Here is a 57,671-nt window from a genome sequence, read left to right as displayed (position 1 = left end):
GCGGATTTCCTGCGCGACGAGAAACTCGTGCTGCGAGCCGACCTGTTGCGTCCGTGGGACAACTGGATCACCCCGAAAGAGGAACGCACCCGCCGTTACGACACCTTCTTCTTCGTCGGGGCCCTGCCCGAGGGGCAGCGGGCCGACGGCGAGAACACCGAAAGCGACCGCGCGTTCTGGAGCACGCCGCAGGCCGGGCTCGACGATTTCGAGCAGGGGAACTCGTTTCTGCTGCCACCGACCTGGACCCAGCTCAATTCACTCAACGGGCGTTCAGTCGCCGCTGTGCTGGCGACCGAACGCACGATCGTGCCCATAGAACCCAACCTCGCCCTGGGCGGGGGGAACTGGAACATCGAGTTCTTCGACGGTGAGCGCTACAACGCGGCGCGCAACCACCGGTCTCCGGGGGCGGGCCGGTGAACGAGTTCGTCAACGTGATCGCCGGGGTGACGCCGGAGCAGGATCGGATCGGCACGCTCATGCTGTCCCGGCCTCCCACCAATGCCCTGACTCGGCAGATGTACCGCGAGATCACCGCGGCCGCGCACGCGCTGGGAGAGCGCACCGACGTCGCCGTGGTGATCCTGTTCGGCGGGCATGAGATCTTCTGCGCCGGCGACGACGTGCCCGAACTGCGCACGCTGAACGCGCCCGAGGCCGCTGCGGCCGACACCGCGTTACGCCAGTGCATCGACGCCGTGGCCGCCATCCCCAAGCCCACCGTGGCGGCGATCACCGGCTATGCGTTGGGCAGCGGTTTGTCGCTGGCGATGGCCGCCGACTGGCGCGTGGCCGGGGACAATGTCAAGTTCGGATCGACCGAGATCCTGGCCGGACTGGCGCCGCGGGCCGGCGGCGGAACCCGGCTGGCCGGCGTCATCGGAGCCAGCAAGGCCAAAGAGCTCGTGTTCAGCGGCCGGTTCGTCGGCGCCGAGGAGGCTCTCGAATTGGGGCTGATCGACCAGATGGTGGCGCCCGACCACGTTTACGACGAGGCCCTGGCCTGGGCCCAGCGATTCATCGAACATCCGGTCGACGTGCTGGCAGCGGCCAAGGCCGCTGTCGACGGACTGGCAGACCGGCCCTGACGGCCACCGGAGGCGGGCCGTTAGGCTGCCCTTCATGACTGACATCAAGGATTCCGGCACCGAGGCTGATGTGGCGGTCGATTCAGCCGGCATGCCGACTCCTAACCCGCATGCCACGGCCGAACAGGTCGAGGCCGCGATGCACGACAGCAAGCTCGCGCAGGTGCTCTACCACGACTGGGAAGCCGAAACCTACGACGAGAAGTGGTCGATCTCCTACGATCAGCGCTGTATCGACTACGCCCGCGGCCGGTTCGACGCGATCGTCCCCGAGTCCGAGCAGCGTGAACTGCCCTACGACCGGGCCCTCGAACTGGGCTGCGGTACCGGGTTCTTCCTGCTCAACCTGATCCAGTCCGGGGTGGCGCGGCGCGGCTCGGTGACCGACCTGTCGCCGGGCATGGTCAAGGTGGCCACCCGCAACGGGCAGGGCCTCGGCCTGGACATCGACGGACGGGTCGCCGACGCCGAAGGCATCCCGTACGAGGACAACACCTTTGATCTGGTCGTCGGGCACGCCGTGCTGCACCACATCCCCGATGTCGAGCTGTCGCTGCGCGAGGTGGTGCGGGTGCTCAAGCCCGGCGGGCGGTTCGTCTTCGCCGGTGAGCCCACCACGGTCGGCAACAAGTACGCCCGCGAGCTGTCCACGTTGACCTGGCACGCCACCACGAACCTCACCAAGCTGCCCTGGCTGAGCGGTTGGCGCCGGCCACAGGAAGAGCTCGACGAATCCTCCCGCGCCGCAGCACTGGAAGCCGTGGTCGACCTGCACACGTTCGACCCCGCCGACCTGGAGCGGATGGCCGCCAACGCCGGTGCGGTCGAAGTGCGCACCGGTAGTGAGGAATTCACCGCGGCCATGTTGGGCTGGCCGGTGCGGACCTTCGAAGCCGCGGTGCCACCCGGACGTCTGGGCTGGGGTTGGGCCAAGTTCGCGTTCAACAGTTGGACCACGCTGAGTTGGGTGGACGCCAATGTGTGGCGTCGTGTCGTGCCCAAGGGCTGGTTCTACAACGTGATGGTCACGGGGGTCAAACCCTCCTGAGCGGTGGGGTGGCTTTCGGCCTCGCCGATGTCGCATACCTGCGATCCGAGGCGGGCATCCAAGCCCTGGGTGAGGTGGCCGAGCGTCGTCTCACCGGGGCCAGCCTGGTCAACGACATCGCTGCTGTGCGAGCACAATTCGGCGACCACGCGGCGGCGCTGGTGGAAACCGTGCAATTGCGGCGACGGGCGCAGGCCAAATTCGGCGACCCGGGGCAGTGGTTGTTCACCGACGAGGCGTTGCAACAGGCCACGGCCGCACCGGTGGCCGCGCACCGCGCGCGCAGACTGACCGGGGCCCGGGTGCACGACGCCACCTGCTCGATCGGCAGTGAGCTTGTCGCGCTTCGTGATTGCGCGGCGCAGCTGGTCGGCAGCGACCTCGATCCGGTGCGGCTGGCGATGGCCGCCAACAATCTCGACGACGGTGGCGCCGCTGTCCCGCTGTGCCGTGCCGACGCGCTGGCGCCGATCACCCGCGACACCGTGGTGATCATCGACCCGGCCCGCCGATCCGGTGGACGGCGCCGCTTCGACCCACGGGCTTACACCCCGGCACTCGACGCCGTCCTGGACGTCTACGAGGGTCGAGACCTCGTGGTGAAGTGTGCTCCCGGAATCGATTTCGACGAGCTCGCCAAAATGGGGTTCGCCGGGGAGATCGAGGTGACCTCCGCCGGCGGCAGCGTCCGAGAAGCCTGCCTGTGGTCACCGGGTTTGACCGAACCGGGCATACGTCGTCGCGCCAGCCTGCTGGAAACCGGTGAAGAACTCACCGACGCCGAACCCGACGACTGCGATGTGGCTGCGGCCGGACGCTGGATCATCGACCCCGACGGCGCAGTGGTACGCGCCGGGCTGGTGCGCCACTATGCAGCCCGCCACGGCCTGTGGCAGCTCGACCCCGACATCGCCTATCTGTCCGGCGAGGAGCTGCCCGCCGGGGTGCGTGGGTTCGAAGTACTCGACCAGCTGCCTTTCCAGGAGCGCCGGCTGCGGTCGGCGCTGGCCGATCACTCGGCGGGTGCCCTGGAGATCCTCGTGCGCGGTGTGAATGTGGACCCTGACGCGTTGCGATCCCGGATGCGGTTGCGCGGCACCCGAGGGCTGGCCGTGGTGATCACCCGCCTCGGTTCCGGGGCGGCCGGTAGGGCAGCAGCATTCATTTGTCGGCCGTCGCGGTGACCGGCACGTATCCTGAAGCCCAGCACACCGGCATCTCGACCGGTGTGCGTTGATCGCCTACGAGGACGACTGACGATGCGAATTCCCCCTGTGACAGGGCTGCTGGCAGCCGGTGTGCTGCTCGGCTGGCTCGGCCTGCCGGTGGCAGCTGCGCAGTCGGCCTGCGCCGACCTCGGCGGCACCGTCGACGCCGATCAGATCTGTCAGGTGCACACCGCCAATGCCACCTACACGCTGGACTACACGTTCCCGGTCGGCTACCCCGATCAACAGCCCGTCGCCGCGTACCTGACCCAGACCCGCGACGGTTTCGTCAACGTCTCGGACATGCCCGGATTCCGCGACCAGCCCTACGTGCTGGACGCCAAGGGCACCGCTTACAGCTCCGGGACCCCGCCGCGCACCCAGAGCCTGGTGTTCGAGGTGTACCAGAACGTCGGTGGCGCGCATCCGCAGACCTGGTACAAGGCGTTCAACTACAACGTGACCACCCGGGCGCCGATCACATTCGACACCTTGTTCAAGCCGGGTGCCCGGCCGCTGGACGTGATCTTCCCGATCGTGCAGCGGGAACTGCAGAAGCAATCCGGTGTCGAGCAGGCGATCCCGCCCGCCGTCGGTCTGGACCCGGTGCACTATCAGAACTTTGCGATCACCGACGATTCGCTGATCTTCTTCTTCGGACAGGGCGAACTGTTGTCGGAGGCGGCCGGAGCCAGCCAGGCCACCGTCCCGAGATCCGCTGTCGAAGCCTTCCTGGCCTGAGCGTCACTGCGGCGCGAAGCCGTATACCTGACCGTCACTCGTCGCGGTGACCACGCGGTGGTCCTGCCCGACCGACACCCCGACCGGCCAACCGGTGGCCTCGGGCAGGGGATAGGTGTTGAGGGTGTGCCCGTCGCCGGAATCGAACACCAGCAGCGCCTGACCGTGGCCGCCCTCGCGGGCCACCGCGTACGCGACATTGCCGGCGCGGCTCGAGGTGGTCAGAGGCACCACGTCGGCACGGGTCCAGGCCACCTCGCCGTGGTCTCCGGCGTCACGCACTGCGGTGAGCTTGGCGTCCGGTCCGCCGCCGGCGAGGATCAGCCCGTCCGGGGACACCGACGGCGGCGTCTGAGCCAGATACGTCAGGGGCACCGACCATTTCGGTGAGCCGTCGGTCGTGTCGAGCGCCCAGAGCTTCTCATCGCGGCCGTTGACGTACACCGTCGAGCCGTCGGCGGACAAGACCGGGCTCGCCAGTGGCCCGCCACCCACCGCGTCGCTGGTCCAGGCCGGCGTCAGCAACGTCTGTTGCCCGCGGTGATAACGCAATCCGACCAGCCCCGGGGCCTCGGCCCCAGGCTGCCACACGCTCAGTACCACGATGCCGCTCTCGTGGGAGAACGCCGGTGCGGCCGCCACCGGGCAGCGGGATCGCGCCGGTTGGCAGTCGCTCAAGCCGCGCTGCGAATCGGTCGGGTCCACGCCGGACACCAGATCCAGCGGAGTTCCCTCGACGATGCCGCGATGCCCGTCGAACACCAGCACTTGGCCCAGGTGAGTGACCACCAGCAGCTGGCCGTCGTCGAGCAGCCGGGCGGTGGTGGGCATCCCGATCACCGGCTGACGCCACCGAATCCACTGTGTCGGCGGAAACGACAGGATGGCGCCGGGCTGGCCGATGTAGACGTTGTCGAACCCATCGAACAGCGGGCTCGACCAGCCGCCACCCTGCACCAACCGGGAGCACCAGCGTTGGCGGCCGTTGTTGTCGGCCTCCCATACCATCAACGAACATCCGCCGGCGGTCTGCGCGTTGGCAGCGAGATAGCCGGTCGAACCGAGCGCCACCTGGGCCCCCATTTCGCCCTTGACCGACCGGCTCCACTCCAGCCGCAGCGCCTCGGCACCGGGGGACCGGGTGTAGCTGCTGTTGGCGGCATCCCCGTATTGCGCCGACCAGCCTTCTGCAGCGTGTGCGTCCACCCAGGAATCGGTGTTCTCGCAACCGGCGAGCAGGCCCGTGAACAGCACCGCGACCGCGAGTGCCAGGTATCGCCGGAACACGATGTCCTTTCGTCGCCGAACCCGCACGGGCTCGTTTTTGTGACCCACGTGAGGGTAACCCGGCGGCCTTGCGGTACAGGAGCAGAGCGACCTGGGAACCCTCGCGAGTCCTCGCGTAGGCTGTCCGGCCATGACGACGATGTGGGGGGCACCGATCCACAAGCGCTGGCGTGGCTCACGCCTGCGGGACCCGCGCCAGGCCGACTTCTTGACCAAGGCCTCGCTGAAATGGGTGATCGACAACCGCGCCTACACCCCGTGGTACCTGGTCCGGTACTGGCGTCTGCTGAAGTTCAAGCTGGCCAACCCGCACATCATCACCCGGGGGATGGTCTTCCTCGGCAAGGGCGTGGAAATCCAGTGCACCCCCGAACTGGCCCAGATGGAGATCGGCCGCTGGGTGCACATCGGCGACAAGAACACCATCCGCTGCCACGAGGGCTCGCTGCGCATCGGGGACAAGGTGGTGCTGGGCCGCGACAACGTCATCAACACCTACCTGGACATCGAGCTCGGTGACTCCGTGCTGATGGCCGACTGGTGCTACGTGTGCGACTTCGACCACAAGATGGACAACGTCAACATGCCGATCAAGGACCAGGGCATCGTCAAGGGCCCGGTGCGGATCGGCCCGGACACCTGGGTCGCCGCCAAGGTCACCGTCCTGCGCAACACCTCGGTGGGGCGCGGGTGCGTGCTGGGCGCCCACGCCGTGGTCAAAGGCGAGATCCCGGATTACTCGATCGCCGTGGGAGCTCCGGCCAAGGTGGTCAAGAACCGCAAGCTGGACTGGGAGACGTCAGCGGCCGAGCGTGCCGAACTGGCCGCGGCCCTGGCCGACATCGAACGCAAGAAAGCCGCCAACAGCAACTGACGGCCTCAGGCCCCGTTGCACACCCCGGAGTCGCGGATCACGTTGCCGTAGACGTTGGCGGTGGCGATGTTGGCGTTGATGAAGCCCGACGGTTGTTTCTGCGCGATCTTGTCGCTGATCTGGGTCAGCTGATACCAGAGGTGATAGATCGAGTCACCGTTGTACAGCGGTGAATACTGGCTCTGGTCCGGGTAATTGGTGATGTACAAGATGTGAGCCCGGGGATCCAGGAACGCCGCCGACTGGTCGATGTTGGCCTTCACCGCGTCGGCTGCCGCCTGTACGCCCGGCGCGGTCCAGTAGTCATCATGTTCGCCCAGGTAGTGCTGGAACCCCACGATCTGGGTCATCAGGGTGCCGTATTGGGCGTTGAACCACTGGCAGGACTCACGCTGGGCATCGATCTGCTGGGGCGTGACACGGACCTGCCACAGGTTGTACGGGAACACCGTGTAGTCCGGCGCCCAATCGGAGGGATGCGGGGTGAAGGCGGGCAGGCTGGGGGCGGCGCCGTTGGGTTCGGCAGCTGCCGGGGCCGACACGCCGAGGGTGAGCGTGGCGCCGACGAGTGCAGCGCAGACGGTGTTGAGATGCCGGCGGATCTGGACCACGCCCCGATTCTGCTTGGTATCCGCCGCAGATGACTGCCAATCGGCCGATCTGGGGCAGTGTCAACCGGTCCAGTCGATACCGAAGCGCTCGCCCAAGGCGGCGCGGCCGGCGTCGGTGACGGTGAGTGCACGGTGGCGTGGTGCGCGACGCACCCAGTCCGCGGCCAGGAAGTGATCCAACAGCGCGCGGCCGAGCCCGCCGGCAAGGTGATGGCGCTGTTCGGTCCAATCGATGCAGTAGCGAACCAGCGGCCTTGAGCCCGTGGGCAATTCGATTCCGATCTGCCGTAGCAGGGCGCGCCCGTCGTCGGTGAGTTGATAGGTCACGTCATGACCGGGGCTGCTCAGCCGGTCGGAACCGCCGGAACGAAACCATCCGTCCCCGCCGATGAGCACATCCCGGTCGAGCAGGCTGCCCATGAGCGCGACGCCGAGCCGGCCGGCGATGTGGTCGTAGCAGGTGCGGGCAGAGCGAAGCCGCGCCGCACGGGTGCCCTCGCGCAGTGAGGTGACGGGCCGCGTCGGCGCCAGCCGGCCGAGTTGCTCGATGAGCGCACCGACTTCGGGCCCCGCCAGCCGGTAGTAGCGGTGACGCCCCTGGGTGCGGACGGTGAGCAGCCCGGCATCGGTGAGTTTGCCCAGGTGGCTGCTGGCCGTCGGGCGACTGATGCCCGCCTCCTCGGCCAGCACACTGGCCGGCAACGCGCGGCCGTCGTCGAGGGCCAGCAGGATCTTGCAGCGAGCCGGGTCGGCCAGCAACGCGGCCACCGCGGAGAGGTCCAACTCGGCTGCGGTGGTGAGCTCCTGTGTCTCACGCATGGCAGGACTCCTTCCCGACGATCTGGTCGCGTCGTCCCGCGGGTGCCGCCGGCTGCGTCAGCGACCGGGCCAACCCGGCGCCCAGCAACTGACACGCCGCACCAATCAGCAGTGCGGTCCGCACCCCGGACGCGCCGCCGACGATTGTCATGGCATTACCCAACACCGCGACCCCGACAGTGATACCCAGCAGCCGGGCCAGATTCACCACACCGGCGGCCAGGCCGGTCCGCCCCGGCGGGATCGCATCCATCGCCAGCGTCACCGCCGGGCCGGTGTTCAGTGCCAGCCCGGCACCGGCGAGCACAAATGACGCTTCCAGCCATCCGACGTCGCCGAGTGGTCCGGCGCCGGCGTACAGCAGTGAGCCCGCCGCCATGAGCACCAACCCCGCCACCATCGCCGGACGTGGTCCCGTGCGGCGCGCCATGACGTTGGTGACGGGGATCAGTAGCAGGTAGACGATCGCCATCGGGAGGAACCGCACCGCCGTCGTCAAGCCGTCGGCGCCCCGGAGTTGTTGGAAGGCAAAGCTGTTCACCAGAAGCAGTCCGTAGATGCCGAACGTCATCGCGAACGTGGCCAGCAGGGCACCCACCAGTCGGCGGCTGCCGAACAGATCCAGCGGCAGCATCGGATGCGGGTTACGACGTTGGGCACTCAGGAATGCGACGAATGCGGCCAGCGCCGTGGCACCGAGGGCCGCCGTCTGTTGCCACGGCCAGCCATGCCCCTCGACGAGGACGAGCGTCGTGGCGCCGAGTGCCAAGATGGCCAGGCACTGACCGGACAGGTCGAGGCGGGCGGCGTCCGGATCGCGCGAATCGGGCAGGTGCGAGACGCTCATGACCAACGCGAGCAGGCCGACGGGCACGTTGACCCAGAAGATCCACCGCCACCCGACAGTTTGGACGGCGACTCCACCGAGCAGGGGGCCCAGCGCGGTGCTGCCGGCGGCGGCCATCGCCCACGCCGCGGTGACCCGGGCTCGTCCGCGCGGGTCTGGATAGACCGCCGCGGCGATGGCCAGCCCTTGCGGCAACATCATCGCCGCGCCCAGACCCTGAATCGCCCGTGCTGCCAACAACAGCGGCAGTGCGGGCGTCAGCGCGCAGGCGACCGACGCCGCGACGAAGATCGCCAAACCGATCCGCAGCATTCGTCGCCGGCTGAACCGGTCACCCAGCGATCCGGCGGTGAGCAGAAACGCCGCGAACGTCACGTTGTAGGCGTCGATGGTCCATTGCGCGCCGGTCACTCCACCGCCGAGGTCATCACCGATCACCGGTAGCGCCAGGTTCACGGCGTTCGCGTCGATCAGGCCGACGAACAGCCCGAGATAGGCTGCGATCAGCGTGACGACGGGGGAGCGTTGTGGTGCCATACCCGCACGCTAGGTGCGGATTGATTCGACGCCGGTCGAATCAGCGGTCGGGCAGCGCGTGCTCGACGATCGGCCGACGCGGGTGCGGTTCGCGTTCGGCGCGTTTGGCGGCCAGATAGACCTGGCTGGTCTCGGCGGCCACGGTGTGCCAGTCGAAATCCGCGCTGAGCCGCTCGCGGGCGGCCACAGCACGGCGCTGGGCCGCATCGGGATCGTCGAGCACCGCCCGCACGGCGGCCGCCAGACCCGCGACATCCCGTGGCGCGAACGACATTCCGGTCTGACCATCGATCACCGCTTCGCCCAGGCCCCCGACGTTGGAGGTGACCAGCGGGGTCCCGGTGGCCGCGGCCTCCAGCGCGACGATGCCGAACGGCTCGTAGTGGCTCGGCAGCACCGCGGCGTCGGCTGCCTGCAGGGCCTGAACCAGGTCGTCGTGGCCGAGGCGACCGACGAACCGGGTTGCCTTGAGCACCTTGTGCTTTCGTGCCTGCTCCAACAGCCAGTCCAGCTGGGTGCCGTCGCCGGCGACGGTCAGTGTGGTGCCGGGATGAGCACGTCGGATCCGCGGCAGGGCTGCGATCGCCTCTTGGACGCCTTTCTCGTACTCCAGCCGGCCCACGTACAGCAGCTGGGGTGGGCCCTGGCGTGGACGTCGCGGTGCGTAGGGCCAGAGGTCGGCGTCGATCCCGTTGCGGATCACCCTGATCTCCGACAGTCCTGGCCCGAACAGCTCGGTGATCTCGTCGTTCATCGACGCCGAACAGGTGATCAGCGAATCGGATTCGCGTACCAGCCAGGATTCCACGGCGTGCACCTGACGGCTGATCGGGCCCGAGACCCAGCCGGAATGCCGGCCGGCCTCGGTGGCATGGATCGTGGAAACCAGTGGCACATCGAAATATTCGGCCAGGGCGATCGCGGGGTGGGCAACCAGCCAGTCATGGGCGTGGACGAGGTCGGGGATCCAGCGATCACCCGAATTGTCCTTGACGGCAAGGCCGGTGCGCACCATCGAATGTCCCATGGCCAGAGTCCAGGCCATCATGTCCGTACCGAACACGAACTCGTGCGGATCCTGGGCCGCGGCCACCACCCGCACACCCTCACTCGTCTCGTCGGTGGACGGATGAGTGCTCGGGTCGGTATCGGTGGGCCTGCGGCTGAGTACCACGACCTCGTGACCGGCCTCGGCCAGGGCGGTGGCCAGATGGTGCACGTGTCGGCCCAGACCGCCGACGACGACGGGCGGGTACTCCCATGACACCATCAGGATCTTCATGACTGCGTGCCTTCGTGCCGGTGCGAATGTGCGGACAATGCGGGGATTTGGCGGCGTGTCGTGGGGCAGACGCGCACGCTCGCGGTGCAGGTCATTTTGGCAGACGTCTGGCGTCGAGGGCGCCGAACAGTCCGTCGGCCTTGTTCCAGCCGTCGGCGAGGCGCTCGGCGTGGTCGCGACGGCCCGAGGCCAACGCATCGGAGATCTCACGGGTGGCGTGGGCGTGCAGGTGGGCACGGTAGCGCGCATAGTCGGCCGCCGAATCCTTGCTCACCATGAACGGCCAGTCGCTGGACACCGTCAACAGCGTCTCCCGCAGGATCTGGTCGGCCACCCGGTCGCGCGGGGTCGGCACACCGACCGCCGCCTGCTGGGCGAGTGCCTTGTCCACGGTGCTCAGGGCGCCGTCGACCACCTCGCTGTTGAGCTGGACGAAATCGGTCACCTTCTCACCGTTCCAGACCTGCCAGTCCTTACCCGAACCCCAAGAGCTGGGCGGCAATTCGACCGGGGCGCCGACGAATCCGTCGGCCTTGGCGTCGGACAGGGTTCCCACGCGCACGCCGGCTGCCGGCAGGGCCCGCAGCACCCGGCCCAGCCACTCGGGGCCCTCGTACCACCAGTGCCCGAACAGTTCGGTGTCGAACGCGGCCACCACGTGCGCCGGGCGCCCGATCCGCGCACTCTCGCTGAGCAGGCGACGGCGGACCACCTCGACGAAGTCTGCGACATGCTCGTCGATCGCGCGGTCGGCACGCTGCGGATCGTAGGGCGCCTTCTCCTCGGAGGGGACGTTGCGGCCCGTGACGCGGGCCGGTTTGAGACCCGTGGTGTGGTCGTAGGTGTGGAAATCCCGGTAGGCGGCGTGACCGGGATAACCCGATTTCGGCGACCACACGCGATAGCTGACCCGCAGGTCGCGTCCGAAGGCCACCACGTCGGTATCACCTACCGGCCGGCCCAGCGCGGTATCACCGTGCAGTGACGGGCCGTCCACCATGAAGTGGCCCACCCCCGCGGCGGCATATCCGGTCTCCATGCCCGGGGCGTAGGCGCATTCGGGCGCCCAGATGCCCACCGGGGTGTGGGCGAAACGCTGGTGCGCGTCGGCCAGGCCTTCGCGCAGCGCGAATTCACGCAACCGGGGGTTGAGCAGCGGCTGGAACGGATGCGACAGCGGACCGCCGAGCAATTCGATGGTTTCGGCGTCGATCAGTGCGCGCAGCAAGCCGCTGCCGCCGTGGCGCCAATAGGTGGTGAACTCCTCGATGGCTGCACCGGCCTCGGCGTACTCACGAATCCCGAACTGCTGCAAGGCCTTCTGGCCATGCAGTGTCATCGCCTCCTGAGCGCGCAGCTGCCAGTTGGCCAACCAGTGGTGCATACCGGTCAGGCAATACGGATCATCGAGCTGTGCGGTGACCACCGGTGTCATGCCAAGGGTGATCAGATGGCGGCGATCCTCGGCGGCCAGACCGCGCAGCACCCGCATCAACGGCAGGTACGCCGCCGCCCAGGACTGGTAGAGCCACTCCTCGCCGACCGGCCAGCGGCCGTGATGGGCCAGCCACGGCAGGTGGGTGTGCAGGACGAGGGTGAATAAACCGGGTACCGGTTCGGGGTCGGCGGCGGAAGGTGTCACGGCCGCACCGCTATCGCCACCAGGTCGAGACTGTCGTCGATGTCGCGTTCGGTTGCCGGCGTGAGGTCGAAATCGTCGATGCCGACGGCGGTGACGTCGGCGAGCAGCTGCTCGGGCCACGGCGCGTCGGCCACGGCGCGCTGCACCTGCGCCTCGATGATCGAGCCGCCGTGCCGCGCGTCGAGCTTCTGCAGTCCGGCGCCATGGAACACCCCGAGCATCGACTCCACGGTGAATCCGGCATCGCGCAGCAGTTCGGTCAGCTCGGCGGCATTGAGCTCACGGGTGTGGAATGGGTTGAGCGGGGTGTCGCGTCCGGGGGAGAAGGTGATCCGGTTGGGGGTCGAGACCAAGAACACGCCGCCGGGCCGCAACACCCGGAAACACTCGGACACGAACTGTGCTTGATCCCACAGGTGTTCGATGACCTGGAAGTTCACCACCGCGTCGACAGACTGGTCGGCCAACGGGAGCTCGGCGAGGTTGCCGTGCCGGATCTCGACCCGGGGATAGCGGGCCCGCACGTGGGCCACCGTCGCCTCGTCGTAATCCAACGCGATCACCTTGCGTGCGACGTCCGCCAGCAGATCGGCGCCGTAACCCTCACCACAGCCGGCCTCGAGGACGTCACGGTCGGCGCAGCGGTCGGCCAGCCGGCGATACACCACTTCATGGCGGCGGAACCAGTAGTTTTCCTCCGCCAGGCCGGGGATGGTCCGCTCGCCGGTCAGAGGTAAGGCGTGATCCGGGTCGCCGGCCGGATCGTCTACGAATGCGCTCATTGGAAGGCAGGCTAACCCAGCCTTATCCAGGGTGAAGGGGTCGGTGGCGAATCGACCAACGGTTCGGATACTGCGGGGGTGTGGTAGGGGAGGCCGGGATACTAAGTCCGACCAGTTATGGTGTTCCTGCGAACCACCATAAGTTACCGCCCGGTAACATGGTGCTAGTTGCTTAGAACGTGATATGAGCCGGGCCACCGGTCTCATCGAGGAGGACGAACCAGAGTCATGACGAACATCGTGGTCCTGATCAAACAGGTCCCAGACACTTGGTCGGAGCGCAAGCTGTCCGACGGCGATTTCACCCTCGATCGCGAGGCTGCCGACGCCGTGCTCGACGAGATCAACGAGCGCGCCGTGGAAGAGGCGCTGTTGATCAAGGAGCGTGAGGGCGGGGACAGCACTGTCACCGTGCTGACCGCCGGCCCCGAGCGTGCCACCGAGGCGATCCGCAAGGCGCTGTCGATGGGTGCCGACAAGGCCGTGCACCTCAAGGACGACGGCCTGCACGGGTCCGACGTCGTGCAGACCGCATGGGCGCTGGCCCGTGCGCTGGGCACCATCGAGGGCACCGAGCTGGTCATCGCCGGTAACGAGGCCACCGACGGGGTCGGCGGCGCGGTCCCGGCCGTGATCGCCGAGTACCTGGGCCTGCCGCAGCTGACCCATGTGCGCAAGCTGACCGTCGAGGGCGGCAAGGTCACCGCCGAGCGTGAGACCGACGAGGGTGTGTTCACCCTCGAGGCGTCGCTGCCGGCCGTGGTCAGCGTCAACGAGAAGATCAACGAGCCCCGCTTCCCGTCCTTCAAGGGCATCATGGCCGCCAAGAAGAAGGAAGTCACCGTGCTCACCCTCGCCGAGATCGGCGTGGAAGCCGATGAGGTCGGCGTCGCCAATGCCGGTTCCAAGGTGCTGTCTTCGACCCCGAAGCCGCCGAAGACCGCCGGTGAGAAGGTGACCGACGAAGGTGACGGCGGCACCAAGATCGCCGAGTACCTGGTCGCCCAGAAGCTGATCTAGCAGCTGATTCGATTTCGAGCGAAAGACAGAACGAGAACTCATGGCTGAAGTACTTGTGCTCGTTGAGCACTCCGAAGGCGCGTTGAAGAAAGTCAGCGCCGAGCTCATCACCGCCGCCCGTGTGCTGGGTGAGCCCGCCGCCGTCGTGGTGGGCAAGCCGGGCACCTCCACCCCGCTGGTCGACGGCCTCAAGGCCGCCGGTGCGGCCAAGATCTACGTCGCCGAGTCCGACGACGCAGAGAACTTCCTGGTCACCCCCGTCGTCGACGTGCTGGCCGGGCTGGCCGAGTCGGCCACCCCCGCCGGGGTCATCGTGGCCGCCACCGCTGAGGGCAAGGAAGTTGCTGCCCGCCTGGCCGCCCGTATCGGCTCGGGTCTGCTGGTCGACGTGGTCGACGTCAAGGAGGGTGCAGTGGGTGTCCACAGCATCTTCGGTGGCGCCTTCACCGTCGAGGCCCAGGTCACCAGCGACACCCCGGTGATCACCGTGCGTCCCGGCTCGATCGAGGCCGCCCCCGCCGACGGGGCCGGCGAGGTCGTCAACGTCGAGGTCCCGGCCCAGGCCGAGAACGCCACCAAGATCACCAAGCGCGAGCCCGCCGTGGCCGGCGACCGCCCCGAGCTCACCGAGGCCAGCGTCGTGGTCGCCGGTGGCCGTGGCGTCGGCAGCGCCGAGAGCTTCTCGGTGGTCGAGGAACTGGCCGACTCGCTGGGTGGCGCTGTCGGTGCCTCCCGCGCCGCGGTCGACTCGGGCTACTACCCGGGCCAGTTCCAGGTCGGGCAGACCGGTAAGACCGTGTCGCCGCAGCTCTACATCGCCCTGGGCATCTCCGGTGCGATCCAGCACCGCGCCGGCATGCAGACCTCCAAGACCATCGTCGCGGTCAACAAGGACGAGGAAGCTCCCATCTTCGAGATCGCCGATCTCGGTATCGTGGGCGACCTGTTCAAGGTCAGCCCGCAGCTGACCGAGGCGATCAAGGCCCGCAAGGGCTAGTTCCCCCGCGAGCAGACGCAAAACTGCCCCTTTTCTTCGGAAAAGGGGCAGTTTTGTGTCTGCTGGGCGAATGGCGCAACGTGGCGACTACGGACTTTCCAGGGTTTGATTCTCGGCCTGCGGTGCCAGTGTTGATCTTGTCAGCACGTCGAGAAAGGGATTCGCACAATGAAGATCACAGTGATAGGTGCCAGCGGCCAGATCGGCTCGCGGGTCGTGCGGTTGCTCACCGAGGCCGGACACGAGGTCGTCGCTGCCTCCCTGTCGACCGGGGCCAACGTTCTCACCGGTGAAGGCCTGGTGCCGGCGCTCACCGGAGCCGACGTGCTCGTCGACGTGGTCAACTCGCCCTCGTTCGAGGACGGCCCCGTCATGGACTTCTTCACCGCGTCCGCGCAGAATCTGGTGGCCGCCGCCAAGGAGACCGGCGTCGGGCACTACGTCGCGTTGTCGATCGTGGGCACCGACGGGCTGCCGGACAGTGGCTATATGCGGGCCAAGGTGGCTCAGGAGAAGATCATCACCGACTCCGGACTGCCCTACACGATCGTGCGCGCCACGCAGTTCCAGGAGTTCGCCGAGGCCATCACCGCATCGCTGGTGGTGGGTGACGAAGTGCGGGTCCCGGACGCGCGCATCCAGTTGATCTCGGTCGACGATGTCGCTGCCGAGGTGGCCGATGCTGCTCAGGGCGCACCGGTCAACGGAATCGTCAACATCGGTGGGCCCGAAAAGTTTTCGTTCGCGGACATGGCGCGCGCGGTGCTGGCCGCCCAGGGAGACGACAAGCCGGTGGTGATCGATCCGCAGGCCACCTATTTCGGGACGGCAGTCGACGACAACAGCCTGGTCACCGGTGACGACGCGATCCTGGGAACCATCCGTTTCGCCGACCGGATCGGGGCGCACTGATGCCTGTGTCAGCTGAGCGCGAGAAGGCGCTCCACGATGCGATGACGGTGATCGGCAGCGTCAAGCCGCCGTTCATCCCGCCGAACGCCGAGGTGATGACGACGATCATCGAGTGGCCCGCGGGATCGCCCGGGGCGCCGCCGCACCGGCATCCCGCCGGACCGGCCTTCGGCTATGTGCTCGAGGGCGAGATGCTCTTCGAGCTCGAAGGTGAGGCGCCGCGGGTGGTCAAGGCGGGCGAGGCATTCTGGGAGCCCGGCGGCGATGTCATCCACTATTCGGACGCCAACAATCGCGACGACGTTCCGCTGCGGTTCCTGGTCAACATGCTGTGCGTGCCCGGCCAACCGATGCTCGTGATCGTCGACGACGAGGAACTCGAAGCCCGCAAGGACCGCCGGGTGGCGTGATGAGTGAGTTCGCAGACGTCGTCCGGTCCCGCCGGTCCGCGCGGATGTTCTTGGCCGACAAGCCCGTTCCGCGTGAATTGCTCGACGAGGCACTCGAGCTGGCGATCCGGGCGCCGTCGAACTCCAACACTCAACCGTGGCATGTCTTCTTCGCCACCGGTGAGCGGCGCGATCGACTGGTTGACGCGCTGCTCACCGCGGTCGAGGCGGCCCCGCCGGCGATCGGCTCCGCGGGCCTGCCGCCCCGCTTCGCGCATCTGCGCCGGGAGAGCGGGGCGCTGGTCTACGGGGCCATGGGCATCGCCCGCGACGATGCCGAAGGCCGCTGGGCCGCCCAGCTTCGGAACTGGGAGTTCTTCCACGCTCCTGTCGCCGGGGTGGTGTGCATGCATCGCGACTTCACCCACGTCGACGCCCTGGGGGTGGGGATGTTCCTACAGACCCTGCTGTTGGCGTTGAACGAACGCGGAGTCGGCAGTTGCGTCCAGGTGTCGATCTCGTTCTACCCGGACGTGCTGCGGGAACAACTCGGCATACCGGACGACCTGATCGTCCTGTGTGGGGTGTCGATCGGCTACGCCGACCCCGATTTCCCGGCCAATCACCTGGACACGCCCCGCAATCCGCTCAGTGAGAACGTGGTGTTCCTCGACCGCTGACGCAGCGCGGCAAAACGTCACCTGGCGCTCACGGACATGTCACACGGGCGATGCCGTACGGCGACCCGACTGGGCGACCGTGCTGGCTATGAGCACTGCATCTGTACTCATCGCCGCTGATCACACCGACAGCGCGGCGCCCGATGCGCCGCGCTACACGCTCCTGCTTCATCCATTTCGCTCCTCGCGTGCGCGGGGGGCCGACCACGAGCTGATCGAAGCCGCCCAGCGGCTCCGGCACGACGTATTCACCTCGGAACCCGGATTCGCACTTGCCGGTGCCACAGACGGACGTGACGCCGACCGATTCGACGAGCACTGCGACCACCTGCTGGTACGCGAGGACCGCACCGGTGAATTGGTGGGCTGCTACCGGATGCTGCCACCGTCCGGCGCCATCGCCGCGGGCGGGCTCTATACCGCGACCGAGTTCGACGTGCGCGGCCTCGACGCACTGCGGTCGTCCCTGGTCGAGATGGGCCGTGCGGTGGTGCGAGCCGACCATCGCAACGGCGCCGTCGTACTGCTCATGTGGGCCGGCATCCTCGCCTATCTCGACCGCTCCGGCTACGACTACGTGACGGGCTGCGTCTCGGTGCCCGTCGCCGGAAACGCCGACGGCCCGCCGGGAACGCAGATCCGCGGGGTCCGCGACTTCGTGCGACGTCGCCACGCGGCGCCCGCCGCACACACGGTCTACCCGTACCGCCCGGTGGTCCTGGACGGCAAGGGACTTGACGACATCGATCCGCCGGCACGGACCACGGTGCCCCCGCTGATGCGGGGCTACCTGCGGCTGGGGGCGCAGGTATGCGGGGAACCGGCCCACGATCCCGACTTCGGGGTGGGCGATTTTCCGGCGTTGCTGGACAAGCGCCGCGCCGACGTGCGGTACCTCAAGCGGCTGCGCTCGGTCTCGGCAGCAGCCGACCTGGCCGGGGGCGCATCATGACCATCGCCTGTGAGCATTCCTGGCTGCCCAAGGCCTCGTGCGACGCCAGTTGCGTCCATGCCGGCGGAGCCGATGCGGGCCGGCGCCTCGTGGTGTGGGTCCGCACCACGGTGCGCGTGGTCATGGCCGTGGTCCTGGCGCCGGGAGTGCCGCTGCTGGCGGTCCCCATGCCCGGCCGTTCGCACGTGCAGCGGTTTTACTGCCGGTTGATGCTGCGCTGCTTCGGTGTCCGAATCTCCCTGTCGGGCGGCCCGATTCGTAATCTGAAGGGCGTGCTCGTGGTCAGCGGCCACGTGTCATGGCTGGATATTTTCACGATCGGTGCGGTGTTGCCGGGCTCCTTCGTGGCGCGCGCAGATCTGGTGGAATGGCCGGCGGTGGGCCGGCTGGCCCGGGTGATGAAGGTGATCCCGATCGACCGGGGCAGCCTGCGCCGGCTGCCCGCGGTGGTGCACACCGTGGCCGAACGATTGCGCGCCGGGCACACCGTCGTGGCCTTCCCGGAAGGCACCACCTGGTGCGGGCTGGCACACGGACAGTTCCGGCCCGCGATGTTCCAGGCCGCGATCGACGCGGCCCGCCCGGTGCAACCGCTGCGGCTGGTGTACCGCCACCGCGACGGCCGGCTGTCGACGGTTCCGGCCTTCGTAGGGGAGGACACCCTGTTGCGGTCGGTGCGGCGGGTCATCACCGCACGTCGCACGGTGTGCCACGTCCATGTCGGGTCGCTGCAGCTGCCCGGAGTTGACCGGCGGGCGCTGGCAGAGCGCTGCGAAGCGGTGGTCCGTTCGGATCTGATCGCGCACCACGAGCTCCCGGGTGCTCCCGCGGACGTCCTGGCGGCCTGAGGCGGCTGGAAGGCGGGGCGTCTGCCGGCGGCTATCCTGGAGAGGTTATGACCTCTATCCCGACGGCGTCCCCAGGCGGGCAGGTCTATCTCGATCATGCCGCCACCACGCCGATGCATGCGGCCGCCATCGATGCGATGACGGCTGCGCTCGCGACCGTGGGTAACGCCTCTTCTCTGCACGGTTCGGGACGTCTGGCCCGGCGCCGGATGGAGGAGGCTCGTGAGACGCTGGCCCGACTGTTGGGCTGCCGCCCCTCGGAAGTGATCTTCACCGCCGGCGGCACGGAGAGCGACAACCTCGCGGTGAAGGGGATCTACTGGGCCCGCCGCGATGCCGAGCCGGCACGGCGCCGGATCATCACCACCGCCATCGAGCACCATGCCGTGCTCGATGCCGTGCAGTGGCTGGTCGAGCACGAGGGCGCCGAGGTGACCTGGCTGCCGGTCGACGCCGAGGGCACCGTTGCGCCCGAGGCGCTGCGTTCGGCGTTGCAGTCCGGGGCCGGCCCTGGTGACGTGGCACTGATCTCGATCATGTGGGCCAACAATGAGGTCGGCACGATCATGCCGATCGACGAGCTGGCCGCCGTCGCGGCCGAGTTCGGCGTGCCGATGCACAGCGACGCCATTCAGGCCGTGGGCCAGATCCCGGTGGACTTCACCGCCGCGGGGCTGGCGGCGATGAGCGTGGCGGCACACAAGTTCGGTGGACCGATGGGCATCGGTGCACTGGTGCTGCGCCGAGACACCGGTTGCACTCCGCTGCTGCACGGCGGCGGTCAGGAGCGTGATGTGCGCTCGGGAACACCCGACGTGGCCGGCGCCGTGTCGATGGCCGCGGCCGCCGAAGTGGCCATCGGGGGACTGGCCGAGTACAGCGCGCGTGTGCAGGCGTTACGCGACCGGTTGATCGACGGCGTGCTCTCCACGATCGAAGACAGCTTCTTGAACGGGCCGCAGGGGGCCGGGCGGCTACCGGCCAACTCGCACTTCACCTTTCGCGGATGCGAAGGTGATTCGCTGCTGATGCTGCTCGACGCCAAGGGCATCGAATGTTCCACCGGCTCGGCATGTACCGCCGGGGTGGCGCAGCCGTCGCACGTTCTGATCGCGATGGGTGCCGACCCGGCGACCGCGCGAGGATCCCTGCGATTTTCCCTGGGGCACACCAGCACTGAGGCCGATATCGATGCGGTGCTCGAAGTGCTTCCGGCGGCCGTGGAGCGCGCCCGGCAGGCGGCCCTGGCCAGCGCGGGCAGGACGTTCTCATGAGGGTGCTGGTCGCGATGAGCGGCGGGGTGGATTCCTCGGTGGCGGCCGCTCGGATGGTCGACGCCGGCCATGACGTCGTCGGCGTGCACATGGCGCTGTCGAGTGCTCCGGGCACGTTGCGGACCGGATCGCGCGGTTGCTGCTCCAAGGAGGACGCCGGCGATGCCCGCCGCGTGGCCGATATCCTCGACATTCCCTTCTACGTCTGGGATTTCGCCGATCGGTTCAAGGACGACGTGATCGAGGACTTCGTCGAGTCCTACGCCCGGGGCGAGACGCCGAATCCTTGTGTGCGGTGCAACGAGCGGATCAAGTTCTCCGCGTTGGCCGCCCGCGCCCTGGCGCTCGGATTCGATGCAGTGGCCACCGGACACTATGCACGGCTGGCCGACGGCCGGCTGCGTCGTGCCGTCGACGCCGACAAGGACCAGTCCTACGTGCTCGGTGTGCTCACCGCCGAGCAGTTGGCGCACGCACTTTTCCCGATCGGTGACACGCCCAAGAGTCAGATCCGGGCCGAGGCGGCCGAGCGTGGACTGGCCGTCGCGAAAAAGCCGGACAGCCATGACATCTGCTTCATCCCCTCCGGGGACACCCAGGCGTTCCTCGGTGCCCGCATCGGGGTGCGGCGCGGCTCGGTCATCGACAATGACGGCACCGTGCTGGCCGAACACGACGGCGTGCACGGTTTCACGATCGGGCAACGCAAGGGGCTCGGTATCGCCGGGCCCGGCGCCGACGGCCGGCCACGGTACGTCACCGCGATCGACGCCGAGACCGGCACGGTGCGCGTCGGATCCGTCGAAGACCTCGAGATCACCGAACTGATCGGCGACAAGCCGGTGTTCACCAGCGGCACCCCGCTGCACGGGCCGGTCGAATGCCAGATCCAGGTGCGCGCCCACGGCGGCATCACCGACGCGGTGGCCGAGCTGCGCGACGGGCGGTTGACGGTGTCTCTGCGAGCGCCGTTGCGCGGCGTCGCGCCCGGCCAGACCATGGTGCTGTACCGCCCCGATGCCGAGGGTGACGAGGTCATTGCCAGCGCGACCATCGCACGCGGGTGAGCGAATTTTCATGAATGTTTTCGCATGAGTGCTTTCGCGACGGCCACCGGTCTCGGATCGTGGCCCGGTACCGACGCGCGGGCTGCAGCCGAAGTCGTCGTCGGTGAACTCCACAACCTGTCGCACTTGGTGGAACTACCGGCTCGGGGCATCGGCGCCGATCTGATCGGCCGGGCCGGGGCGCTGCTCGTCGACATCGGCATCGACACCGTGCCACGCGGGTACCGCATCGGCACGCGACGCAACAGCGCGCTGCGACGGGCGGTCAGCCTGCTCGGCGAGGACGTCGATGCCCTCGAAGAGGCCTGGGAACGCGCCGGTTTGCGCGGTAGCGGTCGAGCGGTCAAGGTCCAGGCGCCCGGGCCGATCACGCTGGCCGCCCAGCTGGAGCTGCCCAACGGGCACCGGGCCATCACCGATCACGGTGCGCTGCGCGACCTGGCGGCGTCGCTGGCCGAAGGGCTGGCGGCTCATCGCGCCGAGGTGGCGCGGCGGCTGGAGACCACCGTGGTGGTCCAACTCGATGAGCCGTCGCTGCCGGCCGCGCTGGCGGGACGGCTCTCCGGGGTGACCAGTTTCACCCCGGTGCACCCGGTGGACGAGCCGGTGGCGATGAACCTGATCGACGACTGCGTGGCGGCCGTCGGTTCCGAAGTTGTCGTGCACAGCTGTGCAGCCGAGCTCCCCTGGAAAGCATTGTTGCGCAGTGCAGTTCAGGCCGTGGCGGTTGACGTTTCGACCCTGGCGCCCGCGGATCTGGACGGCATCGGAGAATTCGTCGACTCGGGGCGCACCGTGCTGCTCGGCGTGCTGCCCGCCACCGCGCCCGACGGACGGCCTTCCGTCGAAGAGGTGGCCAAGGCCGCAGTGACGCTGACCGACCGGCTGGGCTTCGCGCGGACCGTTCTGCGTGACCGCATCGGGATCACCCCGGCCTGTGGACTGGCCGGAGCCACTGCTCAGTGGGCACGCACCGCAGTCGAACTCGCGCAGAAGGCCGCCGACGCCTTCGCCGAGGACCCCGACGCCATCTGACACAAGCCACCGAAAGGTCGTTACCTGTCACGCCCGCCCATTGTCACGCCCGCCCATTGTCACGCCGGCGTGGCTGTCGGTGCCGGGCGTCACTCCAGCGTGACAGAGCGGTCGGCTAGCGGTCCCGCAGCTCCCGCCGCAAAATCTTGCCGGCTGACGACTTGGGGATCGTGTCGATGAACTCGACCTGACGCACCTTCTTGTAGGGCGCCACCAGACCGGCCACGAACGCGATCACCTCGTCGGCGCTCAACTCCGCAGAAGGTTGTTTGACCACAAAGGCTTTCGGCACTTCCTCACCGGACTGGCTGTCCTGCACACCGATCACCGCGGCGTCGGCGATGCCGGGGTGGCCGAGGAGTACAGACTCCAGCTCGGCCGGTGGCACCTGGTAGCCCTTGTATTTGATGAGTTCCTTGAGCCGGTCCACGACATAGACGCAGCCGTTGGAATCGACCTGCGCCAGATCGCCGGTGTGCAGGAATCCGTCGGCATCGATGGTCTCCTGCGTCGCCGCCTCATTGTTGAGGTAGCCGGCCATCACGTTGGGACCCTTGAACCACAGTTCGCCGGTTGCGCTCACACCCTCTGCCGGAATACCGATTTCGTCCCCGGTGTCGGGGTCGACCAGCTTGCTCACGCCGTTGGGGACTGTCCATCCGCACGAGTCCAGTGGCGCGATCGTGCCGACCGTCGCCAGTCCGCCGTCATGCGGGGTGATGTGGCTGACGGGACTCAGCTCGCTCATACCGTAGCCCTGAGACACGGTGCAGCCCAATCGTTCTGAAACCGCACGACCGAGGTCTGCGTCGAGCGACGCGGCACCGGACAAAACGGCTCGCAGCGAGGACAGGTCATAGGAATCGACCAGTGGATGCTTGGCCAGGGCGACGGCGACCGGCGGGGCGATGTAGACGAACGTGCACCGGTGGGTGGCGATGTTGCCGAGGAATTCACCGAGATCGAACGACGGCATGATCACCAGTCGCGCGCGGGCGTGCAGGGCGGCGTTGAGCAGCACCGTCATGCCGTAGATGTGGAAGAACGGCAACACGGCCAGCAGCCGGTCGTCGGCGGTCATGCCCTGCAGTGGGCGGATCTGTGCCACGTTGGCCGTCAGGTTGGCGTGGGTCAGCATCACCCCCTTGGGGTTCGCGGTCGTACCGGAGCTGTACGGCAGGGCGGCCAGATGTGTGGCCGGATCGAAGCTGACATCGGGTGCGCGGCCCTCTGCGCCCAAACCGGCGCCGTCGAGAAGCACCACCTGGTGCTCGGTCAGGCCGGCCGCCAGCGCACCCTCGAGGGCCTGGGGCCCCAGCGCGTTCACCGTGACCAGCAGCCGGGCCTTCGAATCCTTGAGCTGCTTGGTGATGTCGCGCGCGGTGAACAGGGCGTTGACCGTGGTGGCGGTGGCTCCCGCGCGCAAGATGCCGTGGAAGGCGATCGCGAAATCTGAACTGTTGGGGGCCAGCAGGGCCACCACATCGCCGACGCCGATTCCGCGGGCCGCCAGCCCGCCGGCGAACGCGTCGATGCGGCGCACCAGGTCGCCATAGCTGGTTTCGGCACCAGAGGCGGCGTCGACCAGGGCTGTACGGCCGGAGTCCTCGGCAGTCAGGTCACCGAACAGGTAGTCGTAGACGCTGCCGGTGGGCAGCACGACGTCGGGAAAGGGGCTGGTGAAACTCATGGCTGCTTCCGATCAGTTCTCGTCGAGTTTTTTGATGAGCCGGCGCGCGGCGACCAGTCGGAACGAGGCGTCCACGAGCTCGCGAACTTCGCCCCAATCCACTTGGGCGGCAGTGAAATCCAGCCCCAACCAGCCGAACGGCCCCAGGTAGGCCGGAAAGAAGAATCGGTCGTCTTGTTCGAGTGCCCGCCGATCGCTCTCGTCCACCTTGATCAGAAGTGAATGCGGATACGGCACCATCTCCCCGCGGCGTTCGGGCTTCACGTTGCCGCCGTACATGGCGAACATCTTCGGTGCGCAGAACACCGGCCGGCCCCACGACACCTTCTCGAAGGCCTCGGGAAATCCCAGGGCGATGGTGCGCAGATCGGCCAGGCCCAAGTCGTCATCGCTGAACATGATCGGGTGCGGCATCCTGCCAGATTAGTGGGACTGTCGGTTCGCTCGACTAGCCTGCTCAGAGTGAGTGAGAAGCCAACCGGAGATGCCGAGGCCGCGCTGCCCGAACAGCCTGATGCCGACCTGCGCCGCCGCTGGCAGGAGCTTGCCGACGAGGTGCGCGAACATCAGTTCCGTTACTACGTCAAGGACGCGCCGATCATCTCCGATGCCGAGTTCGACGCCTTGCTGCGCGAACTGCAGGGCATCGAATCGGCACTTCCGGAACTGCGCACCCCGGATTCGCCCACCCAATTGGTCGGCGGGGCCGGATTCGCCACCGACTTCGCTCCGGCCGAGCATCTGGAACGGATGTTGTCGCTGGACAACGTGTTCGACTCCGACGAGCTGTCGGCCTGGGCGGCGCGCATCAAAGGGGAGATCGGCGACGCCGCCCACTACCTGTGCGAGCTGAAGATCGACGGCGTCGCGCTGGCGCTGGTCTACCGGCAGGGCCGGCTGGTACGCGCCGCGACCCGCGGTGATGGCCGCACCGGTGAGGACGTCACGCTCAACGCCCGCACGATCGAAGACATCCCCCAACAGTTGACGCCGTCGGACGAGTTCCCGGTGCCCGATGTGCTCGAGGTACGCGGCGAGGTGTTCTTCCGGGTCGCCGACTTCGAGGACCTCAACGCCGGGCTGGTGGCCGAGGGCAAACCCCCGTTCGCCAACCCGCGCAACAGTGCGGCCGGCTCGCTGCGCCAGAAGAATCCGGCGGTCACCGCGCGCCGCAAGCTGCGGATGATCTGCCACGGGCTCGGCCACATCGAAAGCGCCGGCGGGTTTCCGTTCACCTCGCTGCACGACGCGTACCGCGCGCTCGGCCAGTGGGGCCTGCCGGTGTCGGCCCACACCGCCAAGGTTTCCGGCGTCGCCGAGGTTGCCGAACGGATCGCCTACTGGGGTGAGCACCGCCATGACGTCGACCACGAGATCGACGGGCTGGTGGTCAAGGTCGACGAAGTGGCGCTGCAGCGTCGGCTCGGCTCGACATCACGCGCGCCGCGGTGGGCGGTGGCCTACAAGTACCCGCCGGAAGAGGCCACCACCAAACTGCTCGACATCCGCGTCAGTGTGGGGCGTACCGGCCGGGTCACCCCGTTCGCGTACATGGAGCCGGTCAAGGTGGCCGGGTCGACGGTCGGCCTGGCCACGTTGCACAACGCCACCGAAGTGCAGCGCAAAGGGGTGTTGATCGGCGACACCGTCGTGATCCGCAAGGCCGGCGACGTCATCCCCGAGGTGCTGGGCCCGGTGGTCGACCTGCGCGACGGATCGGAACGTCCGTTCGTCATGCCGACGAACTGCCCCGAGTGCGGCACCAAACTGGCCCCGGCCAAGGAGGGCGACGCCGACATCCGCTGCCCCAACACCCGAAGCTGCCCGGCGCAGTTGCGGGAGCGGGTGTTTCACGTCGCCGGGCGAGGGGCCTTCGACATCGAGGGCCTCGGTTACGAGGCGGCCACCGCGCTGCTGCAGGCCGGGGTGATCGCCGATGAGGGTGATCTGTTCACCCTCACCGCCGACGAACTCCTGCGCACCGATCTGTTCAAGACGCAGAAGGGCGTGCTGTCCAAGAACGGTCAACTGCTGCTGGCGAACTTGGACAAGGCGAAGGACCAACCGCTGTGGCGGGTACTGGTGGCACTGTCCATCCGCCATGTCGGTCCCACCGCGGCACGTGCATTGGCCACCGAATTCGCCAGCCTGGACGCCATCGTCGAGGCTTCGGAGGAACAGCTCGCCGCCGTGGAAGGGGTGGGCCCGACCATCGCCGCCGCCGTGGTGGACTGGTTCACCGTCGACTGGCATCGCGCCATCGTGGACAAGTGGCGCGCGGCCGGGGTTCGGATGGCCGATGAACGCGACGCGAGTATCGAACGCACGTTGGAAGGCCTGTCCATCGTGGTGACCGGGTCTTTACCCGGGTTTTCCCGGGACGAGGCCAAAGAGGCCATCATCAGCCGGGGTGGAAAGGCTGCCAGCTCGGTGTCGAAGAAGACCGCGTACGTGGTGGCCGGCGATGCGCCGGGATCCAAGTACGACAAGGCCGTCGAACTCGGTGTTCCGATCCTCGACGAGGATGGCTTCCGTAATTTGCTGGCCGAGGGGCCGACCCCGACGTAGATCGATCGGTGACCGACCGTGTGGGGATGGGCGGCACGGTTCGGCCTGGGTAAGTGCCATCGGTTTGCTGGATGGACCATCGCGCAATGGCTTGGTGATTCCGTCGTTCGCGAAATCTGCATCCGCCGGTGCCTTTCGGCAGGTGAGAACCGTGCCGGCGGCGTGACGGCGCTGCACTTTCGCCAGGTGAGGTTGGGGTTGCGGAAGTCCGAGCTTGCCGTAGAGCTGCCGATCTGAGCGCGGCAGAACGATATCTTGGAGGCCATGTCGACGCATGACCTGGGTTTTGACGAGCCGATCGCCGCCTTCTTGGAGCAGGAGGCAAGGGTTGCCGGTGAGTCTGTCCAGACCTATATCCGTCGGGCCGTGGCCACCCGCATGGTCGACGACATGAGCCGGCGGCGCGACCCGCAACTCGGGGTCCTTCGAGGCCGGCTGATCGAGGCCGGAATCGCTCCGACCGAAACCGCCGCCGAAGGAGGGTCGATCATCGCCGACCCACGTCGGCTGCGGGCAGTGACCGAAACCGGCTTGCTCGACACCAAGCCGAACCCGGCCTTCGACCAGATCGTGCAGACGGCGGCCAAGGCGTTGGGGACGCCGTCGGCGGCCTTGACGCTGCTGGACCGGGACCGGTTGTTTTTCCTGAGCGCGGTCGGACTCGATGCCGACCTTGCCGCGATGCGTGAGCTGCCGCTCGGCTCCTCGATCGGCGAGTTCGTCGTCGAGGCCAAGCACACGCTCGTCGTCGAGGACGCGAGCATCCACCCGACGCTGTCGGGTATCTCGTTCGTCGAAAACGGCACCATCGCCGGATACCTCGGCATCCCGCTGATCAACGCCGATGGTTATGCGGTCGGCAGCCTCGCGGTGTGGGATTCCCGTCCCCGCCAGTGGGGGCCCGGACACGTCGAGACGTTGCACAACTTCGCGCGGATGGCGTGGATGCGGATATTCAGCGCGTCGTCGGCCTGAAGACAAGAGGCCGTCCGTTTGCTGAAATTGAACGCCATCAGTTAATGGCATTTTGCGTTTGCAACAGGCTGGTGCGGGTAACAATTAGGCGTGTCGGAAAACCTTTTTTAGGCGGCAAAGGCGCGTTAGATGCACGTAGAACCCCTGCAAACCAGCGCACCTCCGGTGGGCGAACGTCGGCCGAATTTGCGGTCGGTCCGACAACCGGTACCTCCCCGCAAACGTCGGTCAATACCGGAATTGCTGCTGATTCCCGCTGTGCACAACACCATCACCGTGGTGCTGGACGTGTTGTCGGCAGCGGCTGCGGTCGCGGTCGCCCTCCGTGGAATCTCGGCCGAGGCATCGATGTCGAACCTCGGCTGGCTGCCATGGATGTATGTGCCGATTCTGATCGGCCTGTTGGCCGCCGCCCAGATGTACCGCCGCGGCCTGCTACGCAATTTTCTCGACGAGCTGAACCCGGTGGAAGCGTGCGTGGCATTGGCGGCGTGCGCGCTGTTGGTTCCGCTGCTGCTGTTCACCGAAAACGTCCGAGTCGGGCTGCTGGTGACGTATCTCTGGGCCAGCGCGGCGGTTCTGGTTCCGGCGGTCCGGTTGATGCGGGCAGTGATTCAGCGGTTTCTGCGACGCAGGTACGGGGCCGGGGCGCCGACGTTGGTGATCGGCGATGGCCCGATCGCCCATCTGTTGATGGATCGGCTCAAGCAGCTGCCCGATTACGGGATGCGCCCGGTCGGGTTGCTCGACGACCCGGCGGCGACCGCGTCGGGTCTGTTGCCGGGATTCAGCCGGGTCTCGGTGCCCCGGCTCGGCGCGCCCGGCGATCTCGCCGAGGTGGTCGGCCGAACCGGTGCCACCGAGCTGATCATCTCCTTCTGCCCGGCACCGGACGCCGAATTGGTGTCGGTGGTACGCACCGCGCACCGGCTCCGGATGCGAGTGTGGGTGGTGCCGAGGCTTTTTGACGCGGTCGGCGCCCGAGCTCACGTGGAGCATGTGGGCGGGCTACCGCTGATGGTGCTGCCGGATGTCAATCCAGACGGCTGGCAGTTCGCCATCAAGCACGCCGTGGACCGCACGCTCAGTGCGTGCGGCCTGCTGTTGATCTCGCCGCTGTTTCTGACACTGGCCCTGCTGGTGCGGTTGAGCTCGCCCGGGCCGATCTTCTTTCGCCAGCAACGTGTCGGTCGCGACGGTAAACCGTTCGACTGCCTGAAGTTCCGCTCGATGCGGCCCCCGGCGGCCTCGGATCAGCAGTTCGAACTTCAACGCGGCTCGGCTCCCGGCGGGGTGGAGGGCGATGACCGCCGCACCCGGATCGGCAAGTTGATGCGCCAGACCTCGCTGGACGAACTGCCTCAACTGATCAACGTTCTCAAAGGTGAGATGAGTCTGGTCGGGCCGCGGCCCGAGCGACCGGAATTCGTCGAACTCTTCGAGATGCAGATCCGTCGATACGGCGAACGGCACCGGGTCAAGGCGGGCGTGACCGGTTGGGCACAGGTACACGGTCTGCGTGGGCAGACATCGATCGCCGATCGCGCGGAGTGGGACAACTACTACATCGAAAACTGGTCCCTGTGGCTGGATCTCAAGATCCTGGCGCTCACGGTGCTGGTGGTGCTGCGTCGCAGCGGGGACTGACAACAGTGCGACTACTGGACCGGAGGTGCTCCGATGTCGGCCGCTGAAGCGGGAGCCCTGGCGGCGGCCGTGGTGGCCGGGCTCGTCGTGGTCGTCGCGGTGTACCGGCGCCCGCAACGGGGCCTGTTGATCCTGGCCGCGCTGACCCCGCTGAACGGGGTGTTGGCAATCCTGCCGCTGCCCGGCATCGCCGCGGGTTGGAAAGAGGGTCTGGTGCTCTTCACCGCGGGCTGCGCCTGGTTGCGTCGGGGAAGTCGCCCGGTCGCCGCCGGTCCACCGCTGCTGGCCCCGTGGTGGCCGGCGGCCGTGCTGTTCGTGGTGCTCGGTTCGACATCGGCGCTGGCGGTGTTCGGGTTGGTCGGTGTGGTCGCGATCAAGGTGACGTACTTCTACCTCGCGGTCGTGGTGATCCTGTGGTTCGCCCCGTTCGACGCGGTCGACCGCGACCGCCTGGTCTGGATCATGATGGTCCTCGGCTCGGTGGCCGCCTTCGTCGGCATCGCCCAGCAAGTGCTGGGACCGGGCGCGATGGTGCAACTGGGCTACGAGTGGGGCAACCAAGTGCGCACCACCGGCGGATTCTTCCGTACCTTCAGCACCTTCAACCAGCCGTTCGGGTTCGGGCTGTATGTGATGGTGGCATTACTGGTCGCCGGCGCCGTGGCGCTGGCCGAACCCCAACGCCGGCGCAATCAGGTATTCCTCGTGCTGACACCGATTTTGGCGCTCGCCATGGCGACCGCGGTGGTACGTGCGGCCATCCTCGGCCTGTTCCTCGGGGTCGTCTGGTTGGTGGTGATTCGATTCCGCGCGTTCTTGGCGCCGTTGATCGCGGTGGTTCTCGGCATCGCGGCCTGCTTGCCGTTGCTGCCCCCGGGCGCCTCGAAGGTGCTCTTCTCGTCGAGCAGTCTCGCCGAGCGCAGCGCAGGCTGGACCGACATCATCGACAGCATCCTGATACATCCGGTCGGTGAAGGCCTCGGTGTCACCGGCGCGGCAGCCGACCGCATGGCGACAGCGGCTGATCTGGGCGGGGTCGGACCAGCGGTCAACTATCAGCCGGACAACTACTACGTGAAGATCCTGCTGGAACTGGGACCGGTCGGATTGTGGGTATTGCTCGCGTTGCTGGTCACCGCACTGGTGTGGACCACCCGGATGGCGCGCACGCTGCCCGGTCGGGACGGCGCCCTGGCGCTCGGGGTGAGCGCGTCCATCGTCGCGACGATGGCCGCCAGCTTGGTCGCGACGTACTTCGAGATCTTCCCGCTCGACGTCTATTTCTGGCTTCTCTTAGGGGTGATCGGATGCGCAGCGGCGCAACACGGATCAAGTACGGGGCGCTTGCCTTGCGACCGGGCGGCAGTGGCGTCCAGACCTACATCCGTGAGCTGTTGAACGCATTGCCCAGCCACCTACCCGCAGCCGAACTGTCCGCCGTCGTGCAGCGTGACGCCGTCGGTGAGTTGCCGGCCGCCGTTCGGCCGGTGCCGCGACCGGTGTGCAGCGGTGCGGTCCGCGCGATGATGGGTGCCCTGCCGGTGACCGGCTCTGACGTGGTGCACGGCTTGGACGTCGATCTGCCGGTGCTCACCACCGGATTCACTGTCGCGACGGTGCACGACCTTTCGGTCATCGACATGCCTTCGGCCTCGACGAAATTCCGCGCCCTTGGCGAATCCCGGTTGGTCCGCCATGCCTTACGCAAGGCCGATCTGCTGTTGGCGGTGTCGCGGTTCACCGCCGAACGGATCAAATCGGTCAGTGGCCGGGAGGCCACCGTCGTCGAGCTTGCGCCCGCCGGTTGGGCCCGGCCACCGACCCCCGAGCAGATCGCCAGGGTTCGGGCCAGATACCGCCTGCCCGAGAGGTTCGTGCTGCAGGTCGGCACCGTAGAGCCGCGCAAGAACGTGCAATTGGTGGCCGAAGCCGCAGACCTCCTGGGCATCCCGTGCCTGCTGGCCGGTGCCGGCTCCACCGGGCCCGATGCGCCCGGGACGGCTCGCGGACTCGGCTACGTCTCGGTCGTCGACCTGCCTGCGCTGTATGCGGCCGCCACCGTCACTGCCTACGCGTCCCATTACGAGGGGTTCGGCTTGCCGCCGGTGGAGGCGATGGCCTGCGGCGGTGCCGTCGTCGCCAGCGCGGTCGGCGCGCTGCCCGAGGTGGTGGGTGACGGCGCCGTTCTGGTCGCCACCCACCGGGTGGCCGACTGGGTTCAGGCCATGCGGGCACTGGTGTCGGAGCCTGCCGCGCGCGGCGAGTTGGCCGGTAAAGCCGTCGCGGCGATGCGCGAGCTGTCCTGGGAGCGCACCGCCGAGCGGACCGTCGCTGCCTATCACGCCGCCGGGGCCATGACATGACCGAAGACCCGGCGATGGAGGGTGCCGAACCAGTACCGGACTATCGGCATGTGGCGGCCGATCCCAAAGCCGCTGCCCGAGCCACAGTTTCGATACTGCTCAGCCGGGTGGTGGTAGCCGGGCTGGGTTGGACCGGCACCGTGATCGTGGCGAGGTCGTTGTCCGCCGAGGATTGGGGACAGTTCACCTTCGTCTTCGCGCTGCTCGGGATGATGTCGATCGTCACCGACCTCGGTGTCGGCCGGGTGGTGCTGGCCAAGCTGATCGATCCCGACCCGCTGGAGATCGCCCGCACCGCATCGGCTTTCATTGCGCTGCGGACCGCCCTCGGATTGATCGGTTACCTGCTGGCGGTGGGGTACGTGGTGGTGCTGGGTTATCCAGGGGATGTCATCACCGCGACCGCGGTCGGTGGGCTGGTGGTGGTGTTGGCCACCCCCAGCCACGCCCTGACCGTGCTGTTCCAGAGCCGGCACCGGCTGACCCTGGTTGCGGTGGCCGAAAGTTTCGGTCAACTCGTCCAACTGGTGCTGACCATCCTGGCCGCGCTCTATGCGCCGGTGCTGCTGATCTTCGTGCTGCCCGCGGTGGTCAACGAAGCCGTGAAACTTTCCGCCAAGTTGCTCGCGCTGCGCCGGCGGTCGCTGGGCCTGCGTCCGGCACGCCGCATCGAGTTCAGCCGGTGGCTCCCGATGCTGCGGGAGGCGGTGCCATTGGCTCTCGGCTTCGCGCTGACGATCGCCATGCAGAAGATCGACGTGTTGATGTTGAGCCTGCTGGACACCTTCGACGCGGTCGGTCTCTACTCCATCGGTTACAAGTTCTCCGACATGATGGACACCGTTGCGGTGGCCGCCGCCGGACCGGTCAGCACCCTGCTGGTTGCGGCCTGGCCTGGCCAGCCGGAGCTGTTCCGGGAGCGAACTCGCACGGCCGCAATGATGTTCGGACTGGCCGGGGCGGTTGCGGTAGCGGCGTTCTGGCCGTCCGCCGAGCAGGTGATCGGCCTGCTGTACGGTCAGCGGTTCACACCGGGCGCATGGGCTGCGCAGCTGCTCGTGCTCGGTGCAGCGCTGATGGCACTGATCACCCTCGGAGTTTTCCTGCTGGCCGCGGCCGGACGGCAGCGTCATTACCCGGTGGTGGCGGTGTCGGGGCTGGCGTTCAACGTGGCGGCGAATCTGGTCCTCATCCCGCGGATGTCGTATAACGGTGCGGCACTTGCCACGGTCCTCACCTTCGCGATCACCGGCGTGCTGATGTGGGTGTTGATCGCCCGCACCATGCCGATCGGACTGATACCGGTCAGACAACTGGGTGGACTGGCTGTGATCACCGCGATGGTCACCGTGGGCGGTGTGGCGGTGGGGGATCGGTTGCCATGGCCGGTCGTGTCGATCGTCGGCGCCGCGGCCGTGCTGGCACTTGCGTTCCTGCTGCGGCTCACCGGTGACATCCGACTGCGGTTGCCAAGTCGTGGAGGTCAGCCGTGAGTGTCTCCTCCGTCGTGTTCGTGGCCCACACCGCGCAGGTGTCGGGCGCGGAGAAAGTGTTGTCCGATCTCGTCGATGAAGCACTCACCCGCGGGTATGCGGTGACCGTCGCCTGCCCGAACGGGCCGCTGTCGCAGGTCCTTCCGGCCGGCTGTACGCACATGCCGATCCCGTCGCTGGGGCTGGGCGGTGAGCGGGGGCCGGCGCGCGGCGTGGCTGCCGTCAAGTTGGCAGCGCGCTGGTGGTGGACGGGGCGCGCCCTGCGTCGCGTCGTCGGGCGGGCCTCGACTGTGACGGTGGTGAACTCACTGTTCGCGCTGCCGGCGATGCGGCTGGCGGCGCCCCCGCGCGGGGTGTCGTGGCTGGTGCACGACACCGTGGTCAGTGCCAAGCAGCGGGTGGTGATCCGGCTGGCGCGCCCGGTGGTGCGGCGGGCGGTCGCGGTATCGGAGGCCACCGCGGCACCGCTGCGTGCCGCCGGCATTCCGGTTTCTGTGGCGCACAACGGAGTTCGTCGGCCGGTGGCCCGGCTCGGCGGAAAGCTGCACGACCCGCCGGTGGTCGGCATGCTGGCACTGCTCACTCCCTGGAAGGGGCACCGGGTATTGCTGGATGCGGCGGCGAGACTGCCCGGGGTGCAGGTCGAACTTGCCGGCGGCAGCTTCCCGTCCGACGCCGATTACGTTGCCGAGCTTGAGGCGCGGGCTGCCTCGCCCGAATTGGCCGGGCGGGTACGGTTTCTCGGGCACGTCGATGCACCGGCCGCTCTCGGCCGATGGGACGTGATGGTGTCGGCCAGCGTATTGCCCGAAGCCGGACCGCTGTCGGTGCTGGAATCGATGGCGCACGGGGTGCCGGTGATCGGCACGAATCATGGTGGCACCGTCGAGTTTCTCGCGGGCGGCGCCGGGCTTCTGGTACCGCCCGACGACGCCGAGGCGCTGGCCGGCGCGATCAGGACGGTCTTGGACGACGACGCATTGCGCGGCCGGATGGTCGAGACGGCGCGGTGTCGCATCGACGCCGGCCACGACATCTCTCGGACTCTTCCGATTCTGCTGGACACGGTGTTGGGACTGCGGTGATGACGATGACGGGTAGTCGATCGAAGTCCCGGAAGTGGCTGTGGATCGGGCTGATCCTGCTGTGCGGTCTGACCTTGGTGGCCGGGCTGCTCACCGTGCGAACCTGCGCGGCCAAGACCGCGGACTGTGCCCCGGCCGCCGCCAAGGGGCGCGTGGGCGGTTCAGACGGGGCGGGCATGTTGACCATGTCCGATGAAGACCTGGCTCGCGAGCTGTCCGCGGCCCGCGACGCCGGCATGTGGTCGATACGGGTCGATTTCGATTGGTCCCGGATCGAACCGGTACCGGGTCAGCGGGACTGGTCAACTACCGACCGGGTGGTCGAGGCGGTGCTGCGCTTCGGCATGTGTCCGCTCGGACTGGTCGGCTATGCGCCGCCATGGGCGGTGAGCCCGGCCCTCCGCGCACCCGACGGCCATGCTCGACCGGCCGACCCGGCGCAGTTCGCTGAGTTTGCTGCAGCCGCCGCCCGGCGATATCTCGACAGCGTCTCCGTGTGGGAGGTGTGGAATGAGCCCAACACCGAATCCTTCTTCAAGCCGGTGCCGGATGCCGGAGCCTACGGGCAGTTGCTCGCGCTGACATACCCCGCGATCAAGGCGGTGGACAACGACTTGTGGGTGCTCTCGGGAGGGCTGGCGCCGGCGCACGATCATGGTGACGACATCGCCCCCCTGACCTTCCTGTCGGCACTATATGCCAACGGGCAGAACCGATATTTCGATGCCGTTGCCATGCATCCGTACAGTTACCCCGAGTTGCCCGATGCGCCCGACACGGTGGAATGGAATGCTGCGCAACAAATGTGGAAGCTCCGGGACGTGATGATCGCCGGCGGCGACAGCGCCAAGTCGATCTGGATCACCGAATGTGGGGCTCCTACCGGTACTTCCGACGTCGCGGTGTCAGAGGCAGAGCAGGCGCAGACCTTGCGGATCGTGCTGCAAGCGGCCAGGGAGGTGCCGTGGATCGGCCCGACATTCGTCTACAGCATCCGCGATGCCGGCGAAGACCTGAGCGATCCCGAACAGAATTTCGGGATTCTGCAGTATGACTTCGCGCCGAAGCAGGCGTATCGCGTGGTCGCCGAATTCGGTACCTCAGCACGGCGGGCGCCCCGACGGCGCTCGTTTGCCAAGCGGACCCAGTGGGCATGACGAAGGGCGGATGATTCTCCATGGATCGGATGGTTACCGAACGGGACGGTTCGGATCGTGCCAGTGCAGCCGAGGAGCGTGGTGTCAACGTGGATGTGCCGTCGAGCCCCCGCGACGTCCCACCTCCGGTGGACCTGACCGGTCATCTGCGGGATCTGAGTCGGGCGCTGCTGCCGGCGCTGCTCATCGCGGTACTGGTGGGCGCTGCAGTGTTCGGCCTGCGCACGCTGTTGGTCCCCAAGGAGTATGCAGCGGTGGTCATCGCCGAGATCACGCCGGCGCAGGCACCGGTGCCCGGAGATGCGTTCATCGAGCAGATGCGCGCACCGTTCGTCGGACTCGCTGGGGACGGGGACGTCCTCAAGCAGGTGTTATGGGAAGTCGACACTGGTTGGGACACCGCCGAACTCAGAAAGCATGTCCAGCTCAGCCCGGGGGAATCACCTGCGCTGCTGGTGTTCACGGTGACTGCCCGCTCCCCGGAGTTGGCCGGGCAATTGGCTCGCACCATTGTGATCAATGTGGCTCGCAAGGCCGCTGCCAACCACGCCACCACCGTGGCCCGGGAACTGGAGGGCCTGCAGGCCGCGATCGCCGCCGAACAGGCCCGGATCGGTGCACTGGCGCCGGAGGATCCCAACCGTGCGCGGGCTGAAGAGCGGTTGGCCCAACTGCAGGGCAATATCGGTGCGTTGCAGAACAGCAGCAGCGATCAGCTGACCGTACTGGCCGTCCCCGAACAGGATTCGGCACCGGTGGCGCCGCGGCCGGTGGCCGAAGGGTTGGTGGCCGGGGTGGCCACGCTGCTGGTCGCGGCAGAATTGCTGGTGTGGTTGCGGGGTCGGTTCGGCGCCCGGCCGAACCGGGTCTGGGCCCGTAAGGCGGCCCAGAAACACCGCGCCCAGTTCGGCTTCGGCGATTCCGGCATGTCAGGGCTGTCGCCGTCGGCGGTGGCGGCCATGGCGCGAGCCCGGCAGGCGCACCGCCCAGCGCTGATCCTGCGTGGTGAGGCGGTGTCCTCTCCGCTCTGGAACGGGCCGGAGTCCGGCGACGGCTCGACGTGGCGCGAGGTGTCACTGACCGACCAATGGTGGCGCACGATGCCGGCCGGAACGGAGGCGATCGTCGTGGTATCCACCGCCGGCTTCGACCGAAAGTTGGCCGACCGCACCCTGACCCAGTTGCGCGACATGGCGACGCCGACCACGCTGGTGCTGCAGATCTCCCCGCGACGACGTTTCAAGAAAGCCCGCAAGGTCGCTCGATCCGAAACCGCCGATCAGTCAGCTGATTCCGATGCCAGCTAGCCGCATCGGCCTCATCCACGAGCGGTTCACCGAGGTGGCCGGTTCCGAAGAGGTGGTCAGACAATTGTCGCACGAGTGGGGCGACGCCGACCTGTACGCCCCGATCGTGCGGGCGGCAGGAATTCCCGACGGGCTGGGCACGCCGCCGATCACCGGCTGGCTCAACCACTTCTACCGGGCGCTGGGACAGGGCTCCTATGCACCGCTGCTGCCGTTGGTGCCTGCGGCCTTCCGCACCATGAAGCTGCGCGGCTACCGGGCCGTGGTCGTCAGCCATCACGCCTTCGCGACCCAGGCCGTGTTCGCCACCGATGCACCGGTGATCGCCTACGTGCACAGCCCCGCCCGGTGGGCCTGGGATTCGACGTTGCGTGCCGGTGAAGGCGGGGGCGCGGCCGGTGCGGCGATACTGACCGCGCTGGCCGCGGTGGCCCGACGCTGCGAGGTCACGGCCGCACCCCGACTACACACCGTGGTGGCCAACTCCTCGGCGGTGGCCGAGCGGATCAGGGCGTGGTGGCAGCGTGAGGCCACGGTCATCCACCCGCCGGTGGACACCGAAGGATTTCGCCCCGACCCGTCGGTGGAGCGCGAGGATTTCTTCTTGCTGGCCGGTCGCCTGGTGCCCTACAAGCGGCCCGACATCGCCGTGGCTGCCGCGGCCGCCGCCGACATTCCGCTCGTCGTCGCGGGGGAGGGCCGGGCCATGCGAGGTTGCCGTGAGCTGGCGGGGCCGAAAACCACGTTCCTCGGCAGAGTTTCGCATGACCAACTTGTCGATCTGCACCGCAGGGCCCGCGCGTTGGTGATGCCGGGGGTGGAGGACTTCGGCATCGTGCCGGTGGAGTCGATGTCGACGGGCACGCCGGTGATCGCGCTGGGCGCGGGTGGCGCGATGGACACCGTGGTGCCCGGAGTCACCGGAGTGCACGTCGAACCCGGCTCGGACCGGGACGTGGTGGGCCGGTTCGCCGAGACCATGCGCGGCTTCGATCCGGGTGACTACGACCGAAGTCGGATCCGCGCGTGGGCAGAAACCTTTTCCCGCAGTTGCTTTCGTCATCGTATGCGTGAGGTGGTCGATGCAGTCTGATAACCGGTCCGGGGTGACCGAACAAGCTGTTGCCGGCCACCGGCTGCGGCGGTACCGGGCAAGTGCACTCGACCGGAGCCTCGCCGCGTCGCGCATCGTCGCGGTGGTGGGTCCGGTCGCCGATCTGCAGGAGGATGTGATTGCCGCCAAACTCTCTGAAGCGGTGAGTTGCTCGGCCACGCCTCGAATCGCGTTGGCGCCCAGCGCTGGTGCGCAGTGGGACTATCGCGTCATCGATTGGTCGTCGGCGGTGCACACCCGACCCGACTTGTCAGGCGCCGACCTGGGTGCGCTGCTGAATGCGGTGCGAGGCTGGGCCGGTGACCACCCACCGATCGAGGTGGCGATCTGCGGCGACTACCTGCTGGTGGACTATTCGCACGGCCTCGGCGACGGCCGGTTGGGGCTGGCACTGCTCTCGGTGCTGGCAGGGGAGCCGAATGTGGCTGCCGCCCAGTCATTGGCGAAGAGCCTGACCCCCAACGCGCTCGGCCACGCGCTGCGGCGACAGTTCGCCGCCCGACCGGCGCAGGCCGTCAAGATGCTGAGCACCCGCAAGCTCAACAAGGCGGCGGTGTCGGACACCGACGACGCCGCATCCACCCGGCGGATCAGCCGGTGGCGGCACCATCGGCGCACCGTCACCGGGTATCTGCACCCGCGCGAGTGCGCCGAGTTGCGGGCTCGGGCCAAAAGCCGGTTCCCCGAATCAACCCGGGCCTCGATCACCATCGCGCTACTGATGGCGGCATTGCACGCCGAAGGGATACGGGTTGCCGATCAGGTGGCCGTTCTGGTGGATTGCCGTCGATACCTGCCTGCCAAAGCCCAGGACGGATACGGCAATTTCGCGGTCGCCGTACCGATCGTGATGCCGCCGAACCCCACCCCCACCGAGGTCGCGCAACGGGTGCGCACGGTGACCGAATCCGGATGGCCCGTCGCGGTGCTCGGGCTCGCCGAGCTCAAGGCCATGATCCGCCGCGGCGGCGCACCGGCTCCGGCCGACCCCACCGATCCGGTCGAGGTGCCCGACCGGATCCGGCTCTCGGTCAGTGATCTGGGCAAATTGACCATGTTCGATCAGCTGAACTGGGTTGGGGGGAGCCCGCCACAGGTCAGCGCGTACATCGAACCCGACGGGCCGGACGCGGTGACGGTGTTGGTCGACGAGCTGGCCGGGGGACAAACCCTCGCGGCGTCGTTCTGTGATCAGATGGTCGACCCGGCCGTCATGCAACGCGCTTTGGACCGGCTGTGTGCTGATCCGGTCGCGGTACTGAGCACGCTCGGAGGTGCGCCATGATCGGGCGTCGACTGTTGGCTGTGGTGTTGGTGCTACTGGTGCTGGCCGGGTGCGCCAAGGCCGACCCGCCTCCGGCCGAGATCCCCGACGACCAGCCGCCCGGCCAGGTGCTGTCCCGGTCATCGGCCAGCCACAGCTATCCGGCGCTGGTGGCGCTGACCCAGAATGTTTTCGAAATACGCTACCGTTCAACATCTTTCAATGGATCGGCAAGTACAGTCTCGGGAGTGGTGTTCGTTCCGCCGGGGCAGCCGCCGCCCGGTGGCTGGCCCATCGCATCCATCGGCCATCCCACCACCGGGGTCACCACCGAATGCGCCCCGTCCTCCTACCCGGCGCTGCTGGGCGGGGTGCCGGCCGTCGCGCAGTTCTTGGCCAGCGGATTCGTCGTGGCGTTGACCGACTACCGGGGTCTCGGGATGCCGGGGCCGCACCCCTACCTGGACCCGATCACCGCGGCGTACAACATGATCGACGCGGCCCGGGCGGCTCGCCAACTGGTACCGGAGGCATCTGACACATGGGTCACCTACGGCGTGTCCCAGGGCGCCCAGGCGGCCTGGGCGGCCAACGAGGTGTCCCAGGACTACGGCGCCGGCCTACGGCTGATCGGCTCGGTCAGCATCGCGCCGCCGACCGATCTGCGGCCGATCGTCGATGCGATGGAGGACGGCAGCATCACCCGAAGCCAGATGGCGGTGCTGCCGTTGATCCTGGTCGGGCTGCGGGTGGCCCATCCCGAACTCGACATCGACGACTATCTGCACGGCATCATGCGAGATCGGCTCGATGTGTTCATGAAGTGTGCGGGTGAGCAGGACACACTCAAGGAGCTCGTGGTGCAGAGCGCGTCGCCGGCGGATGTGAAACCGTCGACGCCCGAGGCGGCGGATCAGTTGCGGACCTGGCTGGGGGAGTACTCGGTACCGCAACGCCGAGCCGCCGCACCGATGTTCGTCGCCTACGGGGATGCCGACGATCTGGTGCTGCCGGCCTGGACCGAGGCCGGTGTCCGTCGGGCCTGCGAGTTGGGTGATGTCGTCGAAAAGGTGGTGGCGCCCGGGCAGGGGCACGGGACGCTCGATCTCGGCAGCGCCCCGCGTGATTGGGTCGAGGGACGGTTGGCGGGCGCGCCGGCACCGAACACCTGCTGAGGCCTCAGCGCAGGATCGTGGCGACGATCCCGGTCAAGTAGCCCAATCGGGCCACCTCCGAGGGGCGAAAGCCCGGCCCACCGGGCCGACCCAGCACGACGGCGGTGTCGTGGTCGCCCAAGGGTGCGGCCGCCAGGCTGGTGTCCATATCGCGCCACACCTGCGGCACCCAATCGTCGGTGCCGTCGAGCGCAGTGGCCCGTTGCAGCGGTAACCACGGCGCAGACTCGGCCCGCGTCTCGGGGGCGCCGTGACTCGCGGCGAGGCGCTCCACGCCCGTCGGTATCGAACGCACCACGGTGCACCAGCCGACCCGCAGCACCCGGGGTGCCTCCTCGGCGAGCACCTGCAGCCGATGGGCCCTCGATTGGGCCGCGGCGACATGGTCGATCAACTCAAGTTCGCGGTGCGCCTCCAGCAACCCGGTGTGCGGGCGGATGCTGTCGACGTAGACCCCGGACAGGTTCTCGGCGGCAGTGATCAGTGCGTCCGGCATCGAGCCCTGCGGCAGCTCGACGACCAGATCATCGATTGCGTAGCCGGCGCCGCGCTCGACGACGTCGAGCGACAGGATGTCGGCGTTGACCGAGCCGAGCGCCACGGCGAGCGAGCCCAGGCTGCCTGGGCGGTCCTCAAGCTGGACCCGCAGTAGATACGAAGGCACGTGCAACACTGTTCCACAGGGGTCGGGGGTGGGCATGCCGGTGCACTGCCGACGAGGCGTGTCGATTCCGCGGCTCGCTGCGCTCCTGCCCGTCGGCCGATTTGGTCGCGTGACTAGGCTGCTTTGTCGTGTCGAAGATCTCCCGAGACGAGGTTGCCCATCTGGCGCGTCTGGCGCGTCTGGCGCTGACCGATGACGAACTGGACAGTTTCGCCGGCCAGCTGGATGCCATCCTCGACCACGTCAGCCAGATTCAGTCCGTCGACGTCACCGGCGTCGAGGCCACCGACAACCCACTCAAGGATGTGAACGTGACCCGGCCCGACACCGTCGTGCCCTGCCTGACGCAGGACGAGGCGCTGGCCGCGGCACCGCGCGCCGAAGATGGACGCTTCGCCGTGCCGCGGATCCTGGGAGAGGGTGAATAAGAGCATGAGTGAGCTGATCCGCCGCGACGCGGCGACCCTGGGCGCCCAGATCGCGGCCAAGGAAGTCTCGTCGACCGAGGTGACCCAGGCCCACCTGGACCAGATCGCGGCCACCGACGACCGGTTCAACGCGTTCCTGCACGTGGCCGCGGATGCCGCGCTGCAGACCGCGTCCCGCATCGACGCCGCCGTGGCCGCCGGTGAGACACTGCCGTCACCGCTGGCCGGCGTGCCCCTGGCGCTCAAGGACGTCTTCACCGCCACCGACATGCCCACCACCGCGGGATCCAAGATCCTGGAGGGCTGGCAGGCCCCGTATGACGCGACCGTCACCGCCAAGCTGCGCGCCGCCGGCATCCCGATCCTGGGCAAGACGAACATGGACGAGTTCGCCATGGGCAGCTCGACGGAGAATTCGGCCTACGGACCGACCCGCAACCCGTGGAACACCGACCGGGTGCCCGGCGGCTCGGGTGGCGGCAGCGCCGCCGCGCTGGCCGCCTATCAGGCGCCGCTGGCCATCGGCACCGACACCGGCGGGTCGATCCGTCAGCCTGCCGCCCTGACCGCGACCGTCGGCGTCAAGCCGACCTACGGCACGGTGTCGCGCTACGGACTGATCGCCTGCGCGTCGTCGCTCGATCAGGGCGGACCCTGCGCGCGCACCGTGTTGGACACGGCGCTGCTGCACCAGGTGATCGCCGGCCACGACCCACGCGACTCCACGTCGGTGGACGCCGCGGTGCCCGATGTGGTCGGCGCCGCCAAGGCCGGTGCGGCAGGTGATCTCAAGGGCGTGCGGGTCGGTGTGGTCAAGCAGCTGCGCGGTGAGGGGTACCAGCCCGGCGTGCTGGAGTCGTTCAATGCCGCCGTCGCCCAGTTGACCGCGCTCGGCGCCGAAGTCACCGAGGTCGACTGCCCGAACTTCGACCACGCGATGGATGCCTACTACCTGATCCTGCCGTCGGAGGTGTCGAGCAACCTCGCGCGCTTCGACGCGATGCGGTTCGGCCTGCGGGTCGGCGATGACGGCACGCACAGCGCCGAAGAGGTCATGGCGCTGACCCGTGCTGCCGGATTCGGTCCAGAGGTCAAGCGGCGCATCATGATCGGCACCTACGCGCTGTCGGCAGGTTACTACGACGCTTACTACAACCAGGCCCAGAAGGTGCGGACCCTGATCGCCCGCGACCTGGAGCAGGCCTATCAGAGCGTGGACGTGCTGGTGTCTCCGGCGACCCCGACGACAGCGTTCCGGCTGGGGGAGAAGGTCGACGATCCGCTGTCGATGTACCTGTTCGACCTGTGCACGCTGCCGCTGAACCTGGCCGGGCACTGCGGTATGTCGGTGCCGTCGGGCCTGTCACCTGACGACGGCCTGCCCGTCGGTCTGCAGATCATGGCGCCTGCCTTGGCCGATGACCGGCTCTACCGCGTCGGCGCAGCCTATGAGGCGGCTCGCGGCGCGCTGCCCAGCGCGTTGTAGTTCGCACGCCCTTATCCTCGGCACGGTCGTGTCAGGCGGGGCAAGATGGTGCCCATGCGCATCGGAGTTCTCACCGGCGGTGGTGACTGTCCTGGCCTGAACGCGGTGATCCGGGCGGTGGTGCGTACCTGCGACCAGCGGTACGGCTCGTCGGTGGTCGGGTTTCTCGACGGCTGGCGCGGGCTGTTGGAGGATCGGCGCATCCAGCTCGCCAACGACGATCGCAACGATCGGCTGCTGGCCAAGGGCGGCACCATGTTGGGCACTGCGCGGGTCAATCCGGACAAGCTGCGGGCCGGTCTGGATCAGATCAAGCAGACCCTGGAGGACAACGGGATCGACGTGCTGATCCCGATCGGTGGGGAAGGCACGTTGACCGCCGCGCACTGGCTGTCCGAGGAGAATGTGCCGGTGGTCGGGGTGCCCAAGACCATCGACAACGACATCGACTGCACGGACGCGACTTTCGGCCACGACACGGCCCTGCAGGTGGCGACCGAGGCCATCGACCGACTGCACAGCACCGCCGAATCGCACCAGCGCGTCATGCTGGTCGAGGTGATGGGCCGGCACGCCGGCTGGATTGCCCTGAATGCCGGGCTGGCCTCCGGGGCGCACATGACGCTGATCCCCGAGCAGCCCTTCGATGTCGAGGAGGTGTGCCGGCTGGTCAAGAAGCGGTTTCAGCACGGATCGGCCCACTTCATCTGCGTGGTGGCCGAGGGCGCCAAGCCGGCCGAGGGCACCATGCAGTTGCGTCAGGGCGGGATGGACGAGTTCGGACACGAGAAATTCACCGGCGTGGCACAGCAATTGGCTCTCGAGGTCGAAAAGCGCATCAAGAAGGATGTGCGGGTGACCGTGCTGGGGCACGTCCAGCGGGGCGGTACGCCGACGGCCTACGACCGGGTGCTGGCCACCCGGTTCGGAGTCAACGCCGCCGACGCTGCCCATGCCGGTGAGTACGGGATGATGGTGTCGCTGCGTGGGCAGGACATCGGCCGGGTTTCCCTGGCCGACGCAACTCGCCAACTGAAGCTGGTCCCGCAGTCCCGATATGACGACGCGGCAGAGTTCTTCGGCTGATCCCAGCCCCCGCGAACAGACACCGATGTACCGCATCACCAGCGAAAATGGGTACATCTGCGTCTGCTCGCCGAGGAGAATCCGGCACAACTAGGATCGTTGCCATGTCTGTCGCTACCGCTGAACTCGTTGACTACGACGACGTCATCGCCGCCTATGAGCCCGTGATGGGCATGGAGGTGCACGTCGAGCTGTCTACGGCCACCAAGATGTTCTGCGGCTGCGCCAACCGGTTCGGTGCCGAGCCCAACACGCTCGTCTGCCCGGTGTGCCTGGGGCTGCCCGGTTCACTGCCGGTGCTCAACGAGGCGGCCGTCGAGTCGGCCATCCGCATCGGTCTGGCGCTCAACTGCGACATCGCGCCCTGGGGTCGGTTCGCCCGGAAGAACTACTTCTACCCCGACCAGCCGAAGAACTATCAGATCTCGCAGTACGACGAGCCCATCGCGATCAACGGCTACCTCGACGTGCCGCTCGACGACGGCACCACCTTCCGCGTGGAGATCGAACGTGCCCACATGGAAGAGGACACCGGGAAGCTGACCCACCTGGGCAGCGACACCGGGCGCATCGCGGGTGCGACGACCTCGCTCGCCGACTTCAACCGGGCCGGCGTTCCGCTGATCGAGATCGTCACCAGGCCCATCGAGGGCACCGGCGCCCGCGCTCCCGAGATCGCCCGTGCGTATGTGACGGCGCTGCGAGATCTGTTGCGCGGCTTGGGTGTATCCGATGTCCGGATGGACCAGGGCTCGATGCGGTGCGACTCGAACCTGTCGCTCATGCCGGTCGGGGCCACCGAGTTCGGCACCCGCACCGAGACCAAGAACGTGAACTCACTCAAGAGCGTCGAAGTTGCCGTCCGCTACGAGATGCGCCGTCAGGCTGCTGTTCTCAATTCGGGCGGCACGGTCACCCAGGAGACCCGGCACTTCCATGAGGACGGCTACACGTCTCCGGGACGGAGCAAGGAAACTGCGCAGGATTACCGCTACTTTCCCGAGCCCGACCTTGAGCCGATCGCGCCCAGCGCGGAGTTGGTCGAACGGCTGCGCCAGACGATCCCTGAGCTGCCGTGGTTGGCGCGCAAGCGGATTCAACAGGATTGGGGCATCTCCGACGAGGTGATGCGCGACCTGGTCAACGCCGGGGCCGTCGAATTAGTGGCTGCCACTGTCTCCCACGGCGCCTCCAGCGAGGCGGCGCGTGCCTGGTGGGGCAACTTCCTGGTGCAGAAGGCCAATGAAAGCGAGGTCGAGCTCGAAGCCTTGCCGATCACGCCGGCCCAGGTGGCCGCGGTGGTCAAACTCGTCGACGACGGCAAGCTGTCCAATAAGCTGGCCCGCCAGGTCATCGAGGGGGTGCTGGCCGGCGAAGGTGAGCCCGAGCAGGTGATGACCGATCGCGGCCTCGCGCTCGTGCGCGACGACTCGGTGATCCAGGCTGCTGTGGACGAGGCTTTGGCGGCCAACCCCGACGTCGTCGAAAAGATCCGCGGCGGCAAGATCCAGGCCGCCGGCGCGATCGTCGGCGCCGTCATGAAGGCGACCAAGGGTTCGGCCGACGCGGCCCGCGTCCGGGAGTTGGTGCTGGCGGCCTGCGGCCAGAGCGGGTGATCGCCCGTCAGCCCACCGGGCGGGCGAACATCGTCATCGCCGCAGCCGCGTATTGCTCGAGCCGTTCGCGCGGGTAGCTGGTCGGGTCGTGCGCGGCGAGCCGGCCGAGCATCTCGGCGAACGACAGCAACGTATGACCCAGTAACTCGGGGTCGAGCGCCGACAGCCGGGGATCCACGGCGATGCCGGCCTTCGCCATTTGCTCGACGTGCGTGAGGATCTGGCTGCGGGCGTTGCGGACCGCCGCGCGGTAGTCGCGGGGCGCACTGTCGGGCACGGTCAGGATGAGGCGCCAGCGGGTCGGGTTCTCCAACACACAGCGCAAAAACGCGGTGACCGTCGCGGTGTAGGCGTCCGTCGGCCCGGAAGCCGACAGGTCCGTGGGCAGAGCGGCCAGCACCTGGTTCAGGCCGTGGTGATGCTCGCGGATGAGCAGGGCGGTGACGAGTTCGGTCCGCGTGCGAAACGCGGTGTAGAGCACGGGTTTGCCGACACCGGCCGCCTCGGCCACCGCCTCCATCCGCAACTCGTGCAGGGGACAGTCATGGAGCACGGTCAACGCCGCGTCGAGCAGTTGCTCGCGCCGTTCTTCACGCGGTAGCCGCGGTGCATATCTGCGGCGCTGGCGGTCAGGCACCCGGCCAATGCTACGTCATCGTTATCTGATCGTGATACTCACCGGAGGGTTTTTGGATTCATGGTGATGCGGCCGCAGCAGCCGACCGGCCCACCCACCATCGGCCGGCCTGCGTCGGAAACTGTTGCGGGTCAGGTCTTGTCGGCGCTGCTGCGCGGGAAACCGCCGCCCTGCGGGAAGAGCGGAAAGACGACGTCGTCGAAGTTCTCGGCGTCTCCGGCGGTCCGGTTCACCGTCGCTCCCCACACGTTGCCGTCGGGGGACACCTGCAACGCCCAGGCGTGCCCGCGCACGTTCTCGCGGACCACCTCTGGGTCACCCGTGACCGCACCGGTGTCCGGTGCCAACCGCACGGCGACGGTCGTCTTCGTGTTGACCAAGTTGACCAATACGGTGCCCTCCAGGGCCGCGCACCCGGCGACACCGGGCCGGTCCGGCCAGGTCCACACCGTCGACACCTTCGAATCCTTGGTGATCCGCTGCAGACGGTCGGCAGTCGGCGTGCGGTCGGTGATGTACAGCGAGCCGTCCGATGGATCCACACACATGCCGCCACCGGCGCCGAGGCCGCTCAGCGCCGTGGTGATCGGGGCCTGATTGACCGTGGTGGGCTGCTCGATGCGCAGGACCTTGCCGGCCAGCGACGCCGGATCGGCGGCCGCGGCCGGGTCTCCGGCGTCGCCGGTCTGTACCAGCAGCGTGGTCTTGCTGGTGAACGTCAGAGACCCGGTATTGCCGGTGGCACCCTTGGGAATGCCGGTCAGGATCGGCTTCGGCACGTCGCCGTCGGCGATGCGGATCACGCGGTTGTCGCTCGGTGTGCTGACGTAGGCGTACATCAACCGGTCCTGGCTGTAGGTCGGCGACAGCACGATGTCCATCAGGCCGCCGTCCCCGGACGGATCGACCGGGATCACCACCTTGACCTTCGGCTCGGCCTTCACCGAGACCTGCTTGACTGCGCCGGTGAGGCGCTCGGCCACCAGCGCCGACTGGCTGTCGGGCAGCATGATCAACCCGCTGGTGCTGTCCAGGCAACCCTGCATGACCCCCTGCGCCTTGCATTCCTTGGGGAACGGCTTGGCAGGCAGTGGAGGTGGCGGCGGTGGCGTGGTCGTCGGCCCCGGCGCCATCTTGGGTTCGGTCGTGAAGGGCTCGGACTGGGCCGCGTCGAACCGGGCGCAGCCCGAGCCGACCAGCATCGCGGCACACAGAACGGCGGCCACCCCCGTCATCCGCCGACGCGATTTCATGCCCGCCAGATTACGGATCGCTCGGCACTGTGCGCCACGTCGGGACCGTGCGGCGTGCTCATCCGTGCCGATACCAGGTAGAAGCGCCGGGGTAAATACCCGGATCGGGCCGAGGTTGCACTTACCCTGGCAGCTGTGACCAGTCACCCGCAGGACCCTCAAGCCTGGCAACGACCGGGTTACTCGGACGATTCCGCCAGGCCGGCCGGAGCCAGTCTGGTCGACCCCGAAGACGATCTGCCGTCGGAGACGTACGGCGGCGACTTCGAAACCACCGCGATCCCGCGGTACGACTCCGCCAAACCGGACGATCAGTCGGCGTTCAGCCTGGTCTCCGATCCCGAACCGCTGCCATACCTGCAGCCGGGCGGTCCCGGCCCCGTGGGTCCGTTCTCGGCGGAACCGGCCGAGATCGAACGCGACGAGTTCGTCGACGACCGCGTCAAAGCGGCCGGTAGGCGCGGCACCCAGGATCTCGGTCTGCTGATTCTGCGGGTGGCCCTCGGCGGGTTGATGGTGATCCACGGTCTGCAGAAAGCGTTCGGTTGGTGGGGCGGGCCGGGGCTGGACGGGTTCAACACGTCACTGGGCGAGGTGGGCTACAAGAACGCCGACATCCTCACCTACGCCGCCACCGGGGGACAGATCGCCGCCGGCGTGCTGCTGGTGCTGGGGCTCTTCACACCGATTGCGGCGGCCGGCGCGCTGGCGTACCTGATCAACGGCGTGCTCGCCGCGGCGATGACTGCCCACGAGCAGGCCCGGCTCTCAGAACTGCTCACCGACGGAACCGAATACCGGCTCATCGTCGTCGCGGCGGCGGCCGCGCTCATCCTGACCGGCCCGGGGCGCTACGGATTCGACGCCGGCCGCGGCTGGGCCCGACGGCCCTTCGTCGGTTCGTTCGTGGCCCTGCTTCTCGGAATCGGCGGCGGCATCGCCATCTGGGTGTTGCTCAACGGCGGCAATCCGCTCGGCTGACGCTCAGGCGTACGGATTCGGTACGCGACCGTTGCTCACCTCGGTGAGCAACGGCAGTGTCGCGAATGTCACCGCGGGCAGACGCAGGTCCGTCCCGTCGACGAGTTCGGCGATCGCCCACGACGACCGGTCGAATCGCAGGCCCTTGATATCGCCCCACGCCACGGTGCGCGCGCCGGTGAGCGTCCGGGCGGTCACCGTGTCGGCGTCGGCGGTGGTGCGATAGCGGAAGATCGCTGTGGACAAGGCAATTGGGAACACCAGAAGAATCCCGAACCAGGCCGGGTTGCTCAGCACCAGCGTCAGCAGGCCGAGGGTCAGGAAGCCGACCGCCAGGTGCGCCATGGGCGATATCCGGACTACGACAGGGGCGGTTGCCGATCGTGCGCTCACTCTTTCATCCTGCACCACCGCGGGCATCGGGCCCGCCCGCGTCACCGCGATAGCCGCGCCAGGGTAGGGCAATTTGACCTTCGACCTGTACGGCAGCTACCGTCAGGTGCTATGCACACCCCCGGATTGCTCGTAGTAATTGGTTGGCGCGTTGATGCCGCGCTGGCCCTCTGCCGGGCATAGCCAACCGCATCGACGCGCCACCCTCGTACAGCTACCGGCTGACGGGGGTTTTTTATTTGCCACAAAGCGCGTCGCCACCAGTGAAAAAGTTGAAGACTTTCTGAATAGGAATGTGACGAAGACCGTGAAGAGGACATCGTGAGCGCACCGACAACGCGACCGACAGCCCGGTCCGCAAGCGCGCCGGCCAACGGCGCAACCAAGGCCAAATCAGAATCGGGACAGCCCAATCGGGTTGCGCCCCAGCAGCTCACCGGCGCGCAGGCGGTCGTCCGGTCGCTGGAGGAACTCGGTGTCGACGTCGTCTTCGGCATCCCCGGCGGCGCGGTGCTGCCCGTCTACGACCCGCTGTTCGACTCGCAGAAGTTGCGGCACGTGCTGGTCCGCCACGAGCAGGGCGCCGGCCATGCGGCCAGCGGCTATGCCCACGCCACCGGCAAGGTCGGCGTGATGATGGCGACCTCGGGTCCGGGTGCCACCAACCTGATCACTCCGCTGGCCGACGCCCAGATGGACTCCATCCCCGTGGTGGCCATCACCGGGCAGGTGGGTCGCAGCCTGATCGGCACCGACGCCTTCCAAGAAGCCGACATCACCGGCATGACCATGCCGATCACCAAGCACAACTTCCTGGTGCGCAACGGTGACGACATCGCCCAGGTGATGGCCGAGGCCTTCCACATCGCCCGTTCCGGACGCCCGGGCGCGGTGCTCGTCGACGTCCCCAAGGACATCCTGCAGGGCCAGTGCACCTTCTCGTGGCCGCCGCAGCTGGACCTGCCCGGCTACAAGCCGAACACCAAACCGCACAGCCGTCAGGTGCGCGAGGCCGCCAAGCTCATTGCCGCGGCGCACAAGCCGGTGCTCTATGTCGGTGGCGGCGTCATCCGTGGTGAGGCCAGCGCCGAACTGCGGCAGTTGGCCGAGCTGACCGGCATCCCGGTTGTCACCACACTGATGGCTCGCGGCGCGTTCCCGGACAGCCACCCGCAGAACCTCGGGATGCCCGGCATGCACGGCACCGTGGCCGCGGTGGGCGCCTTGCAGCGCAGCGACCTGCTGATCGCCCTGGGCACCCGCTTCGACGACCGGGTGACCGGTCAGCTGTCGTCCTTCGCTCCGGAAGCCAAGGTGATCCACGCCGACATCGATCCCGCCGAGATCGGCAAGAACCGGCATGCCGACGTGCCGATCGTGGGTGACGTCAAGGCCGTCATCACCGACCTCATCGAGGTGCTGCGCCGCGACGAAACCACCCGCGACACACTGAAACTGGACAGCTGGTGGGAGTACCTGTCCGGCCTGAAGACGACCTACCCGTTGAGCTACGGGCCGCAGAGCGACGGCAGCCTGAGCCCCGAGTACGTCATCGAGAAACTGGGTCAGATCGCCGGACCCGAGGCGGTCTATGTCGCCGGGGTCGGCCAGCACCAGATGTGGGCCGCGCAGTTCGTCAAGTACGAGAACCCGAAGACCTGGCTGAACTCCGGGGGCCTGGGCACCATGGGCTTCGCCGTCCCGGCGGCCATGGGCGCCAAGTTCGCCCGGCCCGAGGCCGAGGTGTGGGCCATCGACGGCGACGGCTGCTTCCAGATGACCAACCAGGAGCTGGCCACCTGCGCCATCGAGGGTGCGCCGATCAAGGTGGCACTGATCAACAACGGCAACCTGGGCATGGTTCGGCAGTGGCAGACCCTGTTCTACGAGCAGCGCTACAGCCAGACCGACCTGGCGACGCACTCCCGCCGGATTCCCGACTTCGTCAAGCTGGCCGAGGCGCTGGGCTGCGTGGGGCTGCGCTGTGAGCGGGCCGAGGATGTCGAGGACGTCATCAACCAGGCCCGCGCGATCAACGACCGCCCGGTGGTCATCGACTTCATCGTCGGTGCCGACGCCCAGGTGTGGCCGATGGTCGCCGCCGGCACCAGCAACGACGAGATCATGGCGGCTCGTGACATCCGGCCGCTGTTCGACGAGAACGACGCAGAGGGGCATGCCTGATGAGCGCTTGCGCGAAGAAGAGAGAGCACTGATGAGCAACACCACCCCCACCCACACCCTTTCGGTGTTGGTCGAGGACAAACCCGGCGTGCTGGCCCGGGTGGCCTCACTGTTCTCTCGTCGCGGCTACAACATCCAGTCCCTGGCAGTCGGTGCCACCGAGCACAAGCACATGTCGCGGATGACGATCGTGGTCAGCGTCGAGGAATCTCCGTTGGAGCAGATCACCAAGCAGCTCAACAAGTTGATCAACGTGATCAAGATCGTCGAGCAGGAGGAGGACAACTCCGTCTCCCGCGAGCTCGCTCTGATCAAGGTGCGCGCCGACGCGACCAACCGCGGCCAGGTCATCGAAGCGGTGAACCTGTTCCGCGCCAAGGTTGTCGATGTCTCGACCGAGTCCCTCACGGTCGAGGCGACCGGTACGCCGGAGAAACTCGAGGCCCTGTTGCGGGTCCTGGAGCCGTACGGTATTCGCGAGATCGCACAGTCGGGCATGGTCTCGGTGTCCCGCGGTCCGCGTGGCATCAGTGCCGTCAAGTAGCGTTATTCGCCGCATAGCGCTGAACAGCTAGAAAGAGAAGGAAGAAGTTTCGCATGGCAGTTGAGATGTTTTACGACGCCGACGCGGACCTGTCGATCATCCAGGGTCGTAAGGTCGCCGTCATCGGCTACGGCAGCCAGGGGCACGCGCACTCGCTTTCGCTGCGTGACTCGGGTGTGCAGGTCAAGGTCGGTCTGAAGGAGGGCTCGAAGTCCCGCGTCAAGGTCGAAGAGCAGGGCCTTGAGGTCGACACCCCGGCCGAGGTGGCCAAGTGGGCCGACGTGATCATGGTGCTCGCACCTGACACCGCGCAGGCCGAGATCTTCAAGAACGACATCGAGCCCAACCTCGAAGACGGCAACGCACTGTTCTTCGGCCACGGTCTCAACATCCACTTCGGCCTGATCAAGGCCCCGGCCAACGTCACCGTCGGCATGGTCGCCCCCAAGGGCCCCGGCCACCTGGTGCGTCGCCAGTTCGTCGACGGCAAGGGTGTGCCCTGCCTGATCGCCATCGACCAGGACCCCAAGGGTGAGGGCCAGGCCCTGGCGCTGTCGTACGCGGCGGCCATCGGTGGTGCCCGCGCCGGCGTCATCAAGACCACCTTCAAGGAAGAGACCGAGACCGACCTGTTCGGTGAGCAGGCCGTGCTCTGCGGAGGCACCGAGGAACTGGTCAAGGCCGGTTTCGAGGTCATGGTCGAGGCCGGTTACGCCCCGGAGATGGCCTACTTCGAGGTGCTGCACGAGCTCAAGCTGATCGTCGACCTGATGTACGAGGGTGGCATCGCCCGGATGAACTACTCGGTGAGCGACACCGCGGAGTTCGGCGGCTACCTGTCGGGCCCCCGTGTCATCGACGCCGACACCAAGAAGCGCATGAAGGACATCCTGACCGACATCCAGGACGGCACCTTCGTCAAGCGTCTGGTGGCCAACGTCGAGGGCGGCAACAAGGAGCTCGAAGGCCTGCGCAAGCAGAACGCCGAGCATCCGATCGAGGTCACCGGCAAGAAGCTGCGCGACCTGATGAGCTGGGTCGACCGACCGATCACCGAAACGGCCTAAATTTCTGACGACTGGCCAGTTGTTGCACGCGAGCTTCGAAAAAGCGTGCAATGACTGGCCTTTCGGCATTTAGATGATCGTGTAGCCGATCGCCGCGAGCGTGCGGGCGACGTTTCTGCCGTCGGCGCTGCCGGGAAGCTTCTCGGTGCTGTCGATCTGCAGACCCTCACCGGCGACACCGTAGAGCTCGGTGGAGACCGGGTCGTCGGCCTCGGGTGGCTCGAGCCGACCGTCGGGGTGGCGGAGCTGCATTCGCATGGCCCACAACTGTTGCGAGGCGGCGACCACGTGGTAGCCGTGCAGCGGTGGGCTCACGTGATAGAGCTCCAAGTCGCCCACCGCGAACAACTTCATGACCGGATTCATATGCGGGACGGATCCCACCAACCGGGCGATGCCTGCGATCTCCACACACTGAATCTAAGAGGGCGTGGCCGGATGACCACGCACCAATTTCGCCGTGGGTACTGCGGTCGGATCAGGTCGCACAACCGACGGGCGCCGGCCCGTCGCCGTTCTGTGCGGCCGCGCATGCTTGCCGGAACCAGGCGCCGCCGGCATCTCCGGTCGCATATCCACCGCCGGCGATGCCGCGGGCATAGCCGCCGCCGGCTGCGCCTTCTCGGGAGAACGCCCCGCCGGCATCTCCGGTCGCGTAGCCGCCACCGGCCGCTCCGCGTGAATAGCCACCGCCACCGCCACCGTTTGCGTAGGCGCCGCCGCCCGGATCACCCGGGGCAGCGAATGCCTGTGCCGGCAGGCACAGCCCGGCGAATGCCAGTGCGCCCGCCGCAGCGAATCCACCGAACAGCATCTTCAGTTGCGTCGTCCTGCGCTGCACCATCGTCAGCCCCCTGCTGTGGCCCGAGCGTTCAAGCCCCACTTTACGTGGCGTACGTCACACCCGACAACTACTCGGCGAGACGGGCGGCGACGCCGACCACGCGCCGGGCCAGGTGATCCAATGCGTCGTTCGTCGTCTCGTCGAATTGCTCGATGTTGTCGCGGTTGGCGGTCAGGCTGACGCCGTAGGGATTGCCGTCGGCGAATTTCACCTGATCGGTGTAGCCGGGCGGCACGATGATGCCGCCGAAGTGCATCAGCGACACATACAGGTTCAGCAGCGTCGCCTCCTGACCGCCGTGCACGGTCTGCGCCGAGGTGAACGCCGCGTACACCTTGTCGGCGAGCTTGCCCTCCGCCCACAGGCCGCCCAGTGAATCCATGAAGGTGCGGAATTGGGCGGTCGGAGACCCGAAACGGGTGGGGGAGCCGAAGATGACCGCATCGGCCCACACGATGTCCTCACCGGTGGCAGCCGGAAGGTCTTTGGTCGCTTGATAATTGGCGGTCCACGCCGGGTTGTGGGCGAAGGACTGCGGGTCCTGGGTTTCGGCGATATGGCGCAGTCGTACCTCGGCGCCGGCCGACTCGGCGGCAGCGGTGACGCGCTTGGCCATGGTGGTGCCGTGGCCGATGGCGGAGTAGTAGATGACGGCGACCTTGGGTGCAGAGTTCGTCATGGCGCCAGCTTAGGCAGATCACGGATCCCGAACTCGCGTTTGAGCACGGTGCGGGCCGCGTAGAAACCAGCCATCCCGTGTACCCCGCCGCCGGGTGGGGTGGCCGACGAGCACAGGTAGGCCCGCGGGATCGGCGTGGTCCAGGGATCGAGTCGGGGAGTGGGACCCAGAAGTGCGCTGGCCATGTTGTTGCCGCCGACACCGATGTCTCCGCCGACCAGGTTGGCATTGTGTTCGTCCATCCGGGAAGCGGGCACGCTGCGCACGGCGACCACGACGTCGCGGAAACCCGGAGCGAATCGCTCGAAGATCTCGGTGACGGTTTCGGCCATGTCCACGGTGGAGTTGTTGGGCACGTGGACATAGGCCCACAGCGGTCGCCGTCCCGCCGCGTCGACGCGCGACGGGTCGGCGAGGTGGGGAAGTGCCGCCAAGACCATGGGCCACTCGGCATGGCGCCCCGCGGCGATCTCGGACTCGGCCAACGCCATCTGGGCCCGCCCGCCACCCAGATGCAGTGTCGGGGCCTGAGCCAGACGCGCATCCTGCCAAGGGATTTCGTCGCTCAACACGAAGTCGACCTTCGCCACGCCGGGGCCATAGGTGTAGCGGCTCAGGGCCCGTGCGTAGCGGTCCGGCAGAGACTTGCCATAGATCGACAACAGGGCGGTGGGTGCGGTGTCGTAGAGCACCACGCCGGCCGGTGGCTCGGTGACCTCCTGCCCGAGTACCAGTTCGCCGCCATGGGCGAGGAGATCGGCGATCAACGCATCCGGGATGGCCTGGGACCCGCCGATCGGAATCGGCCACCCCACCGCGTGTGCCAACGTCGCCAGCATCAATCCGGCGCCGCCCGAGACGAGGGACGGCATCGTGGAAATCGTATGTGCGGCAACACCGCTGAACAACGCGCGGGCGTCCTCGCCTTTCAGGGACCGCCACAGCGGGGTGCCCTGGGCGAGCAGACGCGGGGCCACTCGAACAGCGGAGCCCAGCGACGGCGGTATCGACCGTTTGTCGCCAAGGATGAGACCCACCACGCCATCGCAATCGGCGGCCAGGGGGCCCAGCAGCCGTCGCCAGGAGTCGCCGAACTCCAGTTCGGCGCACGTCTGCTCGATGTCGCGGTAGCCGATGGCCGCCGGCTGGTGTGGCAACGGGTTGGCGTAGGCGATCTCGGGCACGGCCAGTTCCACGCCGCGAGCGGTCAGGTCATAGGCGGCGAAGAACGGTGACGCCAGCGCCAACGGATGTACCGCCGAACAGATGTCATGGCTCACGCCGCTGAACTCCGGATCAGGCAGGGTGCGGGCGCCCCCGCCCGCTGTCGACTGGGCTTCGATCACGCGTACGGCAAGTCCGGCCCGGGCGCAGATGACAGCGGCGGTCAGGCCGTTGGGCCCGCTGCCGACGATTGTGACGTCCACACCCATCAGTACACCGCACGCGGTTCGGCTGTGGTAGGGCGCACACATTAGGCTGTCCGCGTGAGTCTTCCCGTTGTTTTGATTGCCGACAAGCTCGCGGAATCGACCGTTGCCGCACTCGGTGACCAGGTAGAGGTCAGGTGGGTCGACGGCCCGGATCGCGAAAAGCTGCTCGCTGCGGTACCGGACGCCGACGCGCTGCTGGTGCGTTCCGCGACGACGGTGGACGCCGAGGTCATCGCCGCGGCCCCGAAACTCAAGATCGTCGCCCGCGCCGGCGTCGGCCTGGACAACGTCGACGTCGATGCCGCAACCGCCCGCGGGGTGCTCGTGGTCAATGCGCCGACCTCCAACATCCACAGTGCCGCCGAGCACGCCCTGGCCCTGCTGCTGTCCACGGCGCGGCAGATCCCGGCCGCCGACGCGACCCTGCGCGAACACACCTGGAAGCGGTCGTCGTTCTCCGGTGTCGAGATCTTCGACAAGACCGTCGGCGTGGTCGGCCTGGGCCGCATCGGACAGCTGGTCGCGCAGCGCCTGGCCGCCTTCGGTGCGCACATCGTGGCGTACGACCCCTACGTCTCGCAGGCGCGCGCCGCCCAGCTCGGTATCGAGTTGCTGCCCCTGGACGAGCTGCTCGCCCGTGCCGACTTCATCTCGGTGCACCTGCCCAAGACCAAGGAGACCGCCGGCCTGCTCGGCAAGGAGAACCTGGCCAAGACCAAGCCGGGCGTCATCATCGTCAACGCCGCTCGCGGTGGTCTGATCGATGAGCAGGCCCTGGCGGACGCGATCAGCAGCGGCCACGTGCGTGCCGCCGGACTGGACGTGTTCTCCACCGAACCGTGCACCGACAGCCCGCTGTTCGAGCTGCCCCAGGTCGTGGTGACCCCGCATCTGGGTGCCTCGACCGCCGAGGCGCAGGACCGGGCCGGTACCGATGTGGCCGCCAGCGTGAAGCTGGCCCTGGCCGGTGAATTCGTGCCGGACGCCGTCAACGTCGGCGGCGGGGCCGTCGGCGAAGAGGTGGCGCCCTGGCTGGACCTGGTGCGCAAGCTCGGCCTGCTGGCCGGCGCCCTCTCGGATGCGGCCCCGGTGTCGCTGTCGGTGCAGGCGCGGGGCGAGTTGGCGTCGGAAGACGTCGAAATCCTGCGCCTGTCGGCGCTGCGAGGGTTGTTCTCCGCGGTGGTCGACGAGCAGGTGACATTCGTCAACGCTCCGACGTTGGCCACCGACCGTGGCGTGACCTCCGAGATCAGCACCGCCACCGAGAGCCCCAACCACCGCAGCGTGGTCGATGTGCGCGTCGTGCACGCCGACGGCAGCGCGGTCAACGTTGCGGGCACCCTGAGCGGGCCGCAGCTGGTCGAGAAGATCGTCCAGATCAACGGCCGCAACTTCGACCTGCGCGCCGAGGGGTACAACCTGATCGTCCACTACAACGATCAGCCGGGCGCGCTGGGCAAGATCGGCACCCTGCTGGGCGGGGCGAACGTCAACATCCTGGCCGCGCAGCTGAGCCAGGACGTCGAGGGTGACAGCGCCATCGTGATGCTGCGCCTGGACACCGATGTCCCCGAGGACGTGCGCGCCGCACTCTCCGCCGCGGTCGACGCCACGACGCTGGAAGTGGTCGACCTGTCATGAAACTCGCTGTTATCGCCGGCGACGGCATCGGACCCGAGGTCATCGCCGAGGCACTCAAGGTGCTCGACGCGGTGCTGCCCGGCGTGGACCGCACCGAATACGACCTGGGCGCGCGGCGCTACCACGCAACCGGCGAACTGCTCACCACCGAGACCATCGAGGAGCTTCGCGGGTACGACGCGATCTTGCTCGGCGCGATCGGTGATCCGTCGGTGCCCAGCGGCATCCTGGAGCGAGGGCTGCTGCTCAAGCTGCGGTTCGCCCTGGACCACCATGTGAACCTGCGGCCGGGCCGGCTGTATCCCGGTGTGGCCAGCCCGCTTTCGGGCGTGACCGGCATCGACTTCGTCGTGGTCCGGGAGGGCACCGAAGGTCCGTACACCGGCAACGGTGGCGCGCTGCGCGTCGGGACCCCGCACGAGGTGGCCACCGAGGTCAGCGTCAACACCGCCTTCGGTGTCGAGCGCGTGGTGCGCGACGCCTTTGCCCGGGCCCAGTCGCGCCGCAAACACCTGACCCTGGTTCACAAGACCAACGTGCTGACCTTCGCCGGGTCGCTGTGGTCGCGGGTGGTGGCCGAGGTGGGTGCCGAGTACCCGGATGTCGAGGTGGCCTACCAGCACATCGACGCCGCGACCATCCACATGGTCACCGATCCGGGCCGGTTCGACGTGATCGTCACCGACAACCTGTTCGGCGACATCATCACCGACCTGTCGGCCGCGGTGTGCGGTGGCATCGGACTGGCCGCCAGCGGCAACATCGATGCCACCCGGACCAATCCGTCGATGTTCGAACCCGTCCACGGCAGTGCACCTGACATCGCGGGGCAGGGGATCGCCGATCCGACGGCCGCGGTGATGAGCGTGGCCCTGCTGCTCGCCCACCTGCGAAGTGGACAGCTTCGCCTCACCACGGGTCGCGAGGTGCTCGGACACCGCCTTGTCGACCCGC

At 67.7% G+C, this 57,671-nt stretch carries 55 protein-coding genes (1 of these 55 running past the window's edge); 38 read left to right on the top strand and 17 right to left on the bottom strand.

The features are described 5' to 3' along the window. The 5 genes from A5740_RS24180 to A5740_RS24160 form a co-directional block, all read left to right on the top strand. Nucleotides 1–423: the 3' portion of an NUDIX hydrolase gene (locus tag A5740_RS24180; protein ID WP_076198307.1), read on the top strand. The gene continues 396 nt to the left of window position 1, outside the view; only the last 423 of its 819 coding nucleotides appear in the window; the start codon falls outside the window, past its left edge; its stop codon occupies nt 421–423. Further along, entirely contained in the window at nt 420–1,091 is a 672-nt protein-coding gene (locus A5740_RS24175) for an enoyl-CoA hydratase (protein WP_076198305.1), read from the top strand. Before A5740_RS24180 ends, A5740_RS24175 begins: the two co-directional genes overlap by 4 nt. 91 nt (nt 1,092–1,182) lie before the next feature. Continuing rightward, entirely contained in the window at nt 1,183–2,139 is a 957-nt protein-coding gene (locus A5740_RS24170) for a class I SAM-dependent methyltransferase (protein ID WP_139335325.1), read from the top strand. After that, nucleotides 2,136–3,323: a class I SAM-dependent methyltransferase gene (locus A5740_RS24165; RefSeq protein ID WP_371454798.1), complete on the top strand. Its 1,188-nt coding sequence runs from the start codon at nt 2,136–2,138 to the stop codon at nt 3,321–3,323. Before A5740_RS24170 ends, A5740_RS24165 begins: the two co-directional genes overlap by 4 nt. 75 nt (nt 3,324–3,398) lie before the next feature. Next, nucleotides 3,399–4,088, top strand: a complete 690-nt coding sequence (locus tag A5740_RS24160) for an esterase (protein WP_076198299.1) — start codon at nt 3,399–3,401, stop codon at nt 4,086–4,088. A 3-nt stretch (nt 4,089–4,091) separates the two neighbouring features. Here A5740_RS24160 and A5740_RS24155 read toward each other — a convergent pair whose 3' ends face one another. Next, nucleotides 4,092–5,375 (bottom strand): PQQ-binding-like beta-propeller repeat protein, encoded by a 1,284-nt coding sequence (locus A5740_RS24155; RefSeq protein ID WP_076198371.1) that lies wholly within the window; start codon nt 5,373–5,375, stop codon nt 4,092–4,094. A 130-nt stretch (nt 5,376–5,505) separates the two neighbouring features. Between A5740_RS24155 and A5740_RS24150 the strand changes: the two genes are divergently transcribed. Beyond that, entirely contained in the window at nt 5,506–6,249 is a 744-nt protein-coding gene (locus A5740_RS24150; protein WP_076198297.1) for an acyltransferase, read from the top strand. Between the two features lie 5 nt (nt 6,250–6,254). Here the strand turns inward: A5740_RS24150 and A5740_RS24145 are convergent, their stop codons facing one another. From A5740_RS24145 to A5740_RS24120, 6 genes are all read right to left on the bottom strand, one after another. Further along, on the bottom strand, nt 6,255–6,851 hold the full coding sequence (locus A5740_RS24145; RefSeq protein ID WP_076198373.1) for a hypothetical protein: 597 nt from the start codon (nt 6,849–6,851) through the stop codon (nt 6,255–6,257). Between the two features lie 69 nt (nt 6,852–6,920). Then, a complete protein-coding gene (locus A5740_RS24140) occupies nt 6,921–7,679 on the bottom strand; it encodes a helix-turn-helix transcriptional regulator (protein ID WP_076198295.1) in 759 nt (252 codons plus the stop codon). Continuing rightward, nucleotides 7,672–9,063: an MFS transporter gene (locus tag A5740_RS24135; RefSeq protein WP_076198293.1), complete on the bottom strand. Its 1,392-nt coding sequence runs from the start codon at nt 9,061–9,063 to the stop codon at nt 7,672–7,674. The genes A5740_RS24140 and A5740_RS24135 overlap by 8 nt, the downstream gene beginning before the upstream one ends. A 40-nt stretch (nt 9,064–9,103) precedes the next feature. Further along, the gene (locus tag A5740_RS24130; protein WP_076198291.1) at nt 9,104–10,345 is read right to left on the bottom strand and encodes a glycosyltransferase family 4 protein; all 1,242 of its coding nucleotides are present in this window, start codon (nt 10,343–10,345) and stop codon (nt 9,104–9,106) included. A gap of 91 nt (nt 10,346–10,436) precedes the next feature. Next, complete coding sequence (locus tag A5740_RS24125) at nt 10,437–11,987, bottom strand: glycoside hydrolase family 57 protein (RefSeq protein ID WP_076198289.1); 1,551 nt, start codon at nt 11,985–11,987, stop codon at nt 10,437–10,439. Then, entirely contained in the window at nt 11,984–12,769 is a 786-nt protein-coding gene (locus tag A5740_RS24120) for a bifunctional 2-polyprenyl-6-hydroxyphenol methylase/3-demethylubiquinol 3-O-methyltransferase UbiG (RefSeq protein ID WP_076198287.1), read from the bottom strand. The genes A5740_RS24125 and A5740_RS24120 overlap by 4 nt, the downstream gene beginning before the upstream one ends. A 228-nt stretch (nt 12,770–12,997) precedes the next feature. On the opposite strand from A5740_RS24120, the gene A5740_RS24115 reads away from it, so the two are divergent. From A5740_RS24115 to A5740_RS24070, 10 genes are all read left to right on the top strand, one after another. Further along, complete coding sequence (locus tag A5740_RS24115) at nt 12,998–13,789, top strand: electron transfer flavoprotein subunit beta/FixA family protein (RefSeq protein ID WP_067771584.1); 792 nt, start codon at nt 12,998–13,000, stop codon at nt 13,787–13,789. A 40-nt stretch (nt 13,790–13,829) separates the two neighbouring features. Next, complete coding sequence (locus A5740_RS24110; protein WP_076198285.1) at nt 13,830–14,786, top strand: electron transfer flavoprotein subunit alpha/FixB family protein; 957 nt, start codon at nt 13,830–13,832, stop codon at nt 14,784–14,786. A 168-nt stretch (nt 14,787–14,954) separates the two neighbouring features. Then, nucleotides 14,955–15,698, top strand: a complete 744-nt coding sequence (locus tag A5740_RS24105) for an SDR family oxidoreductase (RefSeq protein WP_076198283.1) — start codon at nt 14,955–14,957, stop codon at nt 15,696–15,698. Next, entirely contained in the window at nt 15,698–16,108 is a 411-nt protein-coding gene (locus A5740_RS24100; protein WP_076198281.1) for a cupin domain-containing protein, read from the top strand. Before A5740_RS24105 ends, A5740_RS24100 begins: the two co-directional genes overlap by 1 nt. Continuing rightward, nucleotides 16,108–16,767, top strand: coding sequence for a nitroreductase (locus A5740_RS24095; protein WP_076198279.1), 660 nt, complete (start codon nt 16,108–16,110; stop codon nt 16,765–16,767). The genes A5740_RS24100 and A5740_RS24095 overlap by 1 nt, the downstream gene beginning before the upstream one ends. 88 nt (nt 16,768–16,855) lie before the next feature. After that, nucleotides 16,856–17,719, top strand: a complete 864-nt coding sequence (locus A5740_RS24090) for a GNAT family N-acetyltransferase (RefSeq protein ID WP_076198277.1) — start codon at nt 16,856–16,858, stop codon at nt 17,717–17,719. Further along, entirely contained in the window at nt 17,716–18,567 is an 852-nt protein-coding gene (locus tag A5740_RS24085; RefSeq protein WP_076198275.1) for a 1-acyl-sn-glycerol-3-phosphate acyltransferase, read from the top strand. Before A5740_RS24090 ends, A5740_RS24085 begins: the two co-directional genes overlap by 4 nt. A gap of 47 nt (nt 18,568–18,614) precedes the next feature. Beyond that, complete coding sequence (locus tag A5740_RS24080) at nt 18,615–19,841, top strand: cysteine desulfurase family protein (protein ID WP_076198273.1); 1,227 nt, start codon at nt 18,615–18,617, stop codon at nt 19,839–19,841. Next, nucleotides 19,838–20,908 carry a tRNA 2-thiouridine(34) synthase MnmA gene (gene mnmA, locus A5740_RS24075; RefSeq protein WP_076198271.1) on the top strand — a complete coding sequence of 357 codons (1,071 nt, stop codon included), beginning with the start codon at nt 19,838–19,840 and terminating at the stop codon, nt 20,906–20,908. Before A5740_RS24080 ends, mnmA begins: the two co-directional genes overlap by 4 nt. A 24-nt stretch (nt 20,909–20,932) precedes the next feature. Continuing rightward, the gene (locus A5740_RS24070; RefSeq protein WP_076198269.1) at nt 20,933–21,943 is read left to right on the top strand and encodes a methionine synthase; all 1,011 of its coding nucleotides are present in this window, start codon (nt 20,933–20,935) and stop codon (nt 21,941–21,943) included. 115 nt (nt 21,944–22,058) lie between these two features. Here the strand turns inward: A5740_RS24070 and A5740_RS24065 are convergent, their stop codons facing one another. Next, complete coding sequence (locus tag A5740_RS24065) at nt 22,059–23,633, bottom strand: 4-coumarate--CoA ligase family protein (protein WP_076198267.1); 1,575 nt, start codon at nt 23,631–23,633, stop codon at nt 22,059–22,061. A 12-nt stretch (nt 23,634–23,645) separates the two neighbouring features. Continuing rightward, on the bottom strand, nt 23,646–24,047 hold the full coding sequence (locus tag A5740_RS24060) for an MmcQ/YjbR family DNA-binding protein (RefSeq protein WP_076198265.1): 402 nt from the start codon (nt 24,045–24,047) through the stop codon (nt 23,646–23,648). 84 nt (nt 24,048–24,131) lie between these two features. Between A5740_RS24060 and ligA the strand changes: the two genes are divergently transcribed. The 12 genes from ligA (at nt 24,132) to A5740_RS23995 (ending at nt 39,781) form a co-directional block, all read left to right on the top strand. Then, nucleotides 24,132–26,201 (top strand): NAD-dependent DNA ligase LigA, encoded by a 2,070-nt coding sequence (ligA, locus tag A5740_RS24055; RefSeq protein WP_175616351.1) that lies wholly within the window; start codon nt 24,132–24,134, stop codon nt 26,199–26,201. A 264-nt stretch (nt 26,202–26,465) separates the two neighbouring features. Next, a complete protein-coding gene (locus A5740_RS24045; protein WP_076198259.1) occupies nt 26,466–27,176 on the top strand; it encodes a GAF domain-containing protein in 711 nt (236 codons plus the stop codon). Nucleotides 27,177–27,305: 129 nt separating this feature from the next. Next, complete coding sequence (locus tag A5740_RS24040; protein WP_083654388.1) at nt 27,306–28,823, top strand: sugar transferase; 1,518 nt, start codon at nt 27,306–27,308, stop codon at nt 28,821–28,823. Between the two features lie 33 nt (nt 28,824–28,856). Beyond that, a complete protein-coding gene (locus tag A5740_RS24035; protein WP_076198257.1) occupies nt 28,857–30,221 on the top strand; it encodes an O-antigen ligase in 1,365 nt (454 codons plus the stop codon). Beyond that, nucleotides 30,131–31,186, top strand: coding sequence for a glycosyltransferase family 1 protein (locus A5740_RS24030; RefSeq protein ID WP_076198255.1), 1,056 nt, complete (start codon nt 30,131–30,133; stop codon nt 31,184–31,186). Before A5740_RS24035 ends, A5740_RS24030 begins: the two co-directional genes overlap by 91 nt. Next, complete coding sequence (locus tag A5740_RS24025; protein ID WP_076198253.1) at nt 31,183–32,679, top strand: flippase; 1,497 nt, start codon at nt 31,183–31,185, stop codon at nt 32,677–32,679. The genes A5740_RS24030 and A5740_RS24025 overlap by 4 nt, the downstream gene beginning before the upstream one ends. Continuing rightward, entirely contained in the window at nt 32,676–33,764 is a 1,089-nt protein-coding gene (locus tag A5740_RS24020; protein ID WP_076198251.1) for a glycosyltransferase family 4 protein, read from the top strand. Before A5740_RS24025 ends, A5740_RS24020 begins: the two co-directional genes overlap by 4 nt. Before the next feature lie 5 nt (nt 33,765–33,769). Beyond that, nucleotides 33,770–34,921, top strand: coding sequence for a beta-xylosidase (locus tag A5740_RS24015; RefSeq protein WP_175616346.1), 1,152 nt, complete (start codon nt 33,770–33,772; stop codon nt 34,919–34,921). A gap of 20 nt (nt 34,922–34,941) precedes the next feature. Beyond that, entirely contained in the window at nt 34,942–36,228 is a 1,287-nt protein-coding gene (locus tag A5740_RS24010; RefSeq protein WP_083654386.1) for a hypothetical protein, read from the top strand. Then, complete coding sequence (locus A5740_RS24005) at nt 36,218–37,321, top strand: glycosyltransferase (RefSeq protein WP_076198247.1); 1,104 nt, start codon at nt 36,218–36,220, stop codon at nt 37,319–37,321. Before A5740_RS24010 ends, A5740_RS24005 begins: the two co-directional genes overlap by 11 nt. Next, the gene (locus A5740_RS24000; RefSeq protein ID WP_139335323.1) at nt 37,311–38,627 is read left to right on the top strand and encodes a fatty acyl-AMP ligase; all 1,317 of its coding nucleotides are present in this window, start codon (nt 37,311–37,313) and stop codon (nt 38,625–38,627) included. The genes A5740_RS24005 and A5740_RS24000 overlap by 11 nt, the downstream gene beginning before the upstream one ends. Beyond that, nucleotides 38,624–39,781, top strand: coding sequence for a lipase family protein (locus tag A5740_RS23995; RefSeq protein WP_076198245.1), 1,158 nt, complete (start codon nt 38,624–38,626; stop codon nt 39,779–39,781). Before A5740_RS24000 ends, A5740_RS23995 begins: the two co-directional genes overlap by 4 nt. 4 nt (nt 39,782–39,785) lie before the next feature. Here the strand turns inward: A5740_RS23995 and A5740_RS23990 are convergent, their stop codons facing one another. Continuing rightward, entirely contained in the window at nt 39,786–40,445 is a 660-nt protein-coding gene (locus tag A5740_RS23990) for an amino acid-binding protein (RefSeq protein WP_076198363.1), read from the bottom strand. Between the two features lie 128 nt (nt 40,446–40,573). Between A5740_RS23990 and gatC the strand changes: the two genes are divergently transcribed. From gatC to gatB, 4 genes are all read left to right on the top strand, one after another. Beyond that, nucleotides 40,574–40,873, top strand: a complete 300-nt coding sequence (gatC, locus tag A5740_RS23985; protein WP_076198243.1) for an Asp-tRNA(Asn)/Glu-tRNA(Gln) amidotransferase subunit GatC — start codon at nt 40,574–40,576, stop codon at nt 40,871–40,873. 4 nt (nt 40,874–40,877) lie between these two features. Beyond that, entirely contained in the window at nt 40,878–42,359 is a 1,482-nt protein-coding gene (gene gatA / locus A5740_RS23980; protein ID WP_076198241.1) for an Asp-tRNA(Asn)/Glu-tRNA(Gln) amidotransferase subunit GatA, read from the top strand. 54 nt (nt 42,360–42,413) lie between these two features. After that, nucleotides 42,414–43,445: an ATP-dependent 6-phosphofructokinase gene (locus A5740_RS23975; RefSeq protein ID WP_076198361.1), complete on the top strand. Its 1,032-nt coding sequence runs from the start codon at nt 42,414–42,416 to the stop codon at nt 43,443–43,445. 104 nt (nt 43,446–43,549) lie between these two features. Beyond that, nucleotides 43,550–45,061, top strand: a complete 1,512-nt coding sequence (gatB, locus tag A5740_RS23970) for an Asp-tRNA(Asn)/Glu-tRNA(Gln) amidotransferase subunit GatB (RefSeq protein ID WP_076198239.1) — start codon at nt 43,550–43,552, stop codon at nt 45,059–45,061. Nucleotides 45,062–45,068: 7 nt separating this feature from the next. Here gatB and A5740_RS23965 read toward each other — a convergent pair whose 3' ends face one another. Beyond that, a complete protein-coding gene (locus A5740_RS23965) occupies nt 45,069–45,698 on the bottom strand; it encodes a TetR/AcrR family transcriptional regulator (protein WP_076198237.1) in 630 nt (209 codons plus the stop codon). 131 nt (nt 45,699–45,829) lie between these two features. Next, nucleotides 45,830–46,951, bottom strand: a complete 1,122-nt coding sequence (locus tag A5740_RS23960; protein WP_175616345.1) for a PQQ-dependent sugar dehydrogenase — start codon at nt 46,949–46,951, stop codon at nt 45,830–45,832. A gap of 135 nt (nt 46,952–47,086) precedes the next feature. On the opposite strand from A5740_RS23960, the gene A5740_RS23955 reads away from it, so the two are divergent. After that, nucleotides 47,087–47,932, top strand: coding sequence for a DoxX family protein (locus A5740_RS23955; RefSeq protein ID WP_076198235.1), 846 nt, complete (start codon nt 47,087–47,089; stop codon nt 47,930–47,932). A gap of 3 nt (nt 47,933–47,935) precedes the next feature. On the opposite strand, the gene A5740_RS23950 is transcribed toward A5740_RS23955, so the two are convergent. Further along, entirely contained in the window at nt 47,936–48,277 is a 342-nt protein-coding gene (locus A5740_RS23950) for a PH domain-containing protein (RefSeq protein WP_139335322.1), read from the bottom strand. Nucleotides 48,278–48,646: 369 nt separating this feature from the next. Between A5740_RS23950 and A5740_RS23945 the strand changes: the two genes are divergently transcribed. The 3 genes from A5740_RS23945 to ilvC all read left to right on the top strand — a co-directional run bounded on the left by A5740_RS23945 (nt 48,647) and on the right by ilvC (nt 52,120). After that, the gene (locus A5740_RS23945; protein WP_076198233.1) at nt 48,647–50,509 is read left to right on the top strand and encodes an acetolactate synthase large subunit; all 1,863 of its coding nucleotides are present in this window, start codon (nt 48,647–48,649) and stop codon (nt 50,507–50,509) included. 31 nt (nt 50,510–50,540) lie between these two features. Next, the gene (ilvN, locus tag A5740_RS23940) at nt 50,541–51,053 is read left to right on the top strand and encodes an acetolactate synthase small subunit (protein WP_076198355.1); all 513 of its coding nucleotides are present in this window, start codon (nt 50,541–50,543) and stop codon (nt 51,051–51,053) included. 65 nt (nt 51,054–51,118) lie between these two features. Next, nucleotides 51,119–52,120 (top strand): ketol-acid reductoisomerase, encoded by a 1,002-nt coding sequence (ilvC, locus tag A5740_RS23935; protein ID WP_175616350.1) that lies wholly within the window; start codon nt 51,119–51,121, stop codon nt 52,118–52,120. Nucleotides 52,121–52,189: 69 nt separating this feature from the next. Here ilvC and A5740_RS23930 read toward each other — a convergent pair whose 3' ends face one another. The 4 genes from A5740_RS23930 to A5740_RS23915 all read right to left on the bottom strand — a co-directional run bounded on the left by A5740_RS23930 (nt 52,190) and on the right by A5740_RS23915 (nt 55,070). After that, nucleotides 52,190–52,531 carry a hypothetical protein gene (locus tag A5740_RS23930; protein ID WP_254849319.1) on the bottom strand — a complete coding sequence of 114 codons (342 nt, stop codon included), beginning with the start codon at nt 52,529–52,531 and terminating at the stop codon, nt 52,190–52,192. A 67-nt stretch (nt 52,532–52,598) separates the two neighbouring features. Then, nucleotides 52,599–52,964: a hypothetical protein gene (locus tag A5740_RS23925; protein WP_076198229.1), complete on the bottom strand. Its 366-nt coding sequence runs from the start codon at nt 52,962–52,964 to the stop codon at nt 52,599–52,601. A 67-nt stretch (nt 52,965–53,031) separates the two neighbouring features. Beyond that, entirely contained in the window at nt 53,032–53,643 is a 612-nt protein-coding gene (gene wrbA, locus A5740_RS23920) for an NAD(P)H:quinone oxidoreductase (RefSeq protein WP_076198227.1), read from the bottom strand. Beyond that, nucleotides 53,640–55,070 (bottom strand): NAD(P)/FAD-dependent oxidoreductase, encoded by a 1,431-nt coding sequence (locus A5740_RS23915; protein ID WP_139335324.1) that lies wholly within the window; start codon nt 55,068–55,070, stop codon nt 53,640–53,642. Before A5740_RS23915 ends, wrbA begins: the two co-directional genes overlap by 4 nt. A 60-nt stretch (nt 55,071–55,130) precedes the next feature. Between A5740_RS23915 and serA the strand changes: the two genes are divergently transcribed. Continuing rightward, on the top strand, nt 55,131–56,717 hold the full coding sequence (gene serA, locus A5740_RS23910; RefSeq protein WP_076198223.1) for a phosphoglycerate dehydrogenase: 1,587 nt from the start codon (nt 55,131–55,133) through the stop codon (nt 56,715–56,717). Then, a partial coding sequence (locus A5740_RS23905) for a 3-isopropylmalate dehydrogenase (protein WP_254849318.1) occupies nt 56,714–57,671 on the top strand: 958 nt, incomplete at its 3' end. The genes serA and A5740_RS23905, both read left to right, overlap by 4 nt.

The organism is Mycobacterium sp. GA-1841 (assembly GCF_001954135.1).
Lineage (GTDB): Bacteria > Actinomycetota > Actinomycetes > Mycobacteriales > Mycobacteriaceae > Mycobacterium.
Note: the sequence above shows the minus strand (reverse complement) of the source record. Positions and strands in the feature narration are given on the sequence as shown.

Excerpts from the sequence above, each read along its gene's own strand:
- A5740_RS24170 (WP_139335325.1), top strand. The coding sequence starts at position 1,183 with ATGCCGACTCCTAACCCGCATGCCACGGCCGAACAGGTCGAGGCCGCG.
- A5740_RS24160 (WP_076198299.1), top strand. The coding sequence starts at position 3,399 with ATGCGAATTCCCCCTGTGACAGGGCTGCTGGCAGCCGGTGTGCTGCTC.
- A5740_RS24150 (WP_076198297.1), top strand. The coding sequence starts at position 5,506 with ATGACGACGATGTGGGGGGCACCGATCCACAAGCGCTGGCGTGGCTCA.
- A5740_RS24140 (WP_076198295.1), bottom strand. The coding sequence starts at position 7,679 with ATGCGTGAGACACAGGAGCTCACCACCGCAGCCGAGTTGGACCTCTCC.
- A5740_RS24135 (WP_076198293.1), bottom strand. The coding sequence starts at position 9,063 with ATGGCACCACAACGCTCCCCCGTCGTCACGCTGATCGCAGCCTATCTC.
- A5740_RS24130 (WP_076198291.1), bottom strand. The coding sequence starts at position 10,345 with ATGAAGATCCTGATGGTGTCATGGGAGTACCCGCCCGTCGTCGTCGGC.
- A5740_RS24120 (WP_076198287.1), bottom strand. The coding sequence starts at position 12,769 with ATGAGCGCATTCGTAGACGATCCGGCCGGCGACCCGGATCACGCCTTA.
- A5740_RS24115 (WP_067771584.1), top strand. The coding sequence starts at position 12,998 with ATGACGAACATCGTGGTCCTGATCAAACAGGTCCCAGACACTTGGTCG.
- A5740_RS24110 (WP_076198285.1), top strand. The coding sequence starts at position 13,830 with ATGGCTGAAGTACTTGTGCTCGTTGAGCACTCCGAAGGCGCGTTGAAG.
- A5740_RS24105 (WP_076198283.1), top strand. The coding sequence starts at position 14,955 with ATGAAGATCACAGTGATAGGTGCCAGCGGCCAGATCGGCTCGCGGGTC.
- A5740_RS24100 (WP_076198281.1), top strand. The coding sequence starts at position 15,698 with ATGCCTGTGTCAGCTGAGCGCGAGAAGGCGCTCCACGATGCGATGACG.
- A5740_RS24095 (WP_076198279.1), top strand. The coding sequence starts at position 16,108 with ATGAGTGAGTTCGCAGACGTCGTCCGGTCCCGCCGGTCCGCGCGGATG.
- A5740_RS24090 (WP_076198277.1), top strand. The coding sequence starts at position 16,856 with ATGAGCACTGCATCTGTACTCATCGCCGCTGATCACACCGACAGCGCG.
- A5740_RS24085 (WP_076198275.1), top strand. The coding sequence starts at position 17,716 with ATGACCATCGCCTGTGAGCATTCCTGGCTGCCCAAGGCCTCGTGCGAC.
- A5740_RS24080 (WP_076198273.1), top strand. The coding sequence starts at position 18,615 with ATGACCTCTATCCCGACGGCGTCCCCAGGCGGGCAGGTCTATCTCGAT.
- mnmA (WP_076198271.1), top strand. The coding sequence starts at position 19,838 with ATGAGGGTGCTGGTCGCGATGAGCGGCGGGGTGGATTCCTCGGTGGCG.
- A5740_RS24070 (WP_076198269.1), top strand. The coding sequence starts at position 20,933 with ATGAGTGCTTTCGCGACGGCCACCGGTCTCGGATCGTGGCCCGGTACC.
- A5740_RS24065 (WP_076198267.1), bottom strand. The coding sequence starts at position 23,633 with ATGAGTTTCACCAGCCCCTTTCCCGACGTCGTGCTGCCCACCGGCAGC.
- A5740_RS24060 (WP_076198265.1), bottom strand. The coding sequence starts at position 24,047 with ATGCCGCACCCGATCATGTTCAGCGATGACGACTTGGGCCTGGCCGAT.
- A5740_RS24045 (WP_076198259.1), top strand. The coding sequence starts at position 26,466 with ATGTCGACGCATGACCTGGGTTTTGACGAGCCGATCGCCGCCTTCTTG.
- A5740_RS24040 (WP_083654388.1), top strand. The coding sequence starts at position 27,306 with ATGCACGTAGAACCCCTGCAAACCAGCGCACCTCCGGTGGGCGAACGT.
- A5740_RS24035 (WP_076198257.1), top strand. The coding sequence starts at position 28,857 with ATGTCGGCCGCTGAAGCGGGAGCCCTGGCGGCGGCCGTGGTGGCCGGG.
- A5740_RS24030 (WP_076198255.1), top strand. The coding sequence starts at position 30,131 with ATGCGCAGCGGCGCAACACGGATCAAGTACGGGGCGCTTGCCTTGCGA.
- A5740_RS24025 (WP_076198253.1), top strand. The coding sequence starts at position 31,183 with ATGACCGAAGACCCGGCGATGGAGGGTGCCGAACCAGTACCGGACTAT.
- A5740_RS24015 (WP_175616346.1), top strand. The coding sequence starts at position 33,770 with ATGACGGGTAGTCGATCGAAGTCCCGGAAGTGGCTGTGGATCGGGCTG.
- A5740_RS24010 (WP_083654386.1), top strand. The coding sequence starts at position 34,942 with ATGGATCGGATGGTTACCGAACGGGACGGTTCGGATCGTGCCAGTGCA.
- A5740_RS24005 (WP_076198247.1), top strand. The coding sequence starts at position 36,218 with ATGCCAGCTAGCCGCATCGGCCTCATCCACGAGCGGTTCACCGAGGTG.
- A5740_RS24000 (WP_139335323.1), top strand. The coding sequence starts at position 37,311 with ATGCAGTCTGATAACCGGTCCGGGGTGACCGAACAAGCTGTTGCCGGC.
- A5740_RS23995 (WP_076198245.1), top strand. The coding sequence starts at position 38,624 with ATGATCGGGCGTCGACTGTTGGCTGTGGTGTTGGTGCTACTGGTGCTG.
- gatA (WP_076198241.1), top strand. The coding sequence starts at position 40,878 with ATGAGTGAGCTGATCCGCCGCGACGCGGCGACCCTGGGCGCCCAGATC.
- A5740_RS23975 (WP_076198361.1), top strand. The coding sequence starts at position 42,414 with ATGCGCATCGGAGTTCTCACCGGCGGTGGTGACTGTCCTGGCCTGAAC.
- gatB (WP_076198239.1), top strand. The coding sequence starts at position 43,550 with ATGTCTGTCGCTACCGCTGAACTCGTTGACTACGACGACGTCATCGCC.
- A5740_RS23960 (WP_175616345.1), bottom strand. The coding sequence starts at position 46,951 with ATGAAATCGCGTCGGCGGATGACGGGGGTGGCCGCCGTTCTGTGTGCC.
- A5740_RS23950 (WP_139335322.1), bottom strand. The coding sequence starts at position 48,277 with ATGGCGCACCTGGCGGTCGGCTTCCTGACCCTCGGCCTGCTGACGCTG.
- ilvN (WP_076198355.1), top strand. The coding sequence starts at position 50,541 with ATGAGCAACACCACCCCCACCCACACCCTTTCGGTGTTGGTCGAGGAC.
- ilvC (WP_175616350.1), top strand. The coding sequence starts at position 51,119 with ATGTTTTACGACGCCGACGCGGACCTGTCGATCATCCAGGGTCGTAAG.
- A5740_RS23925 (WP_076198229.1), bottom strand. The coding sequence starts at position 52,964 with ATGGTGCAGCGCAGGACGACGCAACTGAAGATGCTGTTCGGTGGATTC.
- wrbA (WP_076198227.1), bottom strand. The coding sequence starts at position 53,643 with ATGACGAACTCTGCACCCAAGGTCGCCGTCATCTACTACTCCGCCATC.